This is a genomic window from Actinomadura nitritigenes, from assembly GCF_017573545.1.
GTDB classification, from domain to species: Bacteria; Actinomycetota; Actinomycetes; order Streptosporangiales; family Streptosporangiaceae; genus Spirillospora; species Spirillospora nitritigenes.
Genome location: NZ_JAGEOK010000001.1, coordinates 230326 through 287996, shown reverse-complemented (window position 1 = coordinate 287996; position 57671 = coordinate 230326). Strand labels below are relative to the sequence as shown.

Sequence of the window (57671 nt, the reverse complement as noted above, 5' to 3'; positions counted from 1 at the left end):
GCGGCGGCTCGGTGCGCATCCCCGCCGCGTTCACCGGGACCTTCACCATCAAGCCGACCTACGGCCGCATCCCGCACTACCCGGCGAGCCCGTTCGGGACGCTCGCGCACACCGGGCCGATGACCAACACCGTCGCGGACGCGGAGCTGCTGCTGGACGCCGTGTGCGGCGCCGACGCGCGGGACTGGTCGTCCCTGCCGCCGCCCGCCGACCCGTTCACCGGCGGGGGGCCGCGCGACCTCACCGGGCTGCGCGTCGCCTTCAGCCCCGACCTCGGCTTCGCCCGGGTCGACCCTGAGGTGGCGGCCTCGGTGGCCGCCGCGGCCGAGGCGTTCACCGAGCTGGGCGCCAAGGTGGAGCAGGCCGCTCCGGGCTTCGCCGATCCCGTCGCCGACTTCGAGGTGCTCTGGTTCGCCGGCGCCGCGAAGGTGGTCGAGCACCTCGCCCCCGAGCAGCGGGCCCGGCTCGACCCCGGCCTGCGCGAGATCTGCGAGCAGGGCGCCCGCTACTCGGCCGTCGAGTACCTCACCGCGACCGCGCGCCGCATGGAGCTCGGCCGGATCATGGGGCGGTTCCACGACCGCTACGACCTGCTGCTCACCCCGACGATGCCGATCGCCGCGTTCGAGGCGGGGCTGGAGGTCCCGCCGGGCTCGCCGTCGCCCCGGTGGACGTCCTGGACGCCGTTCACCTACCCGTTCAACATGACCCAGCAGCCCGCCGCGAGCCTGCCGTGCGGGTTCACCGCGGACGGGCTGCCCGTCGGCCTCCAGGTCGTCGGCGCCCGGCACGCCGACGCCCTGGTCATGGCCGCCTGCCGTGCCTACGAGCAGGCGCGGCCGTGGAGGCGGTTCAGCCGAACGTGATGACGGACCGGCCGTGGTGGCGGCCCTCGACCATCGTGGCGAGGACGGCGGGCGCCTCGTCCAGGGTGACCGGGGTGACGTCCGGGAGGATCCCGTGCGCGGCGGCGAACGCGAGGGTGTCGCGCAGGTCGTGCGGGGACCCCGACGGGGTGCCCATCACCCGCACCCGGTTCATCACGAGGAGGCCGGGCGCCACCTCCAGGTGGTCGGCGCCGACGCCGAGGAACAGCAGGGTGCCGTCCGGCGCGACGCCGCCGAGCGCGGCCTGCGCGGGCGCGGTGCTCGGCGTGGTGTTCACGATGACGTCGGCTCCGCCCCAGTTCCGCAGCGCGTCGGCCGGGTCCTGCTCGTCGGTGGCGACGTAGAGTTCGGCGCCCCGGCGGCGCGTCTCGTTCTCGGCGCGGCGCGACCGGGACACCGCGGCGACGCGGGCGCCCATCGCGGCCGCGAACCGGATCGCCATCTCCCCGACGCCGCCGGTGCCGAGCACCGCGACGCGCGAGCCGGCCGTCGCGCCCGCGTGCCGCAGCCCGTTGAACGCGGTGATCCCGGCGCACATCAGCGGCGCCGCGGCGACCGGGTCCAGGCCGGCGGGCAGCGGGGTGACGAACCCGGCGCGGGCGATGTAGTACTCGGCGTACCCGCCGTCGTCGGTGATCCCGGTGACCCGGCGGGGCGCGCCGGTGCACAGGATCTGGTCCCCGCGCACGCACTGGTCGCAGCGCCCGCACGAGCCGTAGATCCACTGGCCGCCCACCGGCGTGCCGGGCTCGGGCCACTCGACGCCCGGCCCGAGCGCCTCGACGACCCCGCTGATCTCGTGCCCCGGCACGGTCGGGAACCGCGCGAACGGGTAGTTCCCGTGCACCAGCCCGACCTCGGAGAAGCACATCCCGCAGGCGGTGACCCTGACGAGGATCTCGCCGGGCCCCGGCTCCGGCACCTCCCGCTCGACGATCTCCAGCGGCTTGCCCTTTTCGGTGAGAACGGCGCTGCGCATCTCGCGTTCCTCTCGTAGACGGGGGCGGCCGGATCGCGACCGCCTGAAAGCAACGATATATCGACTTCTATAGTGACGCTACATCGGAAGGGATCCGACCCTGGTATGCCCACGTCACGCCCGCCTAACGACGCTCGCGAGAGTTCTGTAGCATCGATGTTGTGAGCGCGCAGAAGGACACCGACGGGCGGGACCGCATCCTGCGGGCGGCCGCCCGGCTGATCGCCGAATCCGGCGGCGAGCCCGTCTCCACCCGCGCCGTCTGCGCCGCCGCGGGCGTCGGCGCGCCCACCCTCTACCACCACTTCGGCGACAAGCAGGGCCTGTTCGACGCCGTCGCCGCCCGCGGCTTCGAGGAGTACCTGGCGGGCAAGCGCGCCATGGCCGCGTCCGGCGACCCGGTCGAGGACCTGCGGCACGGCTGGGACGTGCACGTCGAGTTCGGCCTGACGAACCCGGCCGTCTACGCGCTGATGTACGGGACGCCGCGCACCACGCCCGCCGTCGACGAGGCGTACGCCATCCTGCTCGGCCTCGTCGGCGCCGTCGCCCGCGCGGGCCGCCTCCGCGTCTCCGTGGACGCCGCCGCGCGGATGATCCAGGCCGCCGGCGTCGGCGTCGTGCTCTTCCTCATCGCGAACGGCGACGACGGCGGCGACCTGTCCGCCCGCACCCGCGAGGCCGTCCTCGCCGCGGTGACCGTCCCGGCCGGCGCCCGGAGCGAACCGGACCCCCCGAGCGGACCGGACCCCCGCGACACCCGCGCCGCGTCCGCGGTCGCCCTCCGCGCCGCCCTGTCCGCCGACCCGCCCTCCGGCCTCAGCCCCGCCGAGACCGCCCTCCTCGCCGAATGGCTCGACCGCCTCGCCGGCTGACCCGCGTTTCCCGTGGGGAAGGGCTGTGCCGGGTGATGGGGATCAGGCGCCCGGGGGGTCGCCGCCGTAGAGGGTCGAGATCCAGGCGTTGGTGAGGACGTCGATCAGGACCTCCTCGTCGTCGAACGGCGGGACTCCGGCCGCGGCGAGGTAGTAGAGGCGTTCTCCCAGCCAGGTCAGCGACGCGGCCACGGCGCGCGTGTCCATCGAGCCGAGCCGCCGGCGGGCGGCGGGGTCGGACTCGATGCGCGCCGCGGCGGCGTCCGTGAACAGGTCCATCTGCTGGAGCCACAGCTCCCGCAGGCCCTCGTCCGAGGCCCAGCTCTCCACGATGGCCATGAGAACGCCGGCGTTGTCGCGCCACAGCCGGGCCCCGGCGGTCACGCCGGCCCGGAGCGCGGAGACCGGATCCTGCTCCTGGTCGATCCACGGGCGTGCCGCCTGCTGCCCCTGCGCGACGGCCTCGCGCACGAGCTCGCCGAGCACGGCCTGCTTGCTCGGGAAGTAGAAGTAGAAGCTGGCCCGGGAGACCTCGGCGGCGGTGAGGACGTCGGCCACGCTGAGGCCGTCGAAGCGGTGCTCCTGCAGCAGCGTGCGCGTGGCGCGCAGGATGCGTTCCCGCAGTTCGGCGGAGGCCGGGGACGATCCGGACCGGCGGGTAGGGTTCACGGGCCGCTTCGAAACCATGGCGCCCATCATAACCTGGACCATACAGACTGTATGGACAAGATGTTCAGACACGTTGTATGGTCCGGGCCATGACGCAGATAGCGATTCATTTGGTGGTCGGCGACCCGGACCAGGCCGCCTCCTGGTATGCCGAGGCGTTCGGAGCTCGGGAGACGAGCCGCCTCACGCTTCCCGGCGGCCGCACCCTGACCGTCGAACTGCTCCTCGGCGACACCGTCCTGGCGGTCGCGGGAGAGATGCCCGAGCGGGGGATGCGCACCCCGGCCGCGCTGGGCGGCACGCCCGCCGCCCTGCACGTCGAGGTCTCCGACGCGGACGCCGCCGCAGCCCGCGCGCTGCGGGCCGGCGCCACGGTCTTCGAGCCGGTGCACGACGCGTTCTGGGGCGACCGCACCGGCCAGTTCCTGGACCCGTTCGGGCACCGCTGGGCCCTGGACCAGCACGTGCGGGACGTATCGCAGGAGGAGATCGCGGAGCGGGCCGCCGAGCTGTTCGGCGGATCGGCGACGGCATGAGGTACCGCACTCTCGGGACGAGCGGCCTCCGCGTCTCCGACCTGGTCCTGGGCGCGATGACGTTCGGGGAGCAGGGCGGGGTCGGCGCGCCGATGCCGGAATGCCGGCGGATGCTGGACCTGTACGCCGAGACCGGCGGCAACATGATCGACACCGCCGTCAACTACCGCGACGGGGCGAGCGAGGAGTTCCTCGGCGAGCTGCTCGGCGGCCGCCGCGACTCGTTCGTCCTCGGGACGAAGTACACGGTCTCCCGCGACCGCGCCGACCCCAACGCCGCCGGGAACCACCGCAAGAACCTGCGGGCGTCCCTGGAGACCAGCCTCCGCCGCCTGCGCACCGACTACGTGGACGTCTACTGGGTGCACATGTGGGACCGGCACACGCCGATCGAGGAGACGATGCGGGCGCTGGACGACGCGGTGCAGGCGGGCAAGGTGCTGTACGTCGGCATCTCCGACGCGCCGGCCTGGGTCGTCGCCCGCGCCAACACGCTGGCGCAGTGGCACGGCTGGAGCCCGTTCATCGGCCTGCAGGTCCCCTACAGCCTGCTCCAGCGCGACATCGAACGCGAGCTCCTGCCGATGGCCGAGTCGCTCGGCCTCGGCGTCACCGCGTGGAGCCCGCTGGCCGGCGGGGTGCTGACCGGCAAGTACGGGCGTCCGGCGTCCGCCGCCGGCGGCCGGCTGTCCTCGGCGTCCCTTTCGGACCGGGACCACGCCGTCGCCCGCGCCGTCCAGGACGTCGCCGGCGAGATCGGTGCCACCCCCTCGCAGGTGGCGATCGCCTGGACGATGAACCGCTCCCGCGCGATCCGTCCCATCGTCGGAGCCCGCACCGCGGACCAGCTCCGCGACAACCTCGCCGCCGCCGACCTGGCCCTGCCGGCCGAGGCCGTCACCCGGCTGGAGGAGGCCACCGGCTTCGCCCTCGGATTCCCCGGCGACTTCATCGCCCAGACGTCCTCGTGGGTCTTCGGCTCCGCCCTGGTCGACCGGACCACCGCGGCGGCGCCATAGCCGGACGCGCGGCTCAGTCGCCGGGTCCGCGGTCCTCCGGTTCGTTGCGGAGCTTCTTCTGCCGGCGGCGGGGCTTGCGCTTGACGTCCACGCCGCCCCAGAACGCGAAGCCCTTCACGACGACCGTGGGGGAGCCGGGGGCGCCGGCGGCGCTCGCGCCGTGGTCGAACCCGCCCATGACGCCGATGCCCTTGACGTGCACCGTGATGTCGTCGGGCACGATGATCTGGACGCCGCCCATGAGGGCGAACGCGCGGATCGTCACCTCGGAGCCGGTGAAGCGGGCCTCGCGCAGGTCGATCTTGCCGCCGCCCCAGAACGCGAACGCGGTGAACGCCCGGGGGACGTTCCACACGCCGGTCCGGGTGAAGCCGCTCATGACGCCGATGCCGGACGACCAGGACGGGGCGCCGTCGACCGGGCGCCGGTCGGCGCCGCCGAGGGGAGCGGGCGCGGTGCCCGTCCCCGTCACCGGCAGGTCGCGGGTGAGCGGCTCCAGGTCGGCGTAGGTCTTCGCCGCGTACACCGCGTCCAGGCGCTCGTCGAGCTCCTCGAGCGTGAGCCGTCCGTCGCCGGCCGCGTCGCGCAGCACCTGCGCGACCCGGTCGCGGTCGGCGTCACCGGCCCGCATCTCCGGCGTACCGGCGTGCTCCGGCAGGTTCGTCATGCCCCGAGCCTAGACGGTCAGGCCGGGACCAGACGGATGATCACGGACTTGGAGGTGGGGGTGTTGCTGACCTCGGCGGTGCTGTCGAGGGGGACCAGGACGTTCGTCTCCGGGAAGTAGGCGGCGGCGCAGCCGCGGGCGGTCGGGTAGGCCACGGCGCGGAAGGCGGGGGCGCGGCGCTCGACGCCGTCGGTCCACTCCGACACCAGGTCGACCGTGGCGCCGTCGGCGATGCCGAGCCCGGCCAGGTCCTCGGGGTTGACGAACACGACGCGGCGCCCCGCCTTGACGCCGCGGTAGCGGTCGTCCAGGCCGTAGATGGTGGTGTTGTACTGGTCGTGGCTGCGGACGGTCTGGAGCAGCAGCCGCCCCTCCGGGACGCGCAGCACCTCCAGCTCGTTGACGGTGAGGTTGGCCTTGCCGGTGGCGGTCGGGAAGCGGCGCTCGTCGCGCGGCGCGTGCGGGAGGGTGAAGCCGCCGGGCTCGCGGACGCGGGCGTTGTAGTCGGCGAAGCCGGGGACGACGCGGGACACGTGGTCGCGGATCACGTCGTAGTCGCGTTCCATCGCGTCCCAGGCGATGCCGGACCCGCCGAGCGTCGCGCGGGCGAGGCGGCAGACGATCGCGACCTCGGAGAGCAGGTGCTCCGAGGCGGGCGCGAGGCGGCCGCGGGAGGCGTGCACCATGCCCATGGAGTCCTCGACCGAGACGAACTGCGGCCCGGACGCCTGCTCGTCGCGCTCGGTGCGGCCGAGCGTCGGCAGGATGAGGGCGAGCTCGCCGGTCACCGCGTGCGAGCGGTTCAGCTTCGTCGACACCTGCGCGGTGAGCCGGCAGGAGCGCAGCGCCCTCTCGGTGACGTCGGAGTCGGGCGTGGCGCGGACGAAGTTGCCGCCCATGCCGAGGAACACCGTGGCCTTGCCGTCGCGCATCGCGCGGATCGCGTCGACGGTGTCGAGGCCGTGCTCGCGCGGCGGGTCGAACGCGAACTCCGCGGCGAGCGCGTCGAGGAACTCGGGCTTGGGCTTCTCGTAGATGCCCATCGTCCGGTCGCCCTGGACGTTGGAGTGGCCGCGGACCGGGCAGACGCCCGCGCCGGGCCGGCCGATGTTGCCGCGCAGCAGCAGGAAGTTGACGACCTCGCGGATCGTCGGCACCGAGTTGCGGTGCTGGGTGAGGCCCATCGCCCAGCACACCACGATCCGCTCCGACGCGAGGACGTCCCCGAGCGTCGCGGCGATCTCGCCGCGGGTCAGCCCGGTCGCCTCCAGGACGTCGTCCCAGTCGAGGCCGCGGACGTGCCTCTCGAACGCCTCGAACCCGTGGGTGTGGGCGTCGAGGAACTCCCGGTCGAGGGCGCCGGGCGCGTCGGACTCCAGGAGCATCCGGTTCAGCGCCTGGAAGAGCGCGAGGTCGCCGTTCAGCCGGATCTGCAGGAACCGGTCGGCGAGCGCGGTGCCGTGCCCGGTGACGCCGGACGGGCGCTGCGGGTTCTTGAACCGCATCAGCCCGGCCTCGGGCAGCGGGTTCACCGCGACGATCCGCGCGCCGCCCTTCTTGGCCCGCTCCAGCGCGGACAGCATGCGCGGGTGGTTGGTGCCGGGGTTCTGCCCGACGACGAAGATCAGGTCGGCCCGGTAGAGGTCCTCCAGCAGCACCGAGCCCTTGCCGACGCCGATCGTCTCGCCGAGCGCCGACCCGGACGACTCGTGGCACATGTTGCTGCAGTCGGGCAGGTTGTTGGTGCCGAACGCGCGGGCGAACAGCTGGTAGGCGAACGCGGCCTCGTTGCTGGTGCGCCCCGAGGTGTAGAAGACGGCCTCGTCGGGGGAGTCCAGCGCCTTCAGCTCCGCCGCCAGCAGCCCGATCGCCTCGTCCCACGACACCGGCTCGTAGTGCGCGGACCCGGCGCGCTTCAGCATCGGCTCGGTCAGCCGGCCCTGCTGCCCGAGCCAGTGGTCGGAGCGCCCGGCCAGCTCGTCCACGGTGTGCGCGGCGAAGAACTCGCGGGTGACGCGCCGCGTCGTCGCCTCCTCCGCGACGGCCTTGGCGCCGTTCTCGCAGAACTCGGCGACGTGCCGGTGGTCGCCCTCCGGCCACGCGCAGCCGGGGCAGTCGAACCCCTGCTTCTGGTTGACGCGCAGCAGCGTCAGCGCCGTCCGGCGGACGCCCATCTGGTCGTAGGACTGGCGCAGCGCCGCCGTGACGCCGGGGACGCCGGCGGCCCACGTCTTCGGCTCCGACACCCGCATCCCGGTGTCGTCGAAGTCGTCGGCGGGCGCCTTGCGGGTCATGGTTCACATCCTCGCGGGTCGGGTGCCTCCACTGTCGCACGCCGCGGGCCGTCTCCGCGCGGGCCAGTCGCGTCCAGCGGGGGCCCGGGCGCCGCCGCGAGGACGCCCGGGCTACTGCGGCGGGCCGTCGGCCAGGCGGAGCGCGGCGGCCGACCGGGTGCCCTGGGCGGTGAACCATTCCAGCCGGACGGTCTCGCCGGGATGGTGGGCGAGCATCAGCCCGGTGAGCGTCGTCGGCGAGTCGACCGTGGCGCCGCCGAGCGAGATGATCGTGGCGCCGACCGGGACGCCGGCCTCGTCGGCCGGGGTGCCGGGCACGACCTCGGCCACCTGGGCGCCCTGGGTGTCGCCGGAGCGGACCTTCACCCCGAGCATGGCGGTCGGGCCGATGTGCACGGTCGCCGACGCCTGGCCGCGGGCGATCTGCCGGGCGATCGCGAGGGCCCGGTCGGACGGGATGGCGTAGCCGCGGTGGGTGCCCTTCGGCTTGGACCTGCCGACGGTGAACGACGCGGACGCCGCGGTGTTGATGCCGATGACCCGGCCGCGGGTGTTCAGCAGCGGGCCGCCGGAGTCGCCCGGCCTGATCGGCGCGCTCGTCTCGATCATGCCGGTGAGCCGCTCGGAGGTGCCGTCGCTGTCGTCGCGGGCGGTGACCGTCTGGTCCAGCGAGGTGACCTTGCCGGTGACGACCGTCGGGGTGCCGCCCTTGCCGCCGGCGTTGCCGACGGCGGTGACGGGGTCGCCGACGCCCACCGAGGACGGGTCGCCGAACACCGCGGCCTTCAGCCGGGCGGCGCCGAACAGCCGGATCACGGCGACGTCGCTCTGCCGGTCGTAGCCGACGATCTGGGCGGTGTAGGAGCGCCGGTTGTCGGTGTCGGTGCCCTTGATCGTGGTGGCGCCCTGGATGACGTGGTTGTTGGTCAGCACCAGCCCGGAGGGGTCCATGACGATCCCGGTGCCGGCGGCGCGGGTGCTGTTCAGGCCCTGCTCGGTGTCGATGTTGACGACGCCGGGGCGGCGCCCGCTCGGCTTCTCGTGCTGGACGACCGGCGTCTTGACCGGCGGCGGGACGTCCTCCGGGCCCGCACCGCCGCGGTCGAGCGCCTGGCAGCCGGGCGCGACGAGGACCAGCAGCGCCACCAGCAGCATGGGGATCGCGGCGCGGAGCCCGCGATGCTCGAAGACCTCGTTCACCGGCGCCTCCTAGCAGTTTCCACCCATGATTCCCGATCCGGGGGGATTAGTCCTTGAGACGGCTTCTTGACCACCTCATGGCTAACCGTTATGGATGGAGACGCGCTCGGGAGACGCCGCCCGGCTGCGAGGCGCGCGCCGTGGCGCGCGCTGTCAGCGGGTGAAGTAGCGGCGCGGGTTCGCGACGAGCATCTGGTCGATCTGCCCGTCCGGCACGCCCGCCTCGCGCAGTGCGGGCAGCACGTCGTCGCTGATGTGCCGGTAGTTCCAGTTCGGCGCGAACGCCGGGACGGTCGCCGGGTCGGGACCGAACCAGTCGATGAAGCAGCTCGCGTCGTGGCTGAGCACCATCCGGTCGGCGTAGCCGCGCTCGCACAGCGCCGCGACGGTCCTGACCCGGTCGGCGGTCGGGTTGATGACGTCCAGGCCGAACCGGTCCATGCCGAGGATCGCGCCGGTGTCCGCCAGCTCCATCAGGTAGTCGAGGTCGTTGCTGTCCCCGGCGTGCCCGACGACGACCTTGCTCAGGTCGACGCCCTCCTTGCCGAGGATCTCCACGACCGTCCGGCCCGCGTGGATCGAGCTCTCGGTGTGCACCGTCACCGGGGCGCCCGTCTCCCGGTGCGCGGCCGCGACGGCCCGCAGCACCCGCTCGACGCCGGGGGTGAGGCCCGGCGCGTCCATCGCGCACTTGAGGAACGCGGCCTTGACGCCGGTGCCGGCGATGCCCTGCGTCAGGTCGCGGACGAAGTAGCCGACCATCGGGTCGTGGCCGTCGTCCATCAGCGTTCCCGGCCCGCGGTAGTGGAACTGGAACGGCAGGTCGTTGTAGGTGTAGATCCCGGTGGCCGCGATGATGTTGAGCTCGGGGACCTGCTCGGCGATCCGCTGGATGCGCGGGATGTAGCGGCCGAGGCCCCACACGGTCGGGTCCGCGATCGCGGTGATGCCGCGCGCGGGCAGCTCCCGCAGCTTGGCCACCGCGTCGGCGACCTTCTCCTCCTCGTCCCACCAGTCGCCCGCGCCGTAGTTCTCGACGTGCTCGGCGCTGAGGCAGAAGACGTGCTCGTGCATGTACGTGCGACCCAGGGCGGCGACGTCGACGGGTCCGCGGACGGTCTCGACTGCGGGCATCAGGGATCTCCCTCGATCCAGGCTGGGACGGGTGCATACCGACCGGTCGGTTTCTGGCAAGCTATGTCCGTGGACGCGGGCGCGTCAATGGGGAGGAGCGCCGATGACCGAGACCCAGCCTACGGACGCGGCGGCGGACGGCGCGGAGCCCGCGCCGGTCCGGCGCAGCCCCGTGGAGCGGCGCATCCTGGACGCCGCCCTGCGGCTGTTCGCCGAGCGCGGCTTCGACGGGACGTCCGTCCAGGGCATCGTCGAGGCCGCCGAGGTCACCAAGGGCGCCCTCTACCACTACTTCGACTCCAAGGACGCCCTGCTCTACGAGATCTACCACTCGCTCATCGCGCGGCAGCTCGCCGACCTCGACGCCGTCCTCGCCGAGGGGCTCCCGCCGCGCGAGGCCGTCCGCCGGGTGCTCACCGGGCTGATCCTCAGCACCGCCGAGCACATCGACGAGGCGAAGGTGTTCGGCCGCGAGATGCACCGGCTCGACGACGTCCGCATGCACGCCGTCCGCGCCGACCGCCGCCGGTACCACAACACCTTCCGCGGGCTCGTCGAGCAGGGCAAGCGGGACGGCTCGTTCACCACCCCGACGCCCGCCGACACCGTCACGATCGTCGCGCTCGGCATGGTGAACCAGCTCCCGCGCTGGTACCGGGCCGACGGCCCGAAGCCCGCCGCCGACCTGGCCGCCGAGGTCGCCGACTTCATCCTCGCCGCCCTCGACTGACCGGCGCCCGGAACGGAGCGCCGGTCAGTCGAGGGCGCCGGTCAGTCCGCTTCGCCGGGGGCGGGGGCTGTCCCCACCAGGACACCGCCCCTCGGGGAGCCCGGCCAGATCGCGAAGCGATGCCGCGCTCGCCCGAGACCGGTCAGGGGGCGAGCCGACTAGGCGAGGCGCCTGGGCCGGGATTGCAGGAACAGCGCCGCGTCGCGGAGGTCGGCGAGTTCGGCGTTCCAGTCGTCCGGGGCGGACAGCGGGGCGAGGACGAACTTGGACAGGCCCGCCTCCACCAGCCGCTTGAGGTGCGCCTCCAGGCCGTCGAGGTCGGGGACGACGTCGGCGGGATCGGCCGGGCCGCTGATCCTGCGGACGCGCGCGAACCGGGCCGCCGCCTCCTCGGGCAGGGGGCCGCGCCGGTACGGGACGACGGCGCCGAAGTGCTCCTCCTCGATCTCGCGCCCGGCGGCCGCGGCGGCCTCCTGCACCGCGACGCGGCCGCGCTCGGCCTCGGCGGGCGTGGTGAACGCGGCGAGCCAGCCGTCCGACAGCCGCCCGGTGCGGCGCAGCTCCGCGTCCGACGTCCCGCCCATCCACACGTCGAAGCCGCCCTTGACGGGCCTCGGCTCGATCCGCAGCCCGTCGTAGCGGAAGCGCGCGCCGTCGTGGACGACGGCGTCGCCGGCCCAGAAGCGGCGCAGCAGCGGCAGCGCCTCCTCGAAGATCGCGGCGCGCTCCTCCCGGCGGACGCCGAACGCCTGCTGCTCGGCGGGCAGCCGCTGGCCGAGCCCGAACGCGGGCAGCAGCCGGCCGCGCGACAGCACGTCCAGGGACGCCAGCTCCTTGGCGAGCAGGGCGGGGGAGCGGCCGGGCACCGTCATGACCGCGGTGCCGAGCTTGATCCTGGACGTCAGCGCCGCCGCGTGCGCGAGGACGACGACGGGATCGAGCGCCGGTCCGGACGCCCGCTCGGAGACCCAGAGCGAGTCGAAGCCCTCGCGTTCGAGGCCGAGGACGAGGGCGGTGAGGGAGTCGGGTCCGAGCGCGCCGGGCGCGGGCGCCATGCCGATGCGAACGATCACGTCCCGACCGTACGCACGGTCAGTTCGCTGACGCAACCCTCGGCGGCGCGGCCGCGGCGACGGCGGCGGCGAGCAGCGACAGCACCGCGATGGCCACCGCCATGGGCACCGCCGTGCGCGGCCCGGCGATCCCGGCGAGCGGGCCGGCGGCCCCGCCGAGCGCGAACTGCGACAGGCCGAGCAGCGCCGACGCGCTCCCGGTGACCCGCGGCGGCCGGCCGGCCAGCGCGAGCGCCGTCGCGTTCGGCATGATCAGCCCCTGCCCGGACGCGACGAGGAACAGCGCCGGCAGCACCGCGGGCAGCCCGCCCCCGGCGAGCACGGCGCCGAGGAGCAGCAGCCCGCCCGCCGCGACGGTCGCCAGTCCCGCCGCCATCAGCCGGCCCAGCGGCACGCGCCCGGCGAGCCGCCCGCCGACCTGGCCCGCCGCGACGATGCCCAGCGAGTTCACGCCGAAGGCGACGCTGAACGCCTGCGGCGAGAGGTGGTAGACGTCCTGCAGGACGAACGGCGAGCCGGAGATGTAGGTGAACATCGCGGCGAACGCCAGCGCGAGCGCCAGCGCGGGGCCGGTGAACGACCGGTCGCGCGCGAGCGCCCCGAACGTCCGGGCGGTCGCGCGCAGGCCGCCGGTCTCCCGCCGCTCCGGCGGCAGGGTCTCGCCGAGCCCGGCGAGCGTCGCCAGGAGCAGCGCGACGCCGATCCCGGTCAGCACGCCGAAGACGCCGGGCCACGGCATGACCCGCAGCAGCTGCCCGCCGATGACCGGTGCCAGGATCGGCGCGAGCCCGTTGACGAGCATCAGCGAGGAGAAGAACCGCGCCGCCGCCGCCCCGTCGTACAGGTCCCGGACGACGGCGCGCGCGATGACGATCCCCGCCGCCCCGGCCGCGCCCTGCACGACCCGCAGCGTGATCAGGGTCTCCACGTTCGGCGCCGCGACGCACAGCAGCGACGCGACGGCGTACGCGGCCAGCCCGGCGAGCAGCGGCCTGCGCCGCCCGAGCGCGTCGCTCAGCGGCCCCGCGACGGCCTGACCCACGGCCAGCCCGGCCACGCAGGCGGTCAGGGTGAGCTGCGCCTGCACCGCGCCCGTCGACAGGTCGGACGCGACCCGGGGCAGCGCCGGCAGGTACATGTCGATCGACAGCGGCGCCATCGCGCTCAGCGCGCCCAGCACCAGGATCAGCGCGACCCGCCGGTCCGCGCGGGCGGCCGCGCCCGCGGGCGCGGCCGTCCCGGCGGGGGGTTCAGACAACCTTCACCGCCTGCTCGAACTCGAGGCGGGGGTTGCGGGGGAACCAGGCGTCCGGGCCGGGCTTGCCGGCGTTGACGACGGCGATGGCGCGCTGGTTGCCCTCGAGGAACTCCTTCTCGACGGCGGCGGCGTCGAAGCCCGCCATCGGGCCGGCGGCGAGGCCGGCGGCGCGGATGCCGAGGATGAGGTAGCCGAGCTGGATGGAGGCGTTGAAGCGGGCCATGGCGGGGCGGCCGGGGTTGGCGTGCATGGCCTCGCGGGCGCCCTCCCGGTGCGGGAAGGTGACGGGGAGGTGCTCGTGGAAGTCCTCGTCGGCGGCGACGATGAGGGTGAGCGGCGCGGACGCGGTCTTGGCGCGGTTCCCCTCGGCCATCAGCGGCAGGAGCCGCTCGCGCGCCTGCGGGGTGTGGACGGCGACGAGGCGCAGCGGCTGGGCGTTCATCGCGGTCGGCGCCCACTTGACCAGGTCGTAGATCGCGCGGAGCTGATCGTCGGTCACGGGCTCGTCGCTGAAGGTGTTGGCGGTGCGGGCCTCGCGGAACAGCAGGTCCTGCGCGGACGCGTCGATGGCGAGCAGCCCTTCGGGCGCGATCGTCGTCATGTCCTCACCTCTCGGTCGGTCGGCTGGGGGAGCCGGCGGGGTCGGCCGGCTCCGAGAGGCTGTAACCGGATGACGGTCCGTTATCTGCCGCGTCAGGAAGTGCGATGCGTCACACCCGGGCGCGCCTCGCGGGCCCGGTGGCGGGTTCAGTAGGGGAACCGCTCCGCGGCGGCCACCACGGCGCCGGTGACGGCCGCGACCGTGAGCACCGACAGCCCGCACAGCACCGCCCAGCGTCCGGCCTGGTAGCCGGCGGGGACACGGGCCGAGCCGCGCCCGCGGACCGGCCAGGGGGCGCGCAGCGGCGCGGTGCCGGGGACCTCCTGCGCGTCGCCGGCGGTGAGGGGATGGTCGCGGCCGGACGGGGCGGCGGGGGCGAGCCCGGACGCCCAGCCGAGCAGGTCCGCGACGTCGGCGGGCTCGGTGGCCAGGCCGGAGGCGAAGTAGCGGACCTGCCCGGCGACCTGGTCGAGGGTGCGGACGGTGTTGCCGAGCCCGACGCCGCCGAGCCAGGCCCGGACGTCGCCGTCGTGGCCGAGGCAGCGGCCGATCTCGGTGCGGGCGAGCAGGTCGGCCTTGGTGACGATGACCGCGACGCGCTTCTGCCGGCCCTGGTCGGACCGGGAGCGCAGGTCGTTCAGGACCCGCTGGAGGGTGTCGGCGGGGTCCTCCTCCGACGAGGCGGCGGCCTGGTCGACGAGGTTCCGCTCGTCCTCGGTGAGCGCGCGGCGGACCTGGGGGAGCGCGAACGGGTCGACGACGAACAGCAGCGCCTCGCCGTGGTCGAGGTAGCGCAGCGACTCGACCTCGGTGGCGCCGGTGTAGTGCTCGCCCGCCGGGTCGAACAGGTAGAGGATGCGGCGGGCGCGGCCGGGCAGGTCGACGTCGACCATGGTGGCGAGCGGCAGCTCCGGGCCGGTCTTGGCGGGGCGCCCGCCGCGCTGGAACTCGCGGATGGCGCCCGCGTACGCCTGCGCGTGCCGCTCCTCCACGAACGCCAGCCGCCCCTGGACGGACCGGGCGCGCGCGTGCAGCGCCCGGATGCCGAGGAACATGAACGTGGTCTTCCCGGCGGCGGGCCCGCCGACGAAGGGCAGCGGCTCAACGCGGACGCGCCCGATGCGCTCGGGGAGGCGGCCGCCGCAGTGCGGGCAGTACGCGGCGAGCCGGAAGCGGCCGAGCGGGACGGTCGTGGGGAGCCGCGCGCCGCACCGGCACACGTGCCGGAACGCCCCGGCGGCCCCCGGCGACAGGCGCCGGTGGCGGGCGCCGCATCCCGGGCACTCGTACTCGGGCAGGCCGATGCGCTCGTAGCAGAACGGGTGCGGGCAGGTCTGCAGGATCCGCCCGTACGCCATGAAGACCCGCTCGACGGCCGCGAGGACCAGCACGCACGCCAGCCACGCCGCCAGCCCGACCGCCGCGACGACCCCGTACAGGACGGTCAGCGCCAGCACGAACCCCGCCGCCGGGACGGCCGCCGCCGCGATCCCCGCGCACAGCGACAGCCAGATCGGGAACGCGAAGAACCCCCACGGCCCGCCGAGCAGCGTCCGGGTGAGCCGGACGACGATGCCGGACGCGATCCGGTACACCTGCGGGACGACCGTCCGGCTGATCGTCCACCAGTCCCGCCACACCTGGGCGAGCAGGTAGTTGCGGTAGGCGACGTCCGGAGAGGCGACGGGGGACGGGCCGTCGAGCGCGGACGGCACCAGCGTGCGGCACGCGTTCAGGTAGTAGACGCCGAGCGCGGCGGCGCCCGCGACGATCAGCGTCGCGGGGAAAAGCACCGGGAACACGTACCAGAACCCGAGCCACATCGCCCCCGCCCACACGACGACCAGCAGCAGCGCGATCAGGATCTGCACGGGCTCACCTCCCCTCGTCGCCGGCGAGGAGGTCCTGCAGCGCGGCGCGCAGCTCCGGCCGGTCGGCCAGGCGCGCGTCGAGCTGCCGGGCGGCGAGCCAGCGGCCCGCGGCGCCGCGCGCCCAGGACTCCAGGTCCGGTTCGGTGATCCCGCGCGTGCGCAGCCGCAGCACGATCTCGATCAGGTCGTTGCGGCGCTCGACGTCGGCGCCGCGCAGCTGGGCGCGGCCGGCGCGCGCGCGGGCGGGCAGCTCGGCCGTCCAGCGCGCGGCGATCCGGGCCCGCAGGGGTGCGGGCACCGCGGCGAGCAGTGCCGCGCGGAACGCGGGCGGGCGGCGGCACAGCCGCCGCGCCGCCGCCTCGAACGCCTCGCCGACGAGCCGAGCGGATGCGCCCTGCGCGCGCGCAAGCGCGTCCATGGCCCGCGCCGCCTCGCCGGGCCGGGAGGCGGTGATCGCGTCGGCGTAGGCGCGGACGGCGGCGGCGTCCGCGGCGGCGCGCCCGCCGGGCAGCACCGACGGCACGAGCGCCGCGAGCCGCAGGCTCTGCGCGTCGGCGAGGGCGTCGCTGCCGGCGCGCTCGAACGTCCGCGACGGCAGCGCCGCCAGCGTCGGGCTCGCCGCCGGCTCCTTTCCGAGCGCGTCGAGCAGGTCCGCGCACTCGGCCGCCGTCGGCGGCACCGCCCACACCTCCGCGAGCGCCGCCTCGACGTCCGCCCCCTTCAGGCGGAGGAGGCCGGCGGTCGCCTCGATGCGGCGCCGGCGGTCGCGCCGCCCGACGGAGGCGAGCACCGGGACCGCGACGGCGGGCACCGCGCGGAGGCTCTCGGCCGCGTGCTCGTGGAGCAGGTCGCAGGCGCCCGGCGTGAGGGCGGCCGCCCGTTCGCGCGCTCCGGCTTCGGCGAGGCCGGTGATGGCGCCCTCCAGCAATGCGCTGCGCGCCGAGGCCGGGCAGGCGCGGTACGCGGCGGGCAGGTCGGCGGCGCCGAGACGGGCCTTCTCCGCGGCGGCCGCAGCGAGCCCCTCCAGATCGACACGGGTGCCCGCGCGCGCGGCGACCGCCGCGACCGCCGCGACCTCGGCCAGGTCGGGCGCGTCCGCGAGCGCCCGCGCCACGCGCGGCTCCAGCTCGTCGGCGCGTTCCGGCAGCTCGGGCATCCGGTCGCGCGCGGCCGGGTCGGACAGGGCGAGGACCGCGATCCGCGCCGCGCAGTCCCGCGCGACGCCGGTCGCGCCCGCCGCGAGGGCCCGCTCGTGGACGGCGAGCGCCAGCTCCAGGCCCATCGACGCGACGCCCGGCGCGAGGTCGCGCCACACCCAGTCGGGGACGACCGCGCCCGGCCGCGACAGCAGCGCCCCGGCCGCGCTCTCCTCGCCGGGGGTGACGGGCGCGTCGCGGCGGCACAGCGCCAGCAGCGCCGCGGCGCCCTCCAGCGCCGCCGGGTCGCACGGTGCCGCGCCGTCCGGCAGCGCGAGCTCGCCGAGCGCGTCGAGGGCGGGGAAGTCGGCGTCCCGCCAGCACGCCGCGACGGTCCGCGCGAAGCGGGACGCGCCGCCCGCGCCGCCGAGGCCGCCGTGCAGGTCGACGGCCAGCGCGTGGGACGCGTGGTGCCGCACCGCGTTCCACACGTCCGGGGTGGTGCCGACGAGGCGCTGCGCGGCGCCGTCGGGATCGGCGGTGTAGGTGACGAACGACAGCCGCTCCGCCGCCGCGACCGGCAGCGAGTACGACACCACCGCGATCCAGCGGGCGATCAGCTCGACGTCGGCGGCGACCAGCACGATCCGGCCGTGGCCCCGGCCGAGGACGCCGGCGACCGCGTCCACCAGCCGGGCGAGGGTCCCGTACGCGTCGGGCGGCCCGGACCCCGCGAGCCACTCCGCGAGCGACTCGGGGTCGAGCGCGGCGCCGGGCGCGAGGTCGTCCAGCTCGCCGAGGTCGCCGTCGCCGGGCAGCGGCGCCCACATCGGCGCGTGCCACAGCTCGGCGGGACGCAGCCCCTCCAGCTCGTCGGGGTCGGCGACCACCGCGTGGGCGAAGAAGTTGCCGTACCGTCCGGAGTAGTCGCGGCCCAGGTAGCGGCAGCGCAGCAGCAGCGGGCGCCCGTCCACCCGGTCGTACAGCAGCGAGACGGGGAACCGGTCCAGCTCGGCGTCGTCGGGGGACAGCGGCGCGTCCGGCGGCGGGCGGTACGACAGGTACGGCGTGACCGCCGCCCGCACCCCGTCGGGCAGGCCCGGCGTCTCCGCGACGAACTGGAACCCGGCCCGGCCGGTGGGCCCGCGCCGCGCGGAGGTGTAGTGCAGCTGCCACGCCACCGTCACGAACCCCCGGGGCGGACGCCGTCGAGCATCCCGAACCGGTACAGCAGCCACAGCAGCGGGTCCTCGGCGCGGTGCGGGCGGACGCCGCCGGCGCCGACCCGGCCGTCCTCGGGGACGCCGCCGAGCGCCGACAGCCCGAACAGCGCGTGCTCGGCGTACTGCTGCCCGAGGTAGGTGTCGAGCTGGCCGGCCTGCCACTCGTGCAGCAGCGCCCGGACCTGCTCGTCCACCGCGTCGCGGTCGTCGAGGTCGAGGACGCCCGCGCCGGACCGGGACCGGCGCAGCGCCGACTGCCGCAGCAGGTCCGGGCGCAGCGCGTCGATCTTGGTGAGGGCGACCGCGACCGGCACCGGCAGCGGCTCGCCGGGACGGGTGCCGTGCCGTTGCCGCAGCGCGTCGGTGACCCGCGCGATGATGTCCAGCGGCTCGCCGCCGGCGTCGTCGCCGGAGCCGCGCGGCTCCGGGACGGTGTCGGAGATCCCCGCCCGCGCGCCCGGCAGCTCCAGCGGGTCGACCAGGAAGATGATCGCGTCCGCCGCCTCCAGGTAGCGCAGGTGCAGGTCGGTCGCCTCGCGGCTGCGCAGGTCCTCGCCGGCGGTGTCGAACAGCACCAGCGCGAGCGAGTCGTTGCGCGGGCGGGCGAACCGGCCCTGCCGGAACCGGCCGGCCCGCGTCCGCGTCAGCAGGTAGACGAGGGGCTCGCGCGGGCCCGTCGCGGCGCTCGCGGTCGTCGGCAGCAGCCGCCGCTCCTCCAGCAGCGGCCGCGCGAAGTCGCGCTTGTAGCGCTCGATGGTCCGGTCGTCGCACGCGACGAGCGAGGAGTCCAGCTCCGTGCCGACCCGGTTCATCAGCTCGTGCAGCAGCACCGCGATGTAGGTGCTCTTGCCGGCGTTCTTCGCGCCGACCAGCGCGACGATCCGGCCGGGGGAGTCGCAGTACGCCGACGGCAGCGGGTTGTGGCACTCCGGGCACGCCCGGTTCCCCGTCGGGACGCCGCACCCGGGGCAGTCGGCGCGCCCCTTGCGTCCCGGCGCGGCGAACACCGGCGGCAGCGACGCGCCCGCCGTCGACCCCGTGTAGGCGGCCAGCCGCTCGTCGAGGACGGGCGCGCAGCCCTGCCGCCGCCCCGCCTGCCCGCGGCAGCGGAACAGGATCCGCTGCGGCGCGACGGACGCGAAGCAGTACGGGCAGGTGACGCCGTGCCGGGGGAAGAGCCGCGCGGGCGCGCCCGGCAGGCGGGCGAGGGGTCTGGTCATCACGGGACCTGGAGTCGGCGGATCGGGGGATCGGTGAGTTCGATGACATCATCATCGGCGAAGCAGCGCAGCCAGTACGGCCCGGACGCGTCCGGGACGGCCACGGAGAGCTCGCCGGGCACCGGCACCTGCTCCCACGCGCCGAGCGTCTCGCCGTCGCCCGCCCGGTACGGCATCACCCGGCCGCGCCGCAGCACCAGCGACAGCCGCGCCACCCGCAGCGGCCGCGAGCAGGTGAGCCGCAGCGTCAGCGACCGCCGCCACGGCGGCCCCGTCCGCTCCAGGTCGTAGCGGACGACGGTGCGCGCCTCGACCTCGGCGGTCGCCGGCGGGCCGGTCACCCGCGTCCCGCCGACGGTGCCGGCCGCCGCCACGGCCAGCTCGACGGGCTCGTCCTCGGGGACCGGCAGCCGGACGCCGCCCTGGGTGTCGTACGCGGCGCGGGTGACCGTCGCGCGCCGCTCCGCGTCCGGGTCCGGGGAGCGGCGCGCGCCGCGGCCGATCCGGTACACCAGGTCGACCTCCGCGACGTCCGGCGGCCAGTCGAACCCGACGTGCACGTGGTCGCCGCGCCGCTCGGCGACGAGCCGGCGCGGCGGGGGCAGGTTCACGTACCGGTGGTACGCGCCGATCGCGGCGGTGCCCTCGGCGACGGTCACGGCGAGCAGCCAGCCGCCCGCGCCGGGCCGTACCGCGAGGCCGCCCGCCGCCGGCGTGCACGCGAGCCGCCGCGTTGCTCGCCGGACCTCCTCCACCGGGACCAGCGCGCTGCGCGGCCACGGCGGCGGCACCGGCGACAGCACCAGCTCCGCCGTGCCGTGCGGGGGCGGCGCGAACCGCACCCGCAGCAGTCCCGGGTCGGCCGGGTCGGGCTCGGCGGCCAGCTCGTACACCGGCACGGGCGGCGCGCTCGGCGTCACCGACGCCCGCACGCCCGGCGTGGCCACCTCGCGGCCCGCCGCGTCCAGGTAGACGGCGCTGATCAGGTAGTGGTGGGTGCGGCCGTTCGGCACCCGCTCGCGGAACCCGTCGCGTCCCGCCTCGACCGGCGCCCCGTCCCGCGAGACGACGACCCGCGCCGCCTCCGCCGGGCACCGCCACCGGCCGGTGACCTGCCCGTCCCCGGCCAGCAGCTCGACCTCGCCCGGCTCGGGACGCACGACGACCGGCCCCGCGACGGCGGGCGGGGCGGCGGCGTCGCCGCGCACCGCGACGGCGCCGTAGTACAGCGGGACGTTCACCGGCGGCCGCTCGTCGCGCTCCCCGGCGATCGCCTCGCCGTCCCCGGCGCCGCGCGGGGGGCGCCCGGTCCGCCGCACGAGCCGGTAGCCGACCTCGCCGGCGGTCGACGGAGACGGCTCCCACGACAGCCGGACGGCGGCGCCGGTCCCGCCCGTGCCGGCCCCGCCCGTGTCGACGTCGGCGCGCAGCGCCGGGACGGGCCTGGGCGGCAGCCGCCGCTGGTGGTCGCGGGCGCCGGGCAGGTCGCGGACGAGCCGCAGCGCGTCGGCGAGCAGCCGCCACGCCCGGTCCGGGTCGGGCTCGGCGGCGGCGTTCTCGCGCAGCCGCAGCGCGGTGTCGACGCGGTGCCGCGCCTCGGCGGCGAGCACCTCCTCCTCCGACGGCTCGCCCGCCCCGCCGGCGGCGGGGATCGCGGACGCGTCCGCCAGCTCCGACGCCGCGAACACCTCGCCCGCGTCCAGCAGCGAGCGCAGCCGCCCGGCCAGGCCGCCGCCCCCGGCCGTCTCCCGCACCACCGCGAACACCAGCCGCCGCGCGTCCTCCGCGTGGACGCCGAGGTCGTCGGTCGCGTGCCGCAGCAGCGCCCGCTCGGACGCCCGCTGCCGGAACCGCTCCCGCAGCCGGTCCACGATGTCGTAGCGGACGAGTTCGGCCAGGTCGGCGCCGGACCGCAGCGCGGCCAGGACGGTCCCGGCGTGCGTGGTGCTGGTGTCGCGGCTGCGGCGCGCCCACTCGTCGCCCGCGGCGGCGACCGCGTCCGCGTCGAGCCGCAGCACCCCGCCGCGCAGCGCCGACGCCCCCGGCGCGCCCGGCGCCGCGGGCGCGGTGAAGCCGTCCAGCACCCGGATCGGGCCCGCGATCCGCGCCCCGAACAGGAAGTCGGCCAGGTGCCGCTTGCCGAGCACGCCGAGCGACTCGCGGACCTTCCGGTACGCCGCGTACGGCGCGACGGGCGGCAGCGGGTCCGGCTCGCGGACGGTGACGCCCTCGGCGGCGGCGAGCCGCTCCAGCTCGGCGCGCGCGACCCCGCCCGACCGGGCGATCGCCTCGACCTCGGCGGGCGTCACCATGCGCAGGAACCCGGCCGCGTCCGCCAGCCCGGCGCGGGCCTGCGCGCGGCGCCGCTCGCCGCGCTCCCGGCCGCCCGCCAGCCGCTCCTCCAGCGCCCGCAGGTCGCCGTGCCCGGCGGCGGCGAACAGCGGCGCCAGCTCCCGGTGCTCGGCCTCCAGCCGGTCGATCAGCTTGCGGTACTTCAGCTGGCCGCGCGCCCGCCGCCAGCACTGCCGCACCTGCTTCACCCGCGCCTCGACGCCCGGCCCGGACAGCGGGTCGGCCAGCGCGTACCGGACGCGCAGGTCCTCGGGCGGCTGGTCGCCCGCGGCCCGCGCCGGCTCCAGCACCTCCCGCCGGTACTCCTCGTCGAACGTCACCGCGGCGCGCCGGCCCTCAGCTCACCTGGACCCGGGAGAGGGCCTTGCGGGAGCGCTCGACCTCCTCCTCCGACATCCCCCCGACGTCCACCTTCAGCTCCAGCCGCTCGCCGGACTCCTTCTCCACGGCCGTCACGTTGAGCAGCCCGGACGAGTCGAGCGCGAACGTCACGCCGATCGGCCAGCCCGCCTTCTTGCCCGGCGGGACGCGGATCTCCCCGGTCGCGATCTCGGTGTTGTCGATCAGCTCCGCGGACTCGACGCTGCCCGCCTGCTCCATCACCCGGACGTCGGCGGAGGTCTGGTCGTCGTAGACGGTGAAGAAGTCCTCGGTGCGGGCCGCCGGCAGCTCGTCGTTGGCGTGCACCAGGTGCGCGACGTGCTCGGCGCCGGAGTCGCGGTCGACGACCACGATCCCGAACGCGTGCGAGGCGACCGTGCGGATCTGCCGCCCGGCGATCTGCTTCTGCTGCTCGGCCGAGAGCCCGGCCCGGCTCGCCATCTCCTCGGCGCGCTCGGCGGCGCCCTCCCGCATCAGCCGCCGGTAGGTCTCCTCGAACGCGTACAGCGCGGCGCCCTTGGCGACCGCGAGGTCCGGGTCCTGCAGGCGCGGCTTCAGCCCCAGCTCGGTCTCCAGCCGCGCCGCCACCACCGGCATCTTCGTCGACCCGCCGACCAGCACCAGGTCGTCGTAGTCGTGCACGCCCTTCTCCGCGGCCGTCGACAGCGTCCGCCCGGTGATCTCCACGGTGCGGTCGAGGAGGTCCGTGGTCAGCTCCTCCAGCCTCTCCCGCGTCACCTCGATCGTCGCGACCCGCCCGGCGTGCATCACCCGGACGGTGTGCGCGGTGCGGGTGGTGAGCGCCTTCTTGGCGTCCTCGGCGTCGCGGCGCAGCTGCTGCTCGGTCTGCTTGTCGTCGAGGGGGTCGCCCGCGTCGGGGTGCTCGGCGCGGAACCGCTCCGCCAGGTACTCCACCAGCCGCGCGTCCCAGTCGGCGCCGCCCAGCTCGTGGTCGCCGTCGGTGCAGATCACCTCGATGTGCCCGGAGCGCAGCGCGATGACGGTCGTGTCGAACGTGCCGCCGCCGAGGTCGTAGACCAGGATCGTGCGGTCGGCGTCGGGGTTCAGCACGCCGTAGGTGATCGCGGCGGCGATCGGCTCGGACACGATGTCGATGACGTTCAGCCCGGCGATCCGGCCCGCCTTGCGGGTCGCGTCGCGCTCGGCCGCGCCGAAGTACGCCGGGACGGTGATGACGACGTCGCGGGCCTCCTCGCCGGTCGTCGTCCGCGCGTCCGTCGCGAGCTTCAGCAGGATGAACGCCGACAGCTCCTCGGGGGTGAAGTCGATCCCGTGGATCGGGCGGGTCACGTCCCGGCCCATGTCGCGCTTGATCAGGCTGACGACGTTGTCGGGCTCCAGCACCGCGGTGTCCTTCGCGGTGGCGCCGACGACGACGTTCTCGCCGCTCTCGAAGTACACCACGGACGGCGTGGTGTCGGTGCCCTCCAGGTTCCGCAGGACCGCCGGCCGCCCCACGTCGTCGATGGAGGCAATGCAGGAGTACGTGGTTCCCAGGTCGATCCCGTAGACAGCCATGTCCCTCTCACCCATCGGTGCCGAGTCGGTTGTTCGTCGTCTCGCCGCGGCCGGCCGCGCGGGGGCGTCCCGACCCGGCCCTGACGGCGGGCGCGGCGCCGCGCGCGGTGCCGTCCGCGGCCTCGTCCGGGGCGCCGCCCGCCGCCCTCCCCTCCAGGCGCGCGCCTTCCCTCGCGTTCGTGGTGCCGTTCGCGGGCCGGTCGAGCCGGCCGACGCTGACCGCCGCCTTGCGCAGCACCTTGCCGCCCTGCTCGAAGCCGTCCGCCTGCACGCCGGTCACCAGGCCGTCGCGGCCCGCGTCGGCGACCGGGGTGACGGCGACGGGCCGGTGCCGGGACGCGTCGTACGGCTCCCCGGGGCGCGCGCTGAACCGCTCGACGCCGAGCCGGGCCAGCGCGTCGGCGACGTCGTCGGCGACGGCGGTGAACAGCCCGGCGGTGCGGACCGGGTCGGGCGGATCGCCGGCGCCCGCCTCCGCCAGCCGGCCGGCCTCGCGGCGGGCCTGGTCGTGCAGCCGGTACAGCGCCGCCCGGACGGGCTCCAGCATCGCCTGCAGCTCGCCGCGCCGCAGCCGCTGGTTCTCCTCGTGCAGCCGGTCGATGACCGCCTCCCGGTGCGCGGCGCGCTCATGCTCGCGGTCCAGCCGCGCGGTCAGCCCCGCCAGGGCCTCCCTGATCTCGGCCTCGAAGGCGGCGCGGCCGTCCCCGGCGCCCCCCGGCGCGGCCTCGGCGGGAGCGGACGCGCCGTCCGTCGCCGGCGCGGCGCCGTCCATGCCGGATCCGGCCCCGTCGTTGACTGTGCGATCCCCGTCGCTCGACACGTGCAGTCACCTTAATGATGAGGCGGCAGAGGCGATAGGTCTGCTGTTGACCTTCATTGGACTCTAGTTTGACGCCTGCCCGCCGTTCCAGCACCGACTTCTTCGCGTCGACACGAATGGGTAACACGTGGGAAACGAGTCTCCGGGAAGCTGGGGGCACACGGAAGAAGGAGGTGGCGATGTTGCTGCGGATCCGCGTCCGGCTGCCCGACCGCCCGGGCTCGCTGGGCCAGGTGGCGCGGACGCTGGGCGCCGCGGGCGCCGACGTCGCGCAGATGGCTGTACTGGAACGCGACAACGGGCGGGCCCTGGACGACTTCACCGTCACCTGGCCCGCGGGCGCGGGCGTCGAGCGGCTGCGCGACGGGCTCGGCTCGGTGAACGGCGTGGAGATCGTCGGCATCTGGCCGACCGTCGAGCCGCAGGGCGCCTTCCCCGACGCCGCCGTGATCGGCCAGGTCGCGGCGGTGCCCGAGCGCGGCGCGGCGACGCTGGCCGACGCGGTGCCGGGCATCCTCAGCGCCGACTGGGCGGGGATCGCGGAGGTGGGGGAGCAGGACTCGGCGGTGCTGGTGCACGCCAGCATCGGCGGGCTGACCGGCAGCGAGCTGCCGGTGCTGCCGCCGCTGCGCCCGCGCGCCCTCACCGGCACGGACGGCACGGAGTACGCCGTCTGCCCGCTGTCGGCGGGGCGCGCCGCGCTGGTCGTCGCGCGGAAGGGGGCGCCGCCGTTCCACCGGACGGAGGTGCTCCGGCTGGAGCAGCTGGTCATCGCGGCGGAGGCGGTGCTGGCCACCGATCTCGTCCGGACGTCGTGATCCGCCCCTGGTCAACGCCGCCGGGATGGTTCTAGAGTCGGATTCTAGGATTTGTCCCGTTCCAGGAGGCGACCGATGGCCGAACTGCTCCGCCCGCACGCCGACGCCCGTCCGGACGAGCCCGCGCTGACCGACGAGCGCGGCACCACCACCTGGCGCGAGCTGGACGCCAGGACCGACCGGCTGGCGAACGCGCTGCGCGGCCTGGGGCTGGCCACCGGGGACGTGATCGCGATCCACTCCGGCAACCGGCGCGAGTTCTTCGAGGCGATGTGCGCGGCCGGCCACATCGGCCTGCGCTACGTGCTGGTCAACTGGCACTGGACCGCCGACGAGCTGCGCTACGTCCTCCAGGACGCCGGGGCCCGCGTGCTGTTCACCGAGGACGCCTTCGCCGGCGTCGCGCGCGAGGCGTCCGCCGGCCTCGGGCTCACCGCGCGCGTCGTGTTCGGCGAGCCGGCCGGCGGCTTCACCCCGTACGAGGAGTTCCTCGCGACGGGCGCCGAGGAGGAGATCGCCGACCCGTCCACGGGGCTGCCGATGTTCTACACGTCCGGCACCACCGGCCGTCCCAAGGGCGTCACCCGCAAGCTCACCGCCGCGGGCGGCCCGATCGAGAACGCGCGGCTGCTCGGCGACCTGATGGCGGGCGTCCTGCGGATCCCGGAGAACGGCCGCACGCTGCTCGTCGGGCCCGTGTACCACTCGGCGCAGTGGCTGTGGTCGCACGTCTTCCTGCTCGCCGGGCGGTCGGTGGTGATGCGCCGCGGCTTCGACGCCGCCGAGACGCTGCGGCTCGTCGACGAGCACGCGATCACCAACGTGCACCTGGTCCCGACCCAGTTCGTCCGGCTGCTGCGGCTGGACGAGGCGACCCGCAAGGCGTTCGACGGCGCCTCCCTGAAGGCCGTCTGGCACGGCGCCGCGCCGTGCTCCCCGGACGTCAAGCGCCGGATGATCGACTGGTTCGGCCCGATCGTGCACGAGTACTACGGCTCCACCGAGGCGTCGGTGAACAGCGTCATCACCGCGTCCGAGTGGCTGGAGCGGCCCGGCAGCGTCGGCCGCCCGCTGCCCACCACCGAGGTGCACGTCCTGCGCGAGGACGGCGAGCCCGCCGCGCCGGGGGAGCGCGGCCAGATCTGGTTCCGCTACGCCAGCGGCGACGACGTGGAGTACTGGGGCGACGAGGAGAAGACCCGCTCGGTGCACCGCGCCGACGGCCTCTTCACCACCGGCGACGCCGGATACCTGGACGAGGACGGCTACCTCTTCCTCGCCGACCGGGTCATCGACATGATCATCAGCGGCGGGGTGAACATCTACCCGGCCGAGATCGAGGGCGTGCTGATCACCCATCCGGCGGTCCGCGACGTCGCGGTGTTCGGCGTCCCGGACGAGGAGTTCGGCGAGCAGGTGAAGGCCGCCGTCGAGCTCGCCGACGGCGCCGAGCCGTCCGCCGCCCTCGCGGACGAGCTGATCGGGCACGTCCGCGCGTCGCTCGCCGGCTACAAGGCGCCGCGCTCGGTCGACTTCGTCGACGCGATGCCGCGCACCCCCACCGGCAAGCTCTACAAGCGCCTCCTCCGCGACCCCTACTGGCAGGACGCCCGCTGAGCATTCGATGAATGCCTCAGCCCGCGCCCGGCCACGCTCCCACCCCAAGCGCTGCGATCGCGAGCGAAGCCGAGTTCGAGCGTGCGAGAACCCGATCGCGCAGCGAGCCCCCGGGCGAGCCGGAGCGATGCAGCGATCGCCGCAGTGCCCGTTGAAGGGAGGGCGCCCAGCGCCCGACCGCCGAGGGCAGTGCAATCAAAGCAGCGCGAGGACGGAGTCGAGGCCGGTGAGGCCGGCGTCGGAGCCGAGGCCCTGGGCGACGGTCGCGGCGGCGGCGGTGCCCCAGCGGGCCGACTCCAGGACGTCCCGGCCCTGGCCCAGGCCGGTGATGAACCCGGCGCAGTACGCGTCGCCGCAGCCGGTGGTGTCGACGACCTCGACGGGCAGGGCGGGCAGCCGGTGCGCGCCGCCGGCGGTCGCGACGAGGCTGCCCTCCGCGCCGAGCGTCACGACGACCGAGGAGGGCCCCTCGGCGAGCAGGGCGCGCGCGGCCTTCTCCGGGTCGTCCTCGCCGGTCATCGCCGCGGCCTGCTCCTCGTTGGGCAGGAAGTGGTCGACGTGCGGGAGGAACGCGGCGGCGCCCCGGACCAGGTCGGGCATGTTGGACAGCAGGTCCATCGTGACGACGGTCCCGGACGCGCGGGCCGCGTCGAGCGCCGCGAAGAACTCCGGGTCGTTCAGCCCGAACGTGACGTCGGGGCCGCCGAGGTGGACGGCGCCGGCGGCGGCGAGCAGGCCGGGCTCGACCGCGCCCGCGGTGAGGGTGAGGTTCGCGCCGGGGACGTGGAAGCTCGGCCGGCCGCCGTCCGGGCGGATCGGCAGGATCGACGCGCTGGTCTGCTCGGCGGTGCGGCGGACGAGCCCGGTGACGTCCACCCCGTTCCGGTTCATGATCGTGACGAGCAGGTCGCCGAGGTCGTCGTCGCCGATCGCGCCGACCGAGACGACGCGGTTGCCGAGCCGGGCGAGCGCGACCGCGGTCCCGGCGGCGGCGCCGGCGGCGGTCACCCGGATCTGGTCGACGACCACGGTGTCCTGGCCGCCGGGGATGCCCTCGACGGGGCGGGCCAGCACGTCCAGGATGTGCGCTCCGACCGTGACCACAGTTGCCATGCCGGGTTCTCCCTCGTGATCGTCAGGGCCGTAGCGTACGACGGGCAGGGCCGAGAACGTGAGAGGGATTCGCATGTTGCTGGAGGACGAGCGGCGCGCGCTGTGCGCGGTGGGCCGCAGGCTGGCCGAGACGGGCCTGGTGACCGGCGCGTCGGGCAACGTCAGCGTACGGTCGGGGGACCTGGTCGCGGTGACGCCGGGCGGGATGATGCTCGACCGGATGCGGCCGGAGGACTGCCCGGTCGTGAACCTGGACGCCCGGCTCGTGGACGGCGACCGGGCGCCGTCGTCGGAGACGCCGATGCATCTCGCGCTGTACGGGGGGACGCCCGCGGCGGCGATCGTCCACACCCATTCGACCTACGGCGCCGTCGTCGCGACGACGATGACCGAGCTGCCGCCGATCCACTACAACACGCTGCTGCTGGGCGGCGTGGTGAAGGTCGCCGAGTACGCCACCTACGGGACGCCGGAGCTGGCCGAGAACGTGCGGGCCGCGATGGCGGGCGGCAAGCGCGCCGCGCTGATGGCCAACCACGGCGGCGTCACGATCGGCCGCGACCTGGACGAGGCGTTCGAGAACGCGCGGCTGCTGGAATGGCTGTGCGGCGTCTACGTCCGGGCCAGGACGATCGGGGAGCCCCGGATCCTGACGGACGAGCAGCTGGCGAAGGTGGTCGAGCGGGGGCTCACGCCGCCGGAGTTCCCGCCTGTGTAACCTAGCGCTTGCTAGGCGACCCGGGAGGTCCCGTTGCCCTTCGTCCTGATCGACAAGCCGCGCCCGCACGTCACGCTCATCACCCTCAACCGGCCCGAGCGGATGAACGCGATGGCGTTCGACGTCATGGTGCCCTTCCGCGAGGCCCTCGACGAGGTGAGCCGCGACAACGACACCCGCGCCGTCGTCATCACCGGCGCCGGGCGCGGCTTCTGCTCGGGCGCCGACCTGGAGTCGCCCGGCGCGCTCCCCGGCATCGACGGGCTGACCCTGTCGACGATCGCGCTGCGCTCGATGGAGCTGCTGGACGACGTCGTCCGTGCGATGCGCCGCGTCCACCAGCCGGTGATCGCGGCGATCAACGGGCCGGCGATCGGCGGCGGGATGTGCCTGAGCCTGGCCGCCGACATCCGCCTCGCGGCCGAGACCGCGCTGTTCCGCGCCGCCGGGATCAACAACGGGCTGACCGCGAGCGAGCTCGGCCTCAGCTACCTGCTGCCGCGCGCGATCGGCGCGTCCCGCGCGTTCGAGATCATGCTGTCCGGCCGGGACGTGGACGCCGCCGAGGCCGAGCGGATCGGGCTGGTCTCCCGCACCGTCCCCGGCGACAAGCTGCTGGACGCCTGCTACGACCTCGCCGAGCGGATCGCCGGGTTCAGCCGCCCCGGCGTCGAGCTGACCAAGCGGTCGCTGTGGTCCGGGCTGGACGCGTCGAGCCTCGACGCGCACATGGGCCAGGAGGGCCTCGGGCAGCTGTACGTCCGGCTCACCACGCAGAACTTCGACGAGGCGATCGCGGCGCGCAGGCAGAACCGCCCGCCGGACTTCAGGGACTGACCTCCGGCGCGGCGGCCCGGACGGCGGCGTCCCCCGGAAGGACGGTGTCTCCCGGAAGGGCGGTGTCCCCCGGGAGAGCGGCGGCGCAGCGGGGCCGGGTCCGCCGCTGGTACGACAGCGCGGCGGCGCCGAGCGCGACCCCGTAGACGCCGAACGCGCCGATCCCGCACGCGGCGACCGTCCACCCGGACCATCCGCTGATGAGCCCGTCGTGCGGGAGGTCCCGGACGCCGGCGGCGATCGGCAGCAGGTAGGCGAGCGCGCCCACGACCCCGTACGGGCCGAGCGTCGCGGCGCCGAGCCACGCCGGGACGAGCGGGAGCCAGCGCGGCACCCGGCGGCCCGCGAGCGGCGGGGCCCAGCGCGGGAACACCTGCCCCCAGCGGTGCGTCAGCCCGAGCAGCAGGAAGATCCCCGCGAGCGCCGACAGCGTGGTGAAGTCCAGTCCGTACCTCTCCAGCGTCAGCACCGGCCCGGACGCGCCGTTGCGGCGGAACTCCGCGACGACCTCGTCGCCCGGGATCCCCGCGAACGTCCCGCCGAACGCCCACGTCGTCTTCATCGCCATGTACGGGACGAACGCCAGCGCGCCCGCGTACGCCGCCCGGCGGACGCCGCGCGGCGCGTCCGTCACCGGCGCCGGGGCCTTCGCGGCCCCCGTCGCGGCGTGCACGAGACCGCAGCGCGCGCACATCCCCTCGGTCCGGCGGCGGAACGCCGCGGCCGCTCCCGCGAACAGGGCCGCGCCGACCGCGCAGGACGCCTCGACGCCGAACACCCGCCAGTCGTCCACCGTCCCGGTGAACAGCAACTGGAGCGCGCTCATGACGATCCCGAACGTCCCCGCGCCCGCCACCGCGCAGGCCGCCCAGAGCCCCGCGAGCGGCCAGCCGCGCGGCATGAGCCGCCCGACGTCCCGGACGCTCGCCACCGCCATGATCCCGCCGGCCAGCAGGACCGCCCCGATCGGCCAGGCCGCCGCATGCGCGCCCCGCACGTCCCGCAGCGGGTAACCGGCCGTCCCTCCGGCGGCCCAGTAGAGGGTCGGCGCCGCCGCGGCCGCCGCCCACGCGCCGGCCGCGTACCCGGCCCACGCGGGCCACCGTCTGAAGATCGTTTCCACGGGTCCGAGCCTTCCGGACCGCGCCCCGCCGGTCCTCCCGCCCGGGAGCGATCCGCCTCGCCCGCGCGGGGGAGCCTGCGAACCGCGGCCGCGCCGTGACAGGCTGCCTCCCGTGCCCAAGCTCTCACCGGACGACGCGCGCCGGCTGCTCGCGAGCGTCCCCGTGGCGCGGCTCGCGACCGTCGGGGAGGACGGCCGCCCGCACCTGGTCCCCGTCACGTTCGCCGTGCACCGCGGGTCGGTCTACACCGCGGTCGACCACAAGCCGAAGAGCACGCGGGACCTGCGGCGGCTGGCCAACGTCCGCGCCAACCCGCGCGTCGCGCTGCTCGCCGACCACTACGAGGACGACTGGGACCGGCTCTGGTGGGTCCGCGTCGACGGCCACGCCGCCGTCGTCGAGGACGACGCGCGCCGCGCCGAGCCCGTCCGGCTCCTCGCAGCGCGCTACGCCCAGTACCGGGACCGCCCGCCCGAGGGCCCGGTCATCGCGATCACCATCGACGCCTGGACGGGCTGGACCGCCGCGCCTCCGCGGGAGGACTAGAGGCCGGCGTCGAACGTGCGGACGGCCTCGGTGACCTCGGCGGGGAACTCCACGTGCGGGTGGTGCCCGGCGCCGTCCAGCATGACGACCTTCCCGTCCAGCCGCCCGGCGACCCACTCGGCCTCGGCGGCCGGGTCGGGCCAGTCGATGTCGGCGGTGCCCATGATGACCAGGACGGGGGCGGTGACCTTGTCCAGCCGCGCCTCGGCCTCGTCGTGCGACATGCCCATGTAGGAGGCGATGACCTTGCCGCGCCCCGGCTCCTTGAAGTTGGCCTTGAGCAGGGCCGCGTGCTCGTCGAAGTCGGCGGGGCGCTTCGGCTCCCACTTGGGGTAGTACGACATGTACAGCGGCAGCGCCAGACCGGGGATCCGGAAGAGCCCCATCGTCAGCTTCATCGCCAGACCCGCCTGGGCGTTGCGGACGAACGGCGCCGCCAGGACCAGGCCCCTGACGAGCTCGGGCGCCTCGGCGGCGGCGTAGACGGCCGCCGCGGCCCCGTTCGAGCAGCCGTAGACCAGGGCCGGTCCGGCGTCCAGGTGCCGCAGCAGCGCCATCAGGTCGTGCGCCAGCGGCGTGCTGCCGTACTCCGGCCAGGCGGCGCTGCTGTCGCCCATCCCGCGCTGGTCGACGGTGACGACCCGGTATCCGGCCTCGAGCAGCCGCGGCCTGAGGAACCGGAACTGCGACCGCAGGTCGAGCATGGACGGCAGGCACACGATGAGCGGCCCGTCGCCCTCGTCGTCGTAGGCGAGGCGCCCGCCGGGAAGGTCGAGGTACTGCGTCTGGTCGCTCATGGCGCGCTCCGGTTCATCGGTGTAGCCCTATGGCTAATGATATTAGCTTTCGGCGGGCGGGAGGTCAAGGGCGCTCCCGGGGAGCCCCCCGCGCCGCCGCCCGGCGCTAGTCCCAGGCGCTCCCGAGCCGGGCCAGCTCGGCCGCGTACTCGATCCGCCCGGCCCACGCGGCCGGCCAGGCGTCCATGCCGAGGTGCGCGCCCGCGAACGCGCCCGCCAGGCACGCGATCGAGTCGGAGTCGCCGGAGCTCGCCGCGCCGCGCCGGATCGCCGCGACGGGCTCGTCCGGGAACAGCAGGAAGCACAGCAGCCCGGTGGCGAGCGCCTCCTCCGCGCACCAGCCCGCACCGGTGATCTCGCACGGGTCGGACGCGCGGTCGCCCCGCGCGAGGGCCTCGTCCAGCCGGTCGAGGACGTCCAGGCACTCGTCCCAGCCCCGCGCGATGAACGTCTCGGGCGAGTCCATGCCGGGCCGCTGCCACAGCGTGCCGAGCCATCGCTCGTGGTAGACGGACCGCTGCTCGTGGGAGCGGGCGCGCAGCGCGACGGGCAGGTCGGCGGGCGCCGTGCCGTCGGCGAGCAGGCGGACGGCGAACGCGGTCAGCTCGCTCGCCGCCAGCCCCGTCGGATGCCCGTGCGTCATCGCCGCCTGCAGCTGGGCCGCGCCCGCGCGCGTCTCGTCCGTCAGGCCCGGCGCGAGCCCGACCGGCGCCACGCGCATGTTCGCGCCGCAGCCCTTGGAGCCCGCGACGGTCGCCTCCACCCACGGCCGCCCGGCCGCCAGGCCCCGGCAGGCCTGAAGGCACGTGTTGCCCGGAGCGCGGTTGTTGTCGGGGCTGTTCAGCCAGTCCACGAACCGCCGCCGCCACATCGGCGCGACCAGGTCGGGGGTGAACGGCGGGTTCGCCAGCGCGTCCAGGAGGGCGAGGCCGACCGCGATCGCCATCTGCGTGTCGTCGGTGACGAGGGCGGGATCGCCCTCCGGCTCCGCCGGGCCCAGCTCACCGAAACGCCGGCCGATCTGCTTCATCGTGAGGAACTCGGTGGGCGCACCCAGTGCGTCCCCGTACGCCAGTCCGAACATCGCTCCGCTCGCCCGCATCATGGGCGACATTGTTCCTCAATCGCCGCAGGCAGCTCGAAATCTCCCCGGCGTCATCGCGTAGCAGCGGACGAACCACCGCGTCAGATGGCTCTGGTCGGCGAACCCCGTCGCCGCCGCGACCTCCCCGATCGGCTCGCCGCGCGCCAGCCGGACCCGCGCCGCGCGCAGCCGCAGCTGCCGCTGGTAGTCGCTCGGCGCCATCCCGTACGCGCGGCGGAACGCCCGGTACAGCGCGAACCTGCTGCACCCCGCCGCCTCCGCCAGCTCGTCCGCCCCGATGTCGTCCAGGCAGCGCTCCTCCAGGCGGCGCCGGGCCCGCGCGGCGGCACCGGACGACGGCCCGACGCGCAGCCGCCCGGACGCGGCGCGGTTCACCATCGCGCCGACCGCCGCGGTGAGCAGCTCGTCCCGGCGCAGCGCCGTGGCGCCGCCGAGCAGCGCGCCGTGCAGGGCCCGCAGGTTCCGGGCGAGGACGGGATCGCCGACCACCGGGGCGTCGAACAGCGGGAGCCCCGCCGGACGCCCCCCGATGTCGGCCAGCACCCCCGCCACCAGCTCCGGGCCGATGTGCACGATCCGGTAGGTGAAGCCCAGCGCGTCCGCCGGGCGTCCGTCGTGCGGGTCGTCCGGGTTGAACGCGATGACCATCCCGGCGGCGCTCGTGTGCGCGCCGCCCCGGCACCTGAACGCCTGGTAGCCGTCCTCGGTGACGCCGAACGAGTACGTCTCGTGGCTGTGCCGGTGGTAGGCGTGCCGCTCGAAGTGCGCGTGCATCGCCTCCAGCGGGCGGTCGGGCGACCGCCAGTACCTGCTCCAGTCCACGCCCCCAGTCTGGCCCGCCTCCGGACCGGCCCGGCGCACGAGCGTCCAAGACCGCCGCCCGCCCGCCGCGCCAGCCTGGACGGCATGCGCTTCGACACCAAGATCGGCATCGTGGTCCGCGACGACCTGGCGGCCTGGCAGCGGCTCAACGTCACCGCGTTCCTGGCGAGCGCGGTGGCCGGGGGAGTGCCCGGAGTCGTCGGCGACCCCTACGAGGACGCCTCCGGCAACGCCTACCTCGCGATGTTCCGCCAGCCCGTCCTCGTCTACGAGGCCGGCGCCGGGGCGATCAAGGCCGCCCACGCGCGGGCCCTCGCACGCGGCATGGACGTCGCCGTCTACATCGAGGACATGTTCAAGACCGGCCACGACGAGGCCAACCGCGCCACCGTCCGCGCCGTCACCGCCGAGGACATGCCGCTCGTCGGGTTCGCCGTCCACGGGCCGAAGAACGGCGTGGACAAGGCCCTGAAGGGGCTCAGGCTGCACCCGTGATGCCGGCGAGCGCGGCGAGCCGCTCCCGGTGCGCGTCCGGTGACCCGAACAGCTGCCGCGACGACTGCGCCCGCTTGAAGTACAGGTGCGCGTCGTGCTCCCAGGTGAACCCGATGCCGCCGTGCAGCTGGATCGCCTCGCCCGCCGTGTGGAAGAACGCGTCCGAGCAGTACGCCTTCGCCAGCGCCGCCGCGCGCGGCAGCTCCTCCGGGCCCTCGTCGGCGGCGGCCGCCGCGTTCAGCACCGCCGACCGCGCGGACTCCACCAGCACGAACATGTCCGCGCACCGGTGCTTGACCGCCTGGAACGACCCGATCGGGCGGCCGAACTGGTGCCGCACCTTCGCGTACTCGACCGTCATGTCCAGCGTCCGCTGCGCGCCGCCGAGCTGCTCGGCCGCCAGCACCACCGCCGCGATGTCCAGGGCGCGCCGGATCGCGTCCGCGCCGCCGACCTCGCGCGCCGGGGTCCCGTCGAACGCGATCCGGGCGAGCTTGCGCGTCTGGTCGAGCGTCGGCATGGACGTCCTGGTCATGCCCTCGGCACCGGCGTCCACCGCGTAGAGCCCGACGCCGTCCTCGCCCTTCGCCGCCACGAGCACGAGCCCGGCGACGCAGCCGTCGAGCACGAAGCTCTTGGTGCCGCGCAGGACGCCGTCCTCGAACCGCGTCTCCACTGCGTCGAGGTCCCAGCTTCCGCGGTCCTCCGCGATCGCGAGCGTGGCGATGGTCGAACCGTCCGCGATGCCGGGCAGCAGGTCGTGCCCGCCGTCCCCGGCCCGCAGCGCCTCCCCCGCGGTGATCGTGGCGAGGAACGGCGCGCACACGACCGCCCGCCCCATCTCCTCGAACACCACGGCCAGCTCGCGGACGCCGAAGCCGGCGCCGCCGTGCTCCTCGGGGATCGCCAGGCCCTGCAGCCCGAGCTGCTCCGCCATCTGCGCCCACATCTTCGGGTCGTAGCCCTCGGCCGTCTCCATCAGCCGCCGCACCTCGGCGGACGGCGACCGGTCGGCGAAGAACCGCCGCAGCGCGTCGCGCAGCTCCCGCTGTTCCTCGGTGACGACGAGCTCCATCCGGCGGCCTCCCTGACCCGACACGTGCACGGCAGCAGCCCATCCTCTCGCAGCCGCCCCGCTCGGCCCGCCCCGCTCCCGCTCACCGGGACCCCGCCCGCTCGCCGGTCACGCGTCCCAGTCGTGCGGGCCCAGGACGTAGCCCTTCGGGGTGGAGTGCAGGTGGTTGATCGACACCAGGTGGCCCAGCGCGGCCCAGAGGTCCTCTTCGGGCGCCTCCATCAGCCGCTCGATCGTCTCGAAGTCGGCCGCCCTGCCCTCGAGGTCGATCTCCGCCACGGTCTCGTACACCGCCAGCTCGAAGTCGCTCAGCTCCTGAACGTCCCCGCGCGGATCGTCTCGCTCGTCCATGGCGAGAACGTGCCCGCTCCCGCCCCTCCTATCCACCCGGCCGGGACGAGCCCGACCCTCCGGGGCGCGGGTCAGCCGTAGCGCTTCATCTCGTGGAAGAAGCCGGGGATCGTGTGCAGGTCCCCGGCGGCGGTGACCTGGTCGTGGACGTACTTGGCGACGGCCAGGTCGAGGACGCCGAGGCCGAACGGGGAGAAGACCACCGGCTTGTCGGCGGGCGGGGTGGTGGCGCCGGTGAGGACGTCGTAGAGGGTGCCGGCGACGAAGTCGCGGTTGCCGACCTTCTGCTCGGCCAGGTGCGGCGACGTGTTGGCCTTCATGCAGTGCTCGACGTCGTCCACGACGTTGTACGCGGACAGGATGATCTCGGGGGAGAGGTCCCGCAGCGAGACGTGCAGCACGAGCGGGTCGTGCGCGAACCAGGCCGGGTCGGTGACGTGCGGCTCGCCCGCGACGGTGGCGAAGACGATCAGGTCGGACGAGCGGATCAGCGACTCGGCGGAGTCGTGGACGGTGACCGTGCCCTTCTCGGAGCGTTCGAGGTAGCCCTTGAAGCCCTCGGCGTGCTCGGCGGACAGGTCGTGGATCCCGAGCTCGTCGAACGCGAAGCCGTTGCCCGCCAGGTAGGTGTGGATGTACCGGGCGATGAGGCCGACGCCGATGAAGCCGACCCGGCGGGGCCGGTCGCCGCGCCGGTCGGCGAGGGTCGCGGCGGCGAGGGACGCCGACGCGGCGGTCCGCGCGGCGGAGATGATGGAGCTCTCCAGGCACGCGAACGGGTAGCCGGTCTCGGCGTCGTTGAGGATCAGCACGGCGGACGCGCGGGGGATGCCGTTCGCGACGTTGCCGGGGAAGCTGGAGATCCACTTGATGCCGTGCACGTCCACGTCGCCCTTGACGGAGGCGGGCAGCGCGATGATCCGGTCGGACGGCCGGTCCGGGAACCGCAGGAAGTAGGAGTCGGGGTTGACGGTGCGGCCCTCGCCGTGCAGCCGGTAGGCGGCCTCGACCATGCCGATGACCTGCTCCTCGCGCCCGGCGATCGCGTCGTGGACCTGGGCGCCGGAGATCACGGCGAACGTGGGGGCCTGCGTCATGGGGGGGAACTCCATGTCCTTTTCGTGGTGCTCTGGGATGATCAGACGCCGAGAATACCGGCGGCCGGGAGATCGAGCCCCGGGAGCAGTTCGCCGAAGTGCTCGCCGAGCCAGCTCTCGTCGTAAAGGGAGTCGAGGTAGCGTTCGCCGAGGTCGGGCGCGATGGCGACGGCGACGGGCTGCTCGCCGGGGTACTTGGCGTCCAGCCAGCGGGACGCGCCGGACACCACGGTGCCGGTGGAGCCGCCGAACAGGAACCCGCGCGAGGACAGCGCGTGCACGGTGCGGATCGTGTCGGGCTCGGCGACGTGCACGACGTCGTCGATGTAGGACTCGTCGACGAGCGCGGGCCTGGCGCTGGTGCCGAGGCCGGGCACCATCCGCCGCTCGGGGATGCCGCCGAAGGTGACCGAGCCGACCGCGTCGACCGCCACGATCGTGACGGGCCGGCGGTGCTCGCGGAAGTAGCGGGCGCAGCCCATGAGGGTGCCGGTGGTGCCCGCCCCGACGAAGAGGACCTCCAGGTCGGGGAACTGCCTGTCGATCGCCGGGGCGGTCCCACGGTAGTGGGCGAGCCAGTTGTTGCGGTTGGCGTACTGGTTCAGCCAGACGTACCCGTCGCCGGACGCGCACAGCTCCTGGACGTACTTGATGCGGCCGCCGAGGTAGCCGCCGTTGGCGTCCTTGTCGGCGACGACGCGGACCTCCGCGCCGAGCGCGCGCATGACCTTGACCGAGGCGGGGTTGCAGCGCGGGTCGGTGACGCAGACGAACCGCAGGCCGCGGTCGGCGGCGATCAGGCTGAGCGCGATGCCGAGGTTGCCGGAGGACGACTCGACGATCGTCGAGCCGGGGGCGAGCACGCCCTCGCGTTCGGCGGCCTCCACCATCGCGGCGGCGGCCTTCAGTTTCACCGAGCCGGCGAAATTGAATCCCTCGCATTTGAGGAAGAGCGGGCGGTCGATGACGGAGCGTAGGTCGACGTAAAGGTCGTCGACATTGAAATCCTGCGGCGAGGTGATTATCGGCACGCTGTCACCCTTGAATGAAGAAACAATTCCCTCATCTTCCCCCGAGTACGCCGCGGGCCTCACGCCAGACCATGGCGGAGCCTCACCGTACCTTCGGGCATGTTCGGTCGCAACCCCCGATTACCTGCGAGTAGGGTCCAATCCACGGAATCCGGAGCGGCGCCGACCGGAGCCGGACATAAGCTATGACCTCCACTTCTTTTGCCGATGACGGTGGAGAAGAACGACATCACGGAGAGTGAAGATGAGCGCTCGCGGCCCGGCCGTGGATCGGCTGCTGCCCCTGGACGGCCTGCCCGTCCTCGCCGTGCCCGCCGGCGAGGCGGAGCGGGCGCGGGAGCTGGCGGCGCGGCACGGGATGGTGCGCGAGCGCGCGGTCGATCTCGCCGACCCGCTGATCGTCCGGGTGGAGCGGTTCGCCGCCGAGCGGGACCGGCCCGCGGTGGCCGACCGGACCCGGTCGCTGTCCTACGCCGGCCTCGCGGCGGAGGCGCGCCGGCTGGCCGCGCTGCTGGAGGGCGCGGGCGTCGAGCCCGGCACCGTGGTCGGGGTCGGCGGCGGGCGCTGCGCCGCGGTGGTGGCGGCGTTCCTGGCGATCGAGCTGGTCGGCGCGCTGTACGTGCCGGCCGACGAGACCTGGCCGGCCGGGCGCGTCCGCGACGTCCTCGACCAGGCGGGCGCGTCGGTGCTGGTGCTGGTGGACGACGGCGCGAGCGCGCCGGCGCTGCTGGAGGGCGCCGCGGAGGCCGGGTGCCGGGTGCTGCGCGCCGCGGACGCGGCGGGCCTGGAGCCGTGGGCGGGCGGGCCGCGCCTGCACGGGCCGGACCGCCCCCGGTACGTGCTGTTCACCTCCGGGTCCACGGGCCGGCCGAAGGGCGCGGTCGTCGAGCACCAGGGGATGCTCAACCACCTCTGGGCCAAGATCGTCGACCTGGAGCTGACCGGGGACGACGTGGTCGCGTTCACCGCGCCGCTCGGCTTCGACATCTCGATCTGGCAGATGCTGTCCCCGCTGCTGGTCGGCGGCCGGGTGGACGTGATCGGCGACGAGGTCGGCCACGACCCGGTCGCGTTCGCGCGCGCGGTGGACGAGCAGGGCATCACCGTCGTCGAGCTGGTCCCGACCATGGTCCGGCACCTGCTGGAGGACCTGCCCGGCGCGCCCGCGGAAGGCTCTCCGTCCGGGGGGACGACCGCCCGGGAACGGCCTCTGGGCGGGCTGCGCTGGATGATCGCGACGGGCGAGGAGCTGCCCGCGGAGCTGGCGCGCCGCTGGCTGGAGGCGATGCCGCACGCGCGGCTGCTCAACGCCTACGGCCCCACCGAGTGCTCCGACGACGTCACCCACCACACGGTGACCGGAGGGGACCTCGACCTGCTGCGGCTGCCGATCGGCACCCCGGTCGTCAACGCGCGCCTGCACGTCCTGCGGGAGGGCGACGACGGGACGTGGACGGCGTGCGACGCCGGCGAGACCGGCGAGCTGTTCGTCGGCGGCGTCGCCGTCGGCCGCGGCTACCTGGGCGACGACGCGCGGACCCGGGAGGCGTTCTACCGGGACCCGTTCGGCCCGTCGCCGACCGGGCGGCTCTACCGGACGGGCGACGCCGTGCGGCTGCTGCCCGCGGGGGCGGGCGGCGAGGACCGCCCGACCCTGCAGTACCTGGGGCGGGTCGACCGGCAGGTGAAGATCTCCGGCGTGCGGATGGAGCTGGGCGAGATCGAGGCGGTGCTGCAGCGGCACCCCGGCGTGCGCGCCGCGGCCGTCGTCGTGCACGAGTACCCGGCCAGGTAGCGGCGGGGGCGGAACGGCCGGCGGTACCGCGCGCAGAGATCATTTAACGCTCCGTAATCGCCTTGTTCGTGTTGAGTTGTCAACCTTTGTCATAGGGTGAGCGTCCTGTCGCTCAGCGCCCATGCCGGCGACCGGGTCTTTTGTCACTCCCGTGAGCAATTGGCGGGGTCAAGTTCTACTTTCGGGGGGATTGCGAGGCATGTGACAGGCTGGTTAACTGTGGCCCCGCTACTCCTGAGTAGGACGATGGGTCGCGGGGCGGGTCCCGGTCGAGGGCGGAAAGCGGCGGCGCTCTGTATTGGCGGGACCACGGGGCGTCGATCCCCGGGTCCGCGCGCCGCCGCGTTCCCGGAAGGGACTCGGGTGAAAGGGGACGGGGAGCAGCCCGATCAGTTCTGTGGTCATTCTCTTTGAATTTCGCCCGCCGGCGCCTTCCTGACGCCGAAGCCTGGCACAAAGCAAACCCCCTTCGACCGGGAAAGCACCACTTGATGTCGTCCACCGAGTACGTTCCTCTATCGGCCGCTCAGCAGAGCGTCTGGTACGCGCAGCAACTGGCGCCCGAAACGCCGATCCATATCGCGCAGTACATCGAGATCGAGGGCCCGCTCGACCACGAACTCTTCGACCGGGTGGCGCGAATCGGCGCGCACGAGGTGCTCGCGCTGCACGCCCGGTTCGCCGAGCGGGACGGCGCGGTGCGGCAGGTCCTCGACCCGGACGCGAGCATCTCGATCCCGCTGGTGGACCTGTCCGGCGAGCCCGACCCGGACGCGGCGGCGCGGGCGTGGATGAAGGCGCGGATGGCGGAGCCGCTGCCGCTGGACGGCGACCGGCTGTTCGTCACCGCGATGCTGCGGCTGTCACCGGAGCTGCACCGGTGGTTCATCCGCACGCACCACGCGATCCAGGACGGCCACAGCGGACCGCTGATCATGCACCGGGCCGCCGAGGTGTACACCTCGCTGGCGAACGGCGGCGAGTACGTCCCGGCGGAGCTCGGCGACTACCGCCGCGTCCTCGCCGAGGAGGAGGAGTACCGGGCGTCGGAGCGGTTCGAGAAGGACCGCGCCTACTGGACGGAGCGGTTCGCCGACAAGCCGGTCGCGGTGAGCCTGGCCGACGACATGGCCGAGCCGACCGCCGACTTCATCAGCCGGGTCGAGGTCGTCCCGCCGGAGCAGTCGGCGGCGCTCGCGGCGGGGGCGCGCCGGCTCCGCACCGCCACGCAGGGCCTCGCGATCGCGGCGACCGCCGCGTACGTGGCGCGGATGACCGGCACCGAGGACGTCATCCTCGGCCTCGCGGTCAGCGGCCGCACCACGCAGATCGCGCGGGAGACGCCGGCGATGCTGTCGACGATCCTGCCGCTGCGCGTGCGGGTCCGGCCCGACATGACGGTGGACGAGCTGGTCCGCGCGGCGACGCGGGCGAGCGCGCGGGCGCTGCGCCACCAGCGGTACCGCCGCGAGGACCTGCTGCGCGACCTGAAGCTGCTCGGCGAGCGGCGCCGGCTCTACGGGCCCGTCATCAACATCATGGCGTTCGACTACCGGCTCGACTTCGCCGGGCTGCCGGCGCGGATGCACGCCATCACGATCGGCCCGATCGACGACCTCGCGATCAACATCTACGACAACCTCGACGGCGCCGGGATCCGCGTCGACTTCGAGGCGCACCCCGACCTGTACACCGAGGAGCAGGTCGCCGCGCACCACGAGCGGTACGTCCGGTTCATGCGCACGCTCGGCGAGGTGGACCCGTCGACCCCGCTGCGGGACGTGGAGCTGCTCGACGACGCGGAGCGCGACCTCGTCCTGCGGGAGTGGAACGACACGGCGCACCCGGTCGCGCCCGCCGTCGTCCCCGGGCTCGTCGAGGCCCAGGTGGCGCGGACCCCCGAGCGGACGGCCGTCGCCGCCGGCGACGTCCGGCTCTCCTACGCCGACCTCAACGCCCGCGCGAACCGGCTCGCCCGGCACCTCGTCGCGCGCGGCGTCGGCGCCGAGGACTTCGTCGCGCTGGCCCTCCCGCGCGACGAGAACCTGGTCGTCGCGGCGCTGGCCGTGCTGAAGGCGGGCGCCGCCTACCAGCCGATCGACCTCGCCTACCCGGCGGACCGCATCGCCTACATGCTGGACGACGCCGCGCCCGCGTGCGTCATCACGACCCGCTCCGCGGAGCTGCCCGGCGGCACGCCCCGCGTCGAGCTCGACGCCCTCGACCTCGGCGGCCTGCCGGGGGACGACGTCGCCGACGCCGAGCGCGTCCGGCCGCTCCGGCCGGCCAACCCCGCCTACGTCATCTACACCTCGGGTTCGACGGGCCGCCCCAAGGGCGTCGTCATCTCGCACGCGAACTTCGCCGACTTCCACGCCCGGGCGACCGCGGCCTACGGGGCCGATCGGCTGCGCCGCGTGCTGTTCTCGACGTCGCTGAACTTCGACGTGTCCCTGTTCGAATGGTTGGTGCCGCTGACGCTCGGCGGCGAGATCGAGGTCGTCCGCGACCTGCTGGAGGTCGCCGAGCGCGGCGGCTGGTCGGGGTCGCTGATCAGCGGCATCCCGTCGGCGGTGTCGGTGCTGCTGGCGCGCGGGGACTTCCGGCTCGACGTCGGGGACGTGGCGCTCGGCGGGGAGGCGCTGCCGCCCCGGCTGCTGAAGGACGTCCGGGCGCTGCTGCCGGACGCGCGGATCTCCAACATCTACGGCCCCACCGAGTCGACGGTCTTCGTGACGGGCTGGGACGACGACGGGAACGCCGCCGCGGTCGCGCCCATCGGCGGCCCGATGGCCAACACCCGCGCGTACGTCCTGGACGAGCGGCTGCGGCCCGTGCCGGTCGGCGTCCCCGGCGAGCTGTACCTTGCCGGCGGCGGCCTGTCGCGCGGCTACCTGCGGCGCCCGGGGCTGACCGCCGACCGGTTCGTGGCCTGCCCGTTCGGCGGCCCCGGCGAGCGGATGTACCGGACGGGCGACCTCGTCCGCTGGAACCGCGACGGGAACATCGAGTACCTCGGCCGCCTCGACCACCAGGTGAAGGTCCGCGGCTTCCGGATCGAGCTGGGCGAGATCGAGGCGGCGCTCACGGCGCACCCCGGCGTCACGCAGAGCGTCGTCGTCGCCCGCCGCGACGCCGCCGGCGACAACGTCCTCGTGGGGTACGTCGTCGGGTCCGCCGAGCCGTCCGCCCTCCGCGCGTTCGTCGGCCGGACGCTGCCCGCCTACATGGTGCCGTCCGCGATCGTGGTGCTGGACGCGATGCCGCTCAATCCGACCGGGAAGCTCGACCGGGCCGCGCTGCCGGAGCCCGACTTCGGCGCGGCGGAGTCCGCGCGGGGGCCGCGCGACGCCCGCGAGGAGATCCTCAGCGGCATCTTCGCCGACGTCCTCGGGGTGGAGCGGGTCGGCGTCGACGACGGCTTCTTCGACCACGGCGGCGACTCGCTGAAGGCGACCCGCGTCGTCGCGCGGGCGCGCGCCGCGCTGAACGTCGAGCTGCCCGTCCGGGCGCTGTTCGAGACGCCGACCGTCGCCGGCCTCGCCGAGCGGATCGCCGCGTCCGGGGGCGAGGCGCGGCGGCCCGCGCTGCGGCCGGCGGAGCGGCCCGACCCGCTGCCGGTGTCGCACGCCCAGGAGCGGCTCTGGTTCCTCAACCGGCTCGAGGGCCTCACCGCGACCTACAACCTGCCGATCCCGCTCCGGCTGACCGGCGCGGTCGACGTACCTGCGATGCGCGCGGCGCTCCGCGACGTCGTCGCCCGGCACGAGTCGCTGCGGACCGTCTTCGGGGACGCCGACGGCGAACCGGTCCAGATCATCCTGGACCCGGCCGACGCCGACCCGCCGCTGACGGTCGGCGACGCGGACCCCGGCGACCTGTTCGGGGCGGTGTTCGCCGACGCCACCCGCGGTTTCGACCTGGCGTCCGACCTGCCCCTCCGCGCCCACCTGTACCGGCTGGGCGGGAACGACGCGGGCACGGAAAAGGCGAACACGGACGAGCACCTGCTGCTGCTCGTCCTGCACCACATCGCGGGCGACGGCTGGTCGATGGCGCCGCTGGCCCGCGACGTCGTCACCGCCTACCTGGCGCGCCGCGACGGGAAGGCGCCCGAGTGGGCGCCGCTGCCCGTCCAGTACGCCGACTACGCGCTCTGGCAGCGCGAGCTGCTCGGCTCCGAGGACGACCCGGACGGCCTCGCGGCCCGCCAGATCGCCTACTGGAAGGACGCCCTCGCCGGGCTGCCCGACCAGATCGCCCTGCCGCTGGACCGGCCGCGCCCCGACCGCGCCTCCTACCGGGGCGGGCGGGCCGCCTTCGAGGTGCCGGCGGAGCTGCACGAGGGGCTGCGCGCCGTCGCCCGCGACCACCAGGTCAGCGTGTTCATGGTGCTGCAGGCCGCGCTCGCCGCGCTGCTCACCCGGCTCGGCGCCGGCACCGACGTGCCGATCGGCTCGCCGATCGCGGGCCGCACCGACCAGGCCCTCGACGACCTCGTCGGGGTGTTCGTCAACACCCTCGTCCTGCGCACCGACACCTCGGGCGACCCGTCGTTCGCCGAGCTGCTGGCGCGGGTCCGGGAGACCGACCTCGCCGCCTACGCCCACCAGGACGTCCCGTTCGAGCGGCTCGTCGAGGTGCTGAACCCGGTCCGGTCGCTGGCCCGGCACCCGCTGTTCCAGGTGATGCTGACCCTGCAGAACAACCCCGAGGCGTCCGTCGAGCTGCCCGGCCTGCACGTCGCGGTGGAGCCGGTGGACCCGGGCGTCGCGAAGTTCGACCTGGAGTTCCTGCTGGAGGGCGCCCCGGACGGCGGCCTCACCGGCATCCTGGAGTACGCGCGGGACCTGTTCGACGCCGGCACCGCCGAGCGGCTCACCGGCTGGTACCTGCGCACCCTGGAACAGGTCGCCGCCACCCGCGCCGCCGTCACCGTGGACGGCCTCGACCTGCCCGGCGTCACCCTCGTCGAGGTCGCCGAACCGGCCGCGGGACCGGTCGAGAAGCGCCTCGTCGCCTACGTCGTCGCCGCGCCCGGCCAGGCCGTCGACCCCGAGGAGCTGCGCGCGCACGTCCGCGCGAACCTGCCAGAGGCGATGGTCCCCGCCGCCGTCGTCGTGCTGGACGAGCTGCCGCTCACCCCGAACGGCAAGGTCGACACCAAGGCGCTGCCGAAGCCGGCCCTCGCGCCCGCCGTTCCCGCCACCGCGTTCCGGGCCCCGGAGGGGGAGCCGGAGGAGGCCGTCGCGGCCGTCTTCGCCGACCTGCTCGGGCTCGACCGCGTCGGCGCCGACGACGACTTCTTCGCGCTCGGCGGCAACTCGCTCATCGCGATGCGGGTCGTCAGCCGCGTCCGCCGGACACTGGACGCCGAGCTGCCCGTCCGCGCGCTGTTCGAGGCGCCGACCGTCGCCGGGCTCGCTGCGCTGCTGGACCGCCGGGACGCCGCGCCCGGACGCCCTGCGCTTGAGCCGCGGGAGCGGCCCGAGACCGTCCCGCCGTCGTACGCGCAGCAGCGGCAGTGGTTCCTCAACCGGTTCGAGGGCCCGTCCGCGACCTACAACATGCCGATCGCGCTGCGCATCCGCGGCCCGCTCGACGTCGACGCGCTCCGCGCCGCCATCGGCGACGTCGTCGGGCGGCACGAGACGCTCCGCACGATCCTGCCCGACAGCGGCGGCGTGCCGCGCCAGCAGGTACTGGACCCGGCCGCGGCCCGGCCGGAACTGGAGATCACCGAGACCACCGAGGCCGAGCTGCCGGCGCGGCTGGCCGTGGCCGCCGGCTACGCCTTCGACATCTCCGCCGAGCCGCCCCTGCGCACCCGCCTGTTCCGGCTCGCGCCGGACGAGCACGTCGTGCTGCTGCTCCTCCAGCACGTCGGCGGCGACGGCTGGTCGATGGCGCCGCTGGCCCGCGACGTCCTCGCGGCCTACGCGGCGCGCGTGGAGGGCTGGGCGCCGGACTGGGCGCCGCTGCCCGTCCAGTACGCCGACTACACGCTCTGGCAGCAGGAGCTGTTCGGGTCGGAGGACGACCCGGACAGCCTGATCTCCCGGCAGATCGCGTACTGGCGGGACGCGCTCGCCGGACTCCCCGAGGAGCTCGAACTGCCGGCCGACCGGCCGCGCCCGGCGGAGGCGTCCTACCGCGGCGCGACGGCCCGGTTCCGGCTCGGCGCGGACGTGCACGCGGCGCTGCGGAGGCTGGCGCTCGACACCGGCGCCAGCCCGTTCATGGTCGCGCAGGCCGCGTTCGCGGCACTGCTGACCCGGCTCGGCGCGGGCACGGACGTGCCGGTCGGGTCGCCGATCGCGGGCCGCACCGACGAGGCCCTGGACGATCTCGTCGGCATGTTCGTCAACATGCTGGTGTTCCGCACCGACACCTCGGGCGACCCGTCGTTCCGCGAGCTGGTCGCGCGGGTGAAGGAGACCGACCTCGCCGCCTACGCGCACCAGGACGTCCCGTTCGAGCGGCTCGTCGAGGTCCTCAACCCGCCGCGGCACCTCGCCCGGCACCCGCTGTTCCAGGTCGGGCTGACGTTCCAGAACAACCCGGAGGCGCGGCTGGAACTGCCCGGCTTCACCGCCGAGGCGGAGCCGCTGCACGCCGGCGTGTCCCGGTTCGACCTGCTGATGATCCTCACCGAGCGGGAGGACGGCCTCGACGGGGAGCTGGAGTACGCGCTCGACCTGTACGACCCGGCGACGGCGGAGCGGCTCGTCGCCCGCTTCGGGCGGTACCTGACCGCGCTGCTCGCCGACCCGGACGCGCCCATCGGCGCCGCTGACGTCCTCGACCCGGCCGAGCGCGACCTGATCCTCGGCGAGTGGGCGGGTGGCAAGGCGCCCGAGCTGCCTGAGGCGGAGCGGTCGACGATCCCGGCGCTGTTCGAGGCGCAGGCGGCGTCGCGTCCGGACGCGGTGGCGGTGTCGTTCGAGGGCGTGTCGCTGACCTATGGGGAGGTGAACGCGCGGGCGAACCGGCTGGCGCGGCGCCTGGCCGAGCGGGGCGTCGGGCCGGAGCAGTTCGTCGCGCTGAAGCTGCCGCGCTCGGCGGACCTGGTCGTGGCGATCCTGGCCGTGCTGAAATCGGGCGCCGCCTATGTCCCGATGGACCCGGATTATCCCGAGGACCGCATCGCGTACATGGTCGAGGACGCCGACCCGGTCCTGACCATCGGCCCGGACGATCTCGACGCGTCCGGCTACGACGACGCGAACCTCGGCGTGCCGATCTCGCCGGATCATCCCGCGTACGTCATCTACACGTCGGGGTCGACCGGGCGTCCCAAGGGCGTCGTGGTCCCGCACCAGAACGTCGTCCGGCTGCTGCGCTCGACGGAGCACTGGTTCCACTTCGGCCCCGACGACGTGTGGACGCTGTTCCACTCCTACGCCTTCGACTTCACCGTCTGGGAGCTGTGGGGCTCGCTGCTCTACGGCGGCCGCCTGGTCGTCGTCCCGTACCTGACGTCGCGGTCTCCGGACGAGTTCCTGAAGCTGCTGGTGGACGAGCGCGTGACCGTCCTGAACCAGACGCCGTCGGCGTTCTACCAGCTCATGGCCGCCGACAAGGCGAACCCGGGCTCGGACCTGGCGCTGCGGTACGTCGTGTTCGGCGGCGAGGCCCTCGAACTGGGCCGCCTGGAGGACTGGTACTCGCGGCACCCCGAGGACGCGCCGACGCTCGTCAACATGTACGGGATCACCGAGACCACGGTGCACGTCTCGTACATCGCCCTGGACCGGGCCTACGCCGCGACGGCGCCGGGCAGCGTCATCGGCGCCGGGATCCCGGACCTGCGCGTCTACGTGCTCGACGGGCGGCTCCAGCCCGTCCCGCCGGGCGTCGTCGGCGAGCTGTACGTCGCCGGTCCCGGGCTGGCGCGCGGCTATCTCGGCCGCCCCGGGCTGACCGCCGAGCGGTTCGTCGCCGACCCGCACGGCGGGCCGGGCACCCGCATGTACCGCACCGGCGACGTCGGGCGGTGGCTGAAGGACGGCCGCCTCGAATACCTCGGCCGCAGCGACCAGCAGGTGCAGCTCCGCGGCTTCCGCATCGAGCTGGGCGAGATCGAAGCGGCCCTGGTCCGGCACGACGCCGTGTCCGACGCCGCCGTCGTCGTCCGCGACGACCGCCTCGTCGCCTACGTCGTCGCCTCCGCGCCCGTCGACTCCGCCGAGCTGCGCAAGTTCGCCGGCGGCGACCTGCCCGACCACATGGTCCCGGCCGTGGTCGTGGAGCTGGACGCGCTGCCGCTGACCGTCAACGGCAAGCTCGACCGCGCGGCGCTGCCCGCGCCCGACTTCGCCGCGAAGGCGTCGTCGCGCGCGCCCCGCACCCCCGAGGAGGAGACCCTCGCCGGCCTGTTCCGGGAGGTCCTCACCCTGGAGCGGGTCGGGATCGACGACGGGTTCTTCGACCTCGGCGGCGACTCCATCATCGCGATCCAGCTCGTCTCGCGGGCCCGCCAGTCCGGCCTGGTCATCACGCCCCGCGACGTGTTCCAGCACCAGACCGTCGAGGAGCTCGCCGCGATCGCGCGGCCGGTCGGCGAGGACGAGCGCGTCGAGGCCGAGGCGCCCGGCGCGGGCGTCGGACCGGTCCCGGTCACCCCGATCGTCGCGTGGCTCCGCGACCGGGTCGGCGGCGACGCGTCCCTGATCAGGGGCTTCCACCAGTCGATGCTGCTGCGCACCCCGCCCGCGCTCGGCGCCGAGGACCTCACGGCCGCGTTCCAGACCGTCCTGGACCACCACGACGTCCTCCGGCTCCGCCTGGACGTCGACGGCGACCGGTGGCAGCCGGTGGTCCGGCAGGCCGGCGCCGTGGACGCCGCCGCCCTCGTCACCCGGGTGGACGTCGCGGGCCTCGACGCCGACAAGCTCGCCGTGGTCATCGCCGAGCAGGCCGCCGCCGCGCGCGACCGCCTCGACCCCGAGGCGGGGACGACGGCGCAGCTCGTCTGGTTCGACGCGGGCCGCGACCAGGGCCGCCTCCTCGTCGTCCTGCACCACCTCGTCGTCGACGGCGTCACCTGGCGGATCCTGCTGCCCGACCTCGTCACCGCCTGGGCGGGCGGGACCCTCGACCCCGTCCCGACCTCGTTCCGCCGGTGGGCGCAGCGGCTCACCGCCACCGCCGCCGACCGCGGGGACGAGCTGGAGGACTGGCTCGACATCGTGGACGGCCCGCCCCAGCGGCTCGCCCCGCGCGCCCTCGACCCGCGCGTGGACATCGCCGCCCGCGCCCGGTCGCTGACCGTGGAGCTGCCCGCCGACGTCACCGGCCCGCTGCTCACCGACGTCCCCGCCGCGTTCCACGGCCGCGCCAACGACGTCCTGCTCACCGGCCTCGCGCTCGCCGTCGCGCAGTGGCGCCGCCACCACGGCGCCGGCCGCGGCACCGACGTGCTCATCGACCTCGAAGGCCACGGCCGCGAGGACGTGGTGCCGGGCGTGGACCTGTCCCGCACCGCCGGCTGGTTCACCTCCATCCACCCCGTCCGGCTCGACGCCGGCACCGCCGACTGGGCCGCGGTCCGCGACGGCGGCGCCGCCGTCGGCACCGCGATCAAGAAGGTGAAGGAGCAGCTCCGCGCCGTCCCGGACGGCGGCATCGGCTACGGGCTCCTGCGCTACGGCGGCGGCGAGGCCGCCGAGGAGCTCGCCGAGCCGCCCGCCGCGCCGATCGCGTTCAACTACCTCGGCCGCGTCGCGCCCGGCGACGGGGACGGCGGCTGGACGATCGCGCCCGAGGAGACGCCCGCGGGCGAGGACCCGCGGATGCCGGTCGCGCACGCCCTGGAGATCAACGCGATCACCCGCGACGTCCCCGGCGGGCCGGTGCTGTCGGCGACGTGGACGTGGCCCGGCGGGCTGCTGGAGCAGGCCGCCGTCCGGGAGCTGGCCGACGGCTGGTTCACCGCGCTGCGCGGCCTCGTCGCGCACGTCGCCGCCGCCGGCGACACCGCGCCCGCCGGCGGGTTCACCCCGTCCGACCTGCTCGTGGACCTGGACCAGAGCGAGATCGACAAGCTGCAGAACGCGTGGAGGGGCCAGTCGTGAACCGGGGGGACCTCGAGGACATCCTGCCGCTGTCTCCCTTGCAGCAGGGCTTCTTCTTCCACGCGCTGTTCGACGCCGACGGCGGCACCGGCGACGGCGCGGACGGCGGGGACGGCGGGGATGGCAGGGACGTCTACACCGCGCAGATCGTGCTCGACCTCGAAGGGCCGGTGGACGCCGGGGCGCTGCGGACGGCCGCCGAGACGCTGCTGCGCCGGCACTCCAACCTGCGCGCCGCGTTCTGGCACGAGGACCTGTCGCGGCCCGTGCAGGTCGTGCCGCGCACCGTCGAGCTGCCGTGGGAGGAGACGGAGGCGGCGGACGCCGCCGAGGCCGACGCGATCGTGGCGCGGGAGCGGGCGCGCGGCTTCGACATGACCGCGCCGCCGCTGCTGCGGTTCGTGCTCGTCCGGACGGCCCCGGAGCGGTACCGGCTGATCTTCACCAACCACCACATCCTGCTGGACGGCTGGTCCACGCCGATCCTGGCGACCGAGCTGTTCATGCTGTACGTGCAGGGCGGCCACGACGCCGGGTTCCCGCGCGTCACCCCGTACAAGAACTACCTGGCGTGGCTCGCGAAGCAGGACCGCGCCGCCGCCGAGGAGGCGTGGCGCCGCGCCCTCGACGGGGTGGAGGAGCCGAGCCTCGTCGCGCCGGAGGCCGCCGCCCGCGCGCCGCGCCCGCCGGAGCGCACCGCCACCGAGCTGGACGAGCGCACCACCCGCCGGCTGTCCCGCGCCGCCCGCCGGCACGGCGTCACGCTCAGCACCGTCCTGCAGGGCGCGTGGGGCCTGGTCCTCGGCCGGCTCCTCGGCAGCGAGGACGTGGTGTTCGGCGCGACCGTGTCGGGCCGCCCGCCGGAGCTGCCCGGCATCGAGCAGATGATCGGCCTGTTCATCAACACGCTGCCGATCCGCGTCCGGCACCGCCCGGACGAGTCCCTCGCCGCGCTGATGGAACGGCTCCAGGAGGAGCAGACCGCGCTGCTGGCGCACCACCACCTCGGTCTCACCGACATCCAGCGGGTCGCGGGCCGCGGCGGCGCGCTGTTCGACACGATGACGGTGCTGGAGAACTACCCGTTCGACCCGGCCATGCTGGACGGCTCGCTGAACGGGGTCCGCATCGCCGCCGCCGACTCCTACGACGCGACCCACTTCCCGCTGTCGTTCGTCGCCGTGCCCGACGACCGGCTGTCGCTGCGCCTGCACTACCGGCCCGACGTGTTCGAGCGGGAGGTCGTCGAGGCGCTGCTGGCCCGCGTCCGCCGCTTCCTGGAGGCGTTCGCGGAGGACTCGTCCCGGCTCATCGGCGCGGTCGCGCTGGCGGGCGAGGACGAGCGCGCCGCCCTGGCGCGCTGGAACGACACCGCCGCCGCCGTCCCGTCCGGCACGCTGCCCGCGCTGTTCGAGGCGCAGGCCGCCCGCACTCCCGGCGAGACCGCCCTCGTGTGCGGCGACGCGTCCCTCACCTACGCGGAGCTGAACGGGCGCGCCAACCGGCTCGCGCGCGAGCTGATCGCGCGGGGGATCGGCGCCGAGGACCGCGTCGCGATCGTCCTGCCGCGCACGCCCGAGATCGTCGTGGCGATCCTCGGCGTGCTGAAGGCGGGCGCCGCGTACGTGCCGGTCGATCCCGAGTATCCGGCGGACCGCATCGCGTACATGCTGGACGACTGCCGTCCCGCCCTCACCATCACGGCCGAGGACCTGCCGCTGGGCGGGGGCGGGCCCGAGCACGACCCCGGTGACCCCGCCGACGCCGACCGGGTCCGGCCGCTGCGCGCGGGCAACGCCGCCTACGTCATCTACACCTCGGGCTCGACGGGGCGCCCCAAGGGCGTGACGATCCCGCACACCGGCGTCCTGAACTACTTCGAGGCGCACCGGGACGCGTTCATCGACCCGGCGGTCGCGGCGGCCGGCGGGCGCCGGATGCGGTTCGCGCACCTCGCGTCGTTCTCGTTCGACACGTCCTGGCACGGGCTGCTGTGGATGATGCACGGCCACGAGCTGCACCTCATCGACGACGCGACGCGCCGGGACGTCGAGGCGTACACGGCGTACGTGGCGCGCGCGCGGATCGACCTGGTCAACACGACGCCGTCGCACTTCGCCTCGCTCCGCGAGGCGGGCCTGCTCGACGGCGACGGCCGGCACCTGCCCTCGCACCTGCTGCTCGGCGGCGAGGCCGTCACCGACGCGCTCTGGAGCGAGCTGCGCGCGGTCCCCGGCCTGACGACGCGGAACCTCTACGGCCCGACCGAGTCGACCATCGACACGATGAACCAGGTCGTCGCGCGGTCCGAGCGGGTCTCCATCGGCGGGCCGCACCGCAACACCCGCGCCTACGTGCTGGACGCGGCGCTCCAGCCCGCGCCCGCGGGCGTCCCCGGCGAGCTGTACCTCGCGGGCGCGCAGCTCGCGCGCGGCTACCTGGGGCGGCCGGCGCTGTCCGCGGAGCGGTTCGTCGCCGACCCGTTCGGCGCGCCGGGCGACCGCATGTACCGGACCGGCGACCTCGCCCGCTGGCTCCCCGACGGCACCGTCGAGTACCTCGGCCGCGCCGACGACCAGGTCAAGATCCGCGGGTTCCGGGTAGAGCCGGGGGAGATCGAGGCCGTCGTCGCCGGGTTCGACGGGGTCGCGCGGGCCGCCGTGGTCGTCCGCGAGGACCGGCCCGGGGACCGGCGGCTCGCCGCCTACGTGGTGCCCGCGGACCGGACGGCGGGCCTGGACGCCGCCGCGCTGCGGCGGTTCGCGGCCGAGCGGCTGCCCGACTACATGGTCCCGGCGTTCACCGTGCTGGACGCGCTGCCGCTGACCGTGAACGGGAAGCTGGACCGGTCCGCGCTGCCCGCGCCCGACGGCGGCGCGCCGGTGAGCCGCGCGCCGCGCTCCCCGCAGGAGGAGATCCTCTGCGGGCTGTTCGCGGAGATCCTCGGCGTGCCGCGGGTCGGCGTCGACGACGGGTTCTTCGACCTCGGCGGCGACTCGCTCACCGCGACCCGCCTCGTCGGCCGGATCCGGACCGCGCTCCGCGCCGAGCTGCCCGTCCGGGCGCTGTTCGAGGCCCCGACGGTCGCGGGCCTCGCCGAGCGGCTCGCCGGGGCCGGCGGGGACGTGCGGCCGCCGCTGCGGCGCGCCGAGCGCCCCGAGGTCGTGCCGCTGTCGTACGCGCAGCAGCGGCTCTGGTTCCTCAACCGGTTCGAGGGGGCGTCCGCGACGTTCACGATGCCGGCCGCGCTGCGGCTGGAGGGCGCCCTCGACCTGGACGCGCTGCGCGCCGCCCTCGCCGACGTCGTCGGGCGGCACGAGGCGCTGCGGACGATCTTCCCGGACGGGTCCGGCAGCGCCCGCCAGCTCGTCCTGGACCCGGCCGCGGCCCGGCCGCGCCTCGACGTCGCCCCCGTCGCGGAGGCGTCGCTTCCGGCGGCGCTCGCCGCCGAGGCCGGGCGGGGCTTCGACCTGTCGGTGGAGCCGCCGCTGCGGGCCCGGCTGTTCGCCCTCGACGGTGACACGCACGACAGGGGTGCCCACGTCCTGGTGCTGGTGCTGCACCACATCGCGGCGGACGGCTGGTCGATGGCGCCGCTGGCCCGCGACGTCCTCGCGGCCTACGCGGCGCGTGCGGAGGGCCGGACGCCGGACTGGGCGCCGCTGCCCGTCCAGTACGCCGACTACACGCTCTGGCAGCGCGAGCTGTTCGGGTCGGAGGACGACCCGGACAGCCTGATCTCCCGGCAGATCGCGTACTGGCGGGACGCGCTCGCCGGGCTGCCGGAGGAGCTGCGGCTGCCCACCGACCGGCCGCGCCCGCCGGAGGCGTCCTACCGGGGCGGCACGCACGCCTTCGAGCTGGACGCCGAGCTGCACGCGGGGCTGCTGCGCCTCGCCCGGGAGAGCGGCGCGAGCCTGTTCATGGTCATGCAGGCCGCGTTCGCGGCGCTGCTGACCCGGCTCGGCGCGGGCACGGACGTGCCGGTCGGGTCGCCGATCGCGGGCCGCACCGACGAGGCCCTGGACGATCTCGTCGGCATGTTCGTCAACATGCTCGTCCTGCGGACCGACACCTCGGGCGACCCGTCGTTCCGCGAGCTGGTCGCGCGGGTGAAGGAGACCGACCTCGCCGCCTACGGCCACCAGGACCTGCCGTTCGAGCGGCTCGTCGAGGTGCTGAACCCGGCGCGGTCGATGTCCCGGCACCCGCTGTTCCAGGTCGCCCTGTCGTTCCAGAACAACCCCGAGGCGCGCCTGGAGATGGACGGCCTCAGCGGCGGCGCGGAACCGCTCGCCGCCGGGACGGCGAAGTACGACCTGTCCCTCTACCTGGAGGAACGGCACGGCGGCGACGGCGCGCCCGCCGGGATCGAGGCCGGCCTCGAATACGCCCTCGACCTGTTCGACCCGGCGACCGCCGTCGCGATCGCCGGGCGGTTCGAGCGGCTCGTCCGCGACCTCGTCGCCGACCCGGACGCGCCCATCGGCACCGCCGAGATCCTGGAGCGCGCCGAACGCCGAACGATCCTGCGCAAGTGGGCCGGCGGGAAGGCGCCGGAGGTGGAGCGGTCGACGATCCCGGCGCTGTTCGAGGCGCGGGCGGCGTCGCGTCCGGACGCGGTGGCGGTGTCGTTCGAGGGCGTGTCGCTGACGTACGGGGAGGTGAACGCGCGGGCGAACCGGCTGGCGCGGCGCCTGGCCGAGCAGGGCGTCGGGCCGGAGCAGTTCGTCGCGCTGAAGCTGCCGCGCTCGGCCGATCTCGTGGTGGCGATCCTGGCGGTTTTGAAGGCCGGGGCCGCGTACGTCCCGATGGATCCGGACTATCCCGAGGACCGGATCGCGTACATGGTCGAGGACGCCGACCCCGTCCTGACCCTGCGCCCCGACGACCTGGACGCGTCCGGCTACGACGACTCCGATCTCGGCGTGGCGGTCTCGCCCGACCACCCCGCGTACGTCATCTACACGTCGGGGTCGACCGGGCGTCCCAAGGGCGTCGTGGTCCCGCACCAGAACGTCATCCGGCTGCTGCGCTCCACCGAGGAGTGGTTCCACTTCGGCCCGGACGACGTGTGGACGCTGTTCCACTCCTACGCCTTCGACTTCTCGGTGTGGGAGCTGTGGGGCTCGCTGCTCTACGGCGGCCGTCTCGTGGTGGTCCCGTACCTGACGTCGCGGTCTCCGGACGAGTTCCTGAAGCTGCTGGTGGACGAGCGGGTCACCGTCCTGAACCAGACGCCGTCGGCGTTCTACCAGCTCATGGCCGCCGACAAGGCGAACCCGGGCTCGGACCTGGCGCTGCGGTACGTCGTGTTCGGCGGCGAGGCCCTCGACCTCGGACGCCTGGAGGACTGGTACTCCCGCCACGCCGAGGACGCGCCGACGCTCGTCAACATGTACGGGATCACCGAGACGACCGTCCACGTGTCGTACCTCGCGCTCGACCGGGTCACCGCGGCCACCGCGCCGGGCAGCGTCATCGGCGCCGGCATCCCGGACCTGCGCGTCTACGTCCTGGACGGGCGCCTCCAGCCCGTCCCGCCGGGCGTGGTGGGGGAGCTGTACGTCGCGGGCCCGGGGCTCGCGCGCGGCTACCTCGGCCGCCCCGGGCTGACCGCCGAGCGGTTCGTCGCCGACCCGCACGGCGGGCCGGGCACCCGCATGTACCGCACCGGCGACCTCGGCCGCTGGCGCGCCGACGGCACGCTCGAATACCTCGGCCGCGCCGACCAGCAGGTGCAGCTGCGCGGCTTCCGGATCGAGCTCGGCGAGGTCCAGTCCGCGCTGACCAGGCACGAGGCCGTGGCGGACGCCGCCGTCGTCGTCCGCGACGACCGGCTCATCGGCTACGTCGCGACCACCGGCGAGACCGACCCGGCGGAGCTGCGCGCGTTCGCGGGCCGGGAACTGCCCGCCTACATGGTCCCGGCCGCCGTGGTGGTGCTGGACGCGCTGCCGCTCACCACGAACGGCAAGCTCGACCGCGCGGCGCTGCCCGCGCCCGACTTCGCCGCGAAGGCGTCCTCGCGCGCGCCGCGCACGCCCGAGGAGGAGACGCTCGCCGGGCTGTTCGCCGAGGTGCTGAACCTGGAGCGGGTCGGGATCGACGACGGGTTCTTCGACCTCGGCGGCGACTCCATCATCGCGATCCAGCTGGTGTCCAGAGCCCGCCAGTCCGGCCTGGTCATCACGCCCCGCGAGGTGTTCCAGCACCAGACCGTCGAGGAGCTGGCGGCGGCGTCGCGCCCCGTCGGCGAGGGCGAGCGGATCGAGGCGGAGGCGCCCGGCGCGGGCGTCGGCCAGGTCCCGGCCACCCCGATCATGCGCTGGTTCCAGGACCTGGACGGCCCCACCGCCGGCTACAGCCAGCGGATGCTGCTGCAGGTCCCGCCGGACCTCGGCGCCGGCGCGCTGACGGCGGCCCTCCAGACCCTCATCGACCACCACGACATGCTGCGGCTCCGCGTGCGGGACGGCGAGTTCGAGGTCGCCGAGCCGGGCGCGGTCGACGCGGCGCCGCTGGTCCGCCGCGTCGACGTCACCGGCCTGGAGGGCGGCGCGCTGCGCGCCGTCCTCGCCGAGCAGGCCCGCGCCGCCCGCGACCGCCTCGACCCCGAGGCCGGGACGGTCGCGCAGCTCGTCTGGTTCGACGCCGGCCCCGGCGCGTCCGGCCGCCTCCTGCTGACCCTGCACCACCTCGTCGTCGACGGCGTGTCCTGGCGGATCCTGCTGCCCGACCTCGTCACCGCCTGGGCGGGCGGGACCCTCGACCCCGTCCCGACCTCCTTCCGCCGCTGGGCGCAGCGCCTGGTCGCGGAGGCGTCCGACCCGTCCCGCACCGCCGAGCTGCCGCTGTGGGAGGACGTCCTCGCCACCCCCGACCCCGTCCTCGGCGCCCGTCCCCTGGCCCCGAAGACCGACACGTTCGGGACGGCCCGGCACCTCACCCTCGCCCTGCCCGCCGACGTCACCGGCCCGCTGCTCACCGACGTCCCGGCCGCGTTCCACGGCCGCGCCAACGACGTCCTGCTCACCGGCCTCGCCCTCGCCGTCGCCGAATGGCGCCGCGACCGGGGCGTGTGCGACGACACCGCCGTCCTCATCGACCTGGAGGGCCACGGCCGCGAGGAGATCGTGCCGGGCGTCGACCTGTCCCGCACCGCCGGCTGGTTCACCGCGATCCATCCCGTCCGGCTCGACGCGGGCTGGGTGGAGCCCGGTGACGTCCGCGAGGGCGGGCAGGCCGTCGGCACCGCGCTGAAGCGGGTCAAGGAGCAGCTGAGGGAGATCCCCGACAGCGGGATCGGGTACGGGCTGCTGCGCCACCTCAACCCGGCCGCCGCGCGGCGGCTCGGCGGCCGCCCGCACCCGCAGATCGCCTTCAACTACCTCGGCCGGTCCGCGGTGCCCGAGGCCACCGACTGGGGGCCCGCCGGGCAGGCCGACGCCGAGGCGCTCGGCGGCGGGCAGGACGACGCGCTCGGCCTCGTCCACGCCGTCGAGGTCAACGCGCACACCCGGGACCTGCCGGACGGTCCCGAGCTGAGCGCGACCTGGACCTACGCGGGGGGCCTGTTCGACGAGGACGCCGTCCGCGACCTCGCCGGACGGTGGTTCGCGGCGCTGCGGGGCCTCGTCGCGCACGTCGTGGAGGCCCCCGCCGACGGGCCCGTGGGCGGATTCACCCCCTCCGACCTGTCCCTGGTCGACGTCAGCCAGGACGAGATCGACGAGCTCGCCGCCGAACTCGACGGTGAATGGGAGCTGGATTGAGCAAGTCGCAGCTTG

The 57671-nt window shown here is 75.0% G+C and carries 39 protein-coding genes (2 of these 39 only partly in view); 15 read left to right on the top strand and 24 right to left on the bottom strand.

Annotation, left to right across the window (positions count from 1 at the left end):
• Window positions 1-866: the 3' portion of an amidase gene (locus J4557_RS01090; RefSeq protein WP_208264394.1), read on the top strand. 529 nt of this gene lie to the left of the window's left edge; only the last 866 of its 1395 coding nucleotides appear in the window; its start codon lies off the left edge, out of view; it ends in the stop codon at window positions 864-866.
• Here the strand turns inward: J4557_RS01090 and J4557_RS01085 are convergent.
• Window positions 853-1866 (bottom strand): alcohol dehydrogenase catalytic domain-containing protein, encoded by a 1014-nt coding sequence (locus J4557_RS01085; RefSeq protein WP_208264393.1) that lies wholly within the window; start codon window positions 1864-1866, stop codon window positions 853-855. The genes J4557_RS01090 and J4557_RS01085 overlap by 14 nt on opposite strands.
• Window positions 1867-2027: 161 nt before the next feature.
• On the opposite strand from J4557_RS01085, the gene J4557_RS01080 reads away from it, so the two are divergent.
• Window positions 2028-2741, top strand: coding sequence for a TetR/AcrR family transcriptional regulator (locus J4557_RS01080; RefSeq protein ID WP_208264392.1), 714 nt, complete (start codon window positions 2028-2030; stop codon window positions 2739-2741).
• A 42-nt stretch (window positions 2742-2783) separates the two neighbouring features.
• On the opposite strand, the gene J4557_RS01075 is transcribed toward J4557_RS01080, so the two are convergent.
• A complete protein-coding gene (locus tag J4557_RS01075) occupies window positions 2784-3428 on the bottom strand; it encodes a TetR/AcrR family transcriptional regulator (RefSeq protein WP_208264391.1) in 645 nt (214 codons plus the stop codon).
• Window positions 3429-3499: 71 nt separating this feature from the next.
• On the opposite strand from J4557_RS01075, the gene J4557_RS01070 reads away from it, so the two are divergent.
• Both J4557_RS01070 and J4557_RS01065 read left to right on the top strand, forming a co-directional pair.
• Window positions 3500-3946 carry a VOC family protein gene (locus tag J4557_RS01070; RefSeq protein ID WP_208264390.1) on the top strand — a complete coding sequence of 149 codons (447 nt, stop codon included), beginning with the start codon at window positions 3500-3502 and terminating at the stop codon, window positions 3944-3946.
• Window positions 3943-4965 (top strand): aldo/keto reductase, encoded by a 1023-nt coding sequence (locus tag J4557_RS01065; RefSeq protein ID WP_208264389.1) that lies wholly within the window; start codon window positions 3943-3945, stop codon window positions 4963-4965. Before J4557_RS01070 ends, J4557_RS01065 begins: the two co-directional genes overlap by 4 nt.
• A 13-nt stretch (window positions 4966-4978) precedes the next feature.
• Here the strand turns inward: J4557_RS01065 and J4557_RS01060 are convergent, their stop codons facing one another.
• From J4557_RS01060 to J4557_RS01045, 4 genes are all read right to left on the bottom strand, one after another.
• A complete protein-coding gene (locus J4557_RS01060) occupies window positions 4979-5632 on the bottom strand; it encodes a DUF1707 domain-containing protein (protein WP_243775083.1) in 654 nt (217 codons plus the stop codon).
• A 17-nt stretch (window positions 5633-5649) separates the two neighbouring features.
• Window positions 5650-7926 carry an FdhF/YdeP family oxidoreductase gene (locus J4557_RS01055; RefSeq protein WP_208264388.1) on the bottom strand — a complete coding sequence of 759 codons (2277 nt, stop codon included), beginning with the start codon at window positions 7924-7926 and terminating at the stop codon, window positions 5650-5652.
• A 111-nt stretch (window positions 7927-8037) separates the two neighbouring features.
• Window positions 8038-9126 (bottom strand): S1C family serine protease, encoded by a 1089-nt coding sequence (locus J4557_RS01050; protein WP_307799259.1) that lies wholly within the window; start codon window positions 9124-9126, stop codon window positions 8038-8040.
• 153 nt (window positions 9127-9279) lie between these two features.
• Window positions 9280-10260 (bottom strand): phosphotriesterase family protein, encoded by a 981-nt coding sequence (locus J4557_RS01045; RefSeq protein ID WP_208264387.1) that lies wholly within the window; start codon window positions 10258-10260, stop codon window positions 9280-9282.
• Between the two features lie 103 nt (window positions 10261-10363).
• Between J4557_RS01045 and J4557_RS01040 the strand changes: the two genes are divergently transcribed.
• Window positions 10364-10990, top strand: a complete 627-nt coding sequence (locus J4557_RS01040; RefSeq protein WP_208264386.1) for a TetR/AcrR family transcriptional regulator — start codon at window positions 10364-10366, stop codon at window positions 10988-10990.
• Between the two features lie 158 nt (window positions 10991-11148).
• On the opposite strand, the gene J4557_RS01035 is transcribed toward J4557_RS01040, so the two are convergent.
• From J4557_RS01035 to J4557_RS00995, 9 genes are all read right to left on the bottom strand, one after another.
• Complete coding sequence (locus J4557_RS01035) at window positions 11149-12063, bottom strand: LLM class flavin-dependent oxidoreductase (RefSeq protein ID WP_208264385.1); 915 nt, start codon at window positions 12061-12063, stop codon at window positions 11149-11151.
• 19 nt (window positions 12064-12082) lie between these two features.
• Entirely contained in the window at window positions 12083-13321 is a 1239-nt protein-coding gene (locus J4557_RS01030) for a multidrug effflux MFS transporter (protein WP_243775082.1), read from the bottom strand.
• Window positions 13314-13922 (bottom strand): malonic semialdehyde reductase, encoded by a 609-nt coding sequence (locus J4557_RS01025; protein ID WP_208264384.1) that lies wholly within the window; start codon window positions 13920-13922, stop codon window positions 13314-13316. The genes J4557_RS01030 and J4557_RS01025 overlap by 8 nt, the downstream gene beginning before the upstream one ends.
• Before the next feature lie 146 nt (window positions 13923-14068).
• Complete coding sequence (locus J4557_RS01020) at window positions 14069-15793, bottom strand: TRAFAC clade GTPase domain-containing protein (protein ID WP_208264383.1); 1725 nt, start codon at window positions 15791-15793, stop codon at window positions 14069-14071.
• A gap of 4 nt (window positions 15794-15797) precedes the next feature.
• Window positions 15798-18110 (bottom strand): GAP1-N2 domain-containing protein, encoded by a 2313-nt coding sequence (locus tag J4557_RS01015; RefSeq protein ID WP_208264382.1) that lies wholly within the window; start codon window positions 18108-18110, stop codon window positions 15798-15800.
• Window positions 18111-18112: 2 nt separating this feature from the next.
• Window positions 18113-19372: a TRAFAC clade GTPase domain-containing protein gene (locus J4557_RS01010; RefSeq protein ID WP_208264381.1), complete on the bottom strand. Its 1260-nt coding sequence runs from the start codon at window positions 19370-19372 to the stop codon at window positions 18113-18115.
• Window positions 19372-22044 carry a SaeA-related protein gene (locus J4557_RS01005; RefSeq protein ID WP_208264380.1) on the bottom strand — a complete coding sequence of 891 codons (2673 nt, stop codon included), beginning with the start codon at window positions 22042-22044 and terminating at the stop codon, window positions 19372-19374. Before J4557_RS01005 ends, J4557_RS01010 begins: the two co-directional genes overlap by 1 nt.
• A gap of 16 nt (window positions 22045-22060) precedes the next feature.
• Window positions 22061-23644 carry an Hsp70 family protein gene (locus tag J4557_RS01000; RefSeq protein ID WP_208264379.1) on the bottom strand — a complete coding sequence of 528 codons (1584 nt, stop codon included), beginning with the start codon at window positions 23642-23644 and terminating at the stop codon, window positions 22061-22063.
• 7 nt (window positions 23645-23651) lie between these two features.
• Window positions 23652-24464 (bottom strand): nucleotide exchange factor GrpE, encoded by an 813-nt coding sequence (locus J4557_RS00995; RefSeq protein WP_307799256.1) that lies wholly within the window; start codon window positions 24462-24464, stop codon window positions 23652-23654.
• A gap of 179 nt (window positions 24465-24643) precedes the next feature.
• Here J4557_RS00995 and J4557_RS00990 point away from each other — a divergent pair, with 179 nt between their 5' ends.
• Together J4557_RS00990 and J4557_RS00985 are read left to right on the top strand one after the other, a co-directional pair.
• Window positions 24644-25282: an ACT domain-containing protein gene (locus J4557_RS00990; protein ID WP_208264378.1), complete on the top strand. Its 639-nt coding sequence runs from the start codon at window positions 24644-24646 to the stop codon at window positions 25280-25282.
• 75 nt (window positions 25283-25357) lie between these two features.
• Window positions 25358-26899 carry an AMP-binding protein gene (locus J4557_RS00985; RefSeq protein ID WP_208264377.1) on the top strand — a complete coding sequence of 514 codons (1542 nt, stop codon included), beginning with the start codon at window positions 25358-25360 and terminating at the stop codon, window positions 26897-26899.
• 195 nt (window positions 26900-27094) lie between these two features.
• Here the strand turns inward: J4557_RS00985 and J4557_RS00980 are convergent, their stop codons facing one another.
• A complete protein-coding gene (locus J4557_RS00980; protein ID WP_208264376.1) occupies window positions 27095-28012 on the bottom strand; it encodes a carbohydrate kinase family protein in 918 nt (305 codons plus the stop codon).
• Between the two features lie 73 nt (window positions 28013-28085).
• On the opposite strand from J4557_RS00980, the gene J4557_RS00975 reads away from it, so the two are divergent.
• Window positions 28086-28730, top strand: a complete 645-nt coding sequence (locus J4557_RS00975) for a class II aldolase/adducin family protein (RefSeq protein ID WP_208264375.1) — start codon at window positions 28086-28088, stop codon at window positions 28728-28730.
• A 33-nt stretch (window positions 28731-28763) separates the two neighbouring features.
• Window positions 28764-29567 carry an enoyl-CoA hydratase gene (locus J4557_RS00970; RefSeq protein ID WP_208264374.1) on the top strand — a complete coding sequence of 268 codons (804 nt, stop codon included), beginning with the start codon at window positions 28764-28766 and terminating at the stop codon, window positions 29565-29567.
• Here the strand turns inward: J4557_RS00970 and J4557_RS00965 are convergent.
• Window positions 29557-30690: a hypothetical protein gene (locus tag J4557_RS00965; RefSeq protein WP_208264373.1), complete on the bottom strand. Its 1134-nt coding sequence runs from the start codon at window positions 30688-30690 to the stop codon at window positions 29557-29559. The genes J4557_RS00970 and J4557_RS00965 overlap by 11 nt on opposite strands.
• Before the next feature lie 112 nt (window positions 30691-30802).
• On the opposite strand from J4557_RS00965, the gene J4557_RS00960 reads away from it, so the two are divergent.
• Window positions 30803-31237, top strand: a complete 435-nt coding sequence (locus J4557_RS00960) for a TIGR03668 family PPOX class F420-dependent oxidoreductase (RefSeq protein WP_208264372.1) — start codon at window positions 30803-30805, stop codon at window positions 31235-31237.
• On the opposite strand, the gene J4557_RS00955 is transcribed toward J4557_RS00960, so the two are convergent.
• From J4557_RS00955 to J4557_RS00945, 3 genes are all read right to left on the bottom strand, one after another.
• Complete coding sequence (locus J4557_RS00955; protein ID WP_208264371.1) at window positions 31234-32034, bottom strand: alpha/beta fold hydrolase; 801 nt, start codon at window positions 32032-32034, stop codon at window positions 31234-31236. The two genes, J4557_RS00960 and J4557_RS00955, sit on opposite strands and share 4 nt — an antisense overlap.
• Window positions 32035-32140: 106 nt before the next feature.
• The gene (locus tag J4557_RS00950; RefSeq protein ID WP_243775081.1) at window positions 32141-33139 is read right to left on the bottom strand and encodes an ADP-ribosylglycohydrolase family protein; all 999 of its coding nucleotides are present in this window, start codon (window positions 33137-33139) and stop codon (window positions 32141-32143) included.
• Between the two features lie 15 nt (window positions 33140-33154).
• Window positions 33155-33961: a helix-turn-helix transcriptional regulator gene (locus J4557_RS00945; RefSeq protein ID WP_307799253.1), complete on the bottom strand. Its 807-nt coding sequence runs from the start codon at window positions 33959-33961 to the stop codon at window positions 33155-33157.
• Between the two features lie 84 nt (window positions 33962-34045).
• On the opposite strand from J4557_RS00945, the gene J4557_RS00940 reads away from it, so the two are divergent.
• A complete protein-coding gene (locus J4557_RS00940; protein ID WP_208264369.1) occupies window positions 34046-34456 on the top strand; it encodes a DUF2000 family protein in 411 nt (136 codons plus the stop codon).
• Here the strand turns inward: J4557_RS00940 and J4557_RS00935 are convergent.
• From J4557_RS00935 to sbnA, 4 genes are all read right to left on the bottom strand, one after another.
• Entirely contained in the window at window positions 34440-35531 is a 1092-nt protein-coding gene (locus tag J4557_RS00935) for an acyl-CoA dehydrogenase family protein (protein WP_208264368.1), read from the bottom strand. The two genes, J4557_RS00940 and J4557_RS00935, sit on opposite strands and share 17 nt — an antisense overlap.
• Before the next feature lie 108 nt (window positions 35532-35639).
• Entirely contained in the window at window positions 35640-35882 is a 243-nt protein-coding gene (locus tag J4557_RS00930) for a hypothetical protein (protein ID WP_208264367.1), read from the bottom strand.
• 71 nt (window positions 35883-35953) lie between these two features.
• Complete coding sequence (gene sbnB, locus J4557_RS00925; protein WP_208264366.1) at window positions 35954-36979, bottom strand: 2,3-diaminopropionate biosynthesis protein SbnB; 1026 nt, start codon at window positions 36977-36979, stop codon at window positions 35954-35956.
• 41 nt (window positions 36980-37020) lie between these two features.
• Complete coding sequence (sbnA, locus tag J4557_RS00920; RefSeq protein WP_208264365.1) at window positions 37021-38010, bottom strand: 2,3-diaminopropionate biosynthesis protein SbnA; 990 nt, start codon at window positions 38008-38010, stop codon at window positions 37021-37023.
• A 244-nt stretch (window positions 38011-38254) separates the two neighbouring features.
• On the opposite strand from sbnA, the gene J4557_RS00915 reads away from it, so the two are divergent.
• The 4 genes from J4557_RS00915 to J4557_RS00900 form a co-directional block, all read left to right on the top strand.
• Window positions 38255-39805 (top strand): amino acid adenylation domain-containing protein, encoded by a 1551-nt coding sequence (locus J4557_RS00915; RefSeq protein WP_208264364.1) that lies wholly within the window; start codon window positions 38255-38257, stop codon window positions 39803-39805.
• Between the two features lie 491 nt (window positions 39806-40296).
• Window positions 40297-49881 carry a non-ribosomal peptide synthetase gene (locus tag J4557_RS00910; protein ID WP_208264363.1) on the top strand — a complete coding sequence of 3195 codons (9585 nt, stop codon included), beginning with the start codon at window positions 40297-40299 and terminating at the stop codon, window positions 49879-49881.
• Window positions 49878-57656 (top strand): non-ribosomal peptide synthetase, encoded by a 7779-nt coding sequence (locus J4557_RS00905; RefSeq protein WP_208264362.1) that lies wholly within the window; start codon window positions 49878-49880, stop codon window positions 57654-57656. Before J4557_RS00910 ends, J4557_RS00905 begins: the two co-directional genes overlap by 4 nt.
• Window positions 57653-57671: the 5' portion of a non-ribosomal peptide synthetase gene (locus J4557_RS00900; protein WP_243775080.1), read on the top strand. It continues 3911 nt past the right edge of the window; only the first 19 of its 3930 coding nucleotides appear in the window; the start codon lies at window positions 57653-57655; its stop codon lies off the right edge, out of view. The genes J4557_RS00905 and J4557_RS00900 overlap by 4 nt, the downstream gene beginning before the upstream one ends.

What these genes read in the sequence shown, in the direction of transcription:
- J4557_RS00915 (WP_208264364.1), top strand. Translation starts at nt 38,255, where the DNA reads ATGAGCGCTCGCGGCCCGGCCGTGGATCGGCTGCTGCCCCTGGACGGC.
- J4557_RS01000 (WP_208264379.1), bottom strand. Translation starts at nt 23,644, where the DNA reads ATGGCTGTCTACGGGATCGACCTGGGAACCACGTACTCCTGCATTGCC.
- J4557_RS00930 (WP_208264367.1), bottom strand. Translation starts at nt 35,882, where the DNA reads ATGGACGAGCGAGACGATCCGCGCGGGGACGTTCAGGAGCTGAGCGAC.
- J4557_RS00980 (WP_208264376.1), bottom strand. Translation starts at nt 28,012, where the DNA reads ATGGCAACTGTGGTCACGGTCGGAGCGCACATCCTGGACGTGCTGGCC.
- J4557_RS01025 (WP_208264384.1), bottom strand. Translation starts at nt 13,922, where the DNA reads ATGACGACGATCGCGCCCGAAGGGCTGCTCGCCATCGACGCGTCCGCG.
- J4557_RS00935 (WP_208264368.1), bottom strand. Translation starts at nt 35,531, where the DNA reads ATGGAGCTCGTCGTCACCGAGGAACAGCGGGAGCTGCGCGACGCGCTG.
- J4557_RS00990 (WP_208264378.1), top strand. Translation starts at nt 24,644, where the DNA reads ATGTTGCTGCGGATCCGCGTCCGGCTGCCCGACCGCCCGGGCTCGCTG.
- J4557_RS01070 (WP_208264390.1), top strand. Translation starts at nt 3,500, where the DNA reads ATGACGCAGATAGCGATTCATTTGGTGGTCGGCGACCCGGACCAGGCC.
- J4557_RS01065 (WP_208264389.1), top strand. Translation starts at nt 3,943, where the DNA reads ATGAGGTACCGCACTCTCGGGACGAGCGGCCTCCGCGTCTCCGACCTG.
- J4557_RS00975 (WP_208264375.1), top strand. Translation starts at nt 28,086, where the DNA reads ATGTTGCTGGAGGACGAGCGGCGCGCGCTGTGCGCGGTGGGCCGCAGG.
- sbnB (WP_208264366.1), bottom strand. Translation starts at nt 36,979, where the DNA reads ATGACGCAGGCCCCCACGTTCGCCGTGATCTCCGGCGCCCAGGTCCAC.
- J4557_RS00985 (WP_208264377.1), top strand. Translation starts at nt 25,358, where the DNA reads ATGGCCGAACTGCTCCGCCCGCACGCCGACGCCCGTCCGGACGAGCCC.
- J4557_RS00910 (WP_208264363.1), top strand. Translation starts at nt 40,297, where the DNA reads ATGTCGTCCACCGAGTACGTTCCTCTATCGGCCGCTCAGCAGAGCGTC.
- J4557_RS00950 (WP_243775081.1), bottom strand. Translation starts at nt 33,139, where the DNA reads ATGATGCGGGCGAGCGGAGCGATGTTCGGACTGGCGTACGGGGACGCA.
- J4557_RS01075 (WP_208264391.1), bottom strand. Translation starts at nt 3,428, where the DNA reads ATGGTTTCGAAGCGGCCCGTGAACCCTACCCGCCGGTCCGGATCGTCC.
- J4557_RS01085 (WP_208264393.1), bottom strand. Translation starts at nt 1,866, where the DNA reads ATGCGCAGCGCCGTTCTCACCGAAAAGGGCAAGCCGCTGGAGATCGTC.
- J4557_RS00940 (WP_208264369.1), top strand. Translation starts at nt 34,046, where the DNA reads ATGCGCTTCGACACCAAGATCGGCATCGTGGTCCGCGACGACCTGGCG.
- J4557_RS01040 (WP_208264386.1), top strand. Translation starts at nt 10,364, where the DNA reads ATGACCGAGACCCAGCCTACGGACGCGGCGGCGGACGGCGCGGAGCCC.
- J4557_RS00955 (WP_208264371.1), bottom strand. Translation starts at nt 32,034, where the DNA reads ATGAGCGACCAGACGCAGTACCTCGACCTTCCCGGCGGGCGCCTCGCC.
- J4557_RS01045 (WP_208264387.1), bottom strand. Translation starts at nt 10,260, where the DNA reads ATGCCCGCAGTCGAGACCGTCCGCGGACCCGTCGACGTCGCCGCCCTG.
- J4557_RS01055 (WP_208264388.1), bottom strand. Translation starts at nt 7,926, where the DNA reads ATGACCCGCAAGGCGCCCGCCGACGACTTCGACGACACCGGGATGCGG.
- J4557_RS01060 (WP_243775083.1), bottom strand. Translation starts at nt 5,632, where the DNA reads ATGACGAACCTGCCGGAGCACGCCGGTACGCCGGAGATGCGGGCCGGT.
- J4557_RS01010 (WP_208264381.1), bottom strand. Translation starts at nt 19,372, where the DNA reads ATGACCAGACCCCTCGCCCGCCTGCCGGGCGCGCCCGCGCGGCTCTTC.